Genomic DNA, 45,539 nt, shown 5'->3' with positions numbered 1-45,539 from the left:
TGCTCTCCTAAAAGAGCACCTGCGGCTGGACAAGATGACACGGCGAGGTATTGACAACGCTTTCATAGATACAGTCCTTTGTATTACTACTTTTCTTGCCGGCACTCTTGCGGCACTAAAGCTGAGAAAGAGGTATTTTATGGCAGCATAGCCACTCTGCTCTTCCTCTCATGCAAGGCACATTATAGCAGCGTCTATAAGGGGGTGGTATGCTCTCTTTTCTGTTAATTATTACCATGATGCTTTTTTTAGACCTGGGGAATGGCCTTAAAAAGACAAAGGATCCCTGAAATAGCTATAATTGCCTTGTTCACCCATTGCCTGCTATGAGTTTTGCAGGTTGCTCCTGGACGAATTAAATAAAGCGTTAAACGTAAGTTAAAGAGGGGGGACAACGAGATGTTTTTTGCCCACTGGTGGCAGGGAATAGTGTTTGGCTTTTTCACCACCCTGGCCATGCTGGTCATCGCGCACGCCTTTACTACCATGTGGAAAAAGTATGAGGAAACACCCGAAACCCCGCACCACGGCTGCAACGCCCACCACGATCACCACTGACAGCCAAAGGAGGGCTCCGGAATGCCCCAGGTAATCATCGACGGCCTGAGTTATTATTACGCATCCGGGCTACCGCAGGGGAAAGAGCCGCGGCAAACCGTTCTCTTTGTCCACGGCGCAGGAGGCAGCCACCGCCACTGGCTGTACCAGCTCAGCGACCTGCAGGACGAATATATGGTGCTGGCCGTAGACCTGCCCGGGCACGGCCGCTCGCAGGGAAAAAGCGCCAGCAGCATCGCCTCTTACCGCGAATTTATCCGCTCCTTTGCCGAGAAGTTAATCGGGCACCCCTTTTTCCTGGCCGGCCACTCCATGGGAGGCGCCATAACCCTGGACTTTGCCCGCTGCTACCCGGAAATGCTCGCCGGGATGATCCTCATCGGGACCGGAGCCCGGCTGAAAGTGCTGCCGAGCCTTCTGGAGGCATTCGCCAGGGGCGAATACTTTAGCGATTTTATAAAGCTTGCCTACGGGCCCCATGCCCCGGCTTCCCTTCTGGAAAGCGCTTACCGGGAGATGTATGAAGTCCCGACCTCCGTGTACTACGACGACCTGTGCGCCTGCAACGGGTTTGACCTCATGAAAGACCTCCCCGGCATCAACGTGCCCGCCCTGGTTATTTCCGCCGACCAGGACATGCTCACGCCGGTAAAATTCGGGCGCTACCTGCAGGAGAACCTGCCCCGGGCGGAGCACGAGGTGATAAGCGGTGCCGGCCATATGATCATGCTGGAGAAGCCGGAAGAAGTGAACAGGATCATCAGGCGCTTCCTGGAGCAAAGGATCAAAGCTATGGGGGGCATGCAGGAATGAGCACCGCCAAGAAGGTTAGGAGAATAGGCGTGCTGACCGGTGGGGGAGACGCTCCGGGACTAAACGCCGTCATCAGAGCCGTGGTTAAAGCGGCCATACGCGAGTACGGCCTCTCGGTGGTCGGCTTTCTAAACGGCTTTGGCGGGCTCATTAAAAACCAGGCCCGCGAGCTGACGGAGCAGGACGTGGTAGGCATTCTTCCCCGCGGGGGAACCATCCTGGGAACCACCAACCGCGATAATCCTTTTCACTATCCCGTCATAAAAGGCGGGAAAAAAGAGTTTGTCGATGTTTCCGACCGCATCTTTGAAAACATAAGCATCCACGGGGTTGACGCGCTAATCATCATTGGCGGTGACGGCAGCCTGGCCATCGCCAAAGAACTTTATGAAAAGGGCCTTCCCGTAGTAGGGGTGCCCAAGACCATTGACAACGATCTGCAGGCCACCGACCAGACCTTCGGTTTTGATACCGCCCTCACCACGGCCACAGAGGCCCTGGACAAGCTCCACACCACCGCCGAGTCCCACCACCGCGTGATGGTCTTGGAGGTGATGGGAAGGTACGCGGGCTGGATAGCCCTGGCCGCAGGAATAGCCGGCGGCGCCGACGTCATCCTCATTCCCGAGATACCTTACCGGATCGAAAAGGTCATCGAAAAGATCAGCCAGCGGGAGGTCCAGGGGAAAAAGTTCAGCATCATTGTGGTAGCAGAAGGAGCCAGGCCGGTCGGTGGCGAAATGGTGGTGCAAAGGAAAGTAGAGGACAGCTTTGATCCCATACGCCTGGGGGGCATCGGCCAGGTGGTGGCCCAGCAGGTGGAGGAGGCCACGGGCAAGGAAACCAGAGTTACGGTGCTCGGGCACCTGCAAAGGGGCGGTTCTCCCACGGCCTACGATCGCATCCTGGCCACCCGCTACGGCACGGGAGCCGTCCAGCTGGTCATGGAGGGGCGGTTTGGCCATATGGTGAGCTTAAAAGGGACCTCCATCGTGGCCGTTCCCCTCGCAGAGGTCACGGGCCGCATCCGCACGGTGCCCCTGGACAGCGATCTCTTGCGCACCGCCCGCCAGTTGGGGATTTGCCTGGGAGACTGATAAAAAAGGGGATGAGAGCGTGCTCGCCGTGGAGATCCCGGGGAGGGGCCGCCTGGAGCTGGAGCACCTGGTCCTGGACTTTAACGGCACCATGGCCTGCGACGGCAAGCTCCTGCCGGGTGTGGAGGAGAGGCTCAACGCCCTGGCCGACGTCCTCACCGTCCACATACTTACGGCCGACACCTTCGGCACCGCCGCCCAGGCCTGCCGCGGCATTAAAGCTACGGTGCACGTCCTGGAGCCGGGGGAGGGGGCGGGGCAAAAGGAAAGGTTCATTGCCCGGCTGGGCCCTGAAAGAACGGTTACGGTGGGAAACGGAACCAACGATACCCTAATGCTGGGAAAAGCCGCCCTGGGCATTATCGTGCTGGGCCCGGAGGGGACGTCCGTTAAAGCGCTGCTGGCCGCGGACGTGGTGGTAAGCAATATCTGCGACGGCCTAGACCTCTTGCTTCACCCCAAGCGGCTGGTGGCCACGCTGCGCCTATAACTGCCGCCATGAAAAGGGGGACCTCCGTAAATGATCTTCAATTACACGGAAGTAGCCGTAAAGCAAGCCCTGCCGGAGGTGTTAAAAGAATACATAAAAAACCATCCCGGCACCTGCACGTGCCAGCGCTGCCAGGAAGATATTTTGGCCCTCACGCTAAACCAGCTTCCCCCACATTATGTAGCCACAGACGAAGGAACCATTTTCACCCAGGTAAGCTTTGATCAGATAGGGGGAAAAGCCCAGGTAATTGCCGCCATAACCAGGTCCATCCAGCAGGTGGCCGCAAACCCCCGCCACGAAAAGTAAATGCCCGGCAGGGCATTTTTTTATGCCTCCCCCCAATATCTCTTACAAAATGGCAATATATGGCAAGGTGAAAGCGCAGGCAAAGGAGAACTAGACTTAAGTATCAAGGCCTTTTCTCCGGGGAGGCAGTACGGGGTGAAAAAATACCTTCTCTGGCTGTTTATCTGTTCCGCCGTGCTTTGGGGGGCAAAGGTAACCCCGAGCCCGGCAACCGGGGACGCTTGCGCCATCGAGGCACTGGTGAGGGCAGCGGTTGAGGACGACTCGTGGTGGGAGGCAAAAAACCCGCTGGAGCTGAGGGCTATGCTCTCCCGCTACTATGCAGAACCACTGTTAGACGAAGTCTGTGAGAGGGCCTGGCCTTTTCTCTCTGCCCCCACCGACTGGTATACCCGCACATACGTTACGCAAGCCGTTATCCGGGAAATAAAAGATGGGGAGGCAAAGGCCGAAGTAACGCTGAAAAACGAAGACATAAATACAGGCGAAGCAAGACAGGGGAGGGGCATTTTTTTCTTGCACAAAACCGCGTCCGGCTGGAAAATAATAAAGGCCGACTTTTTCTGGGAGGGAGAAGAGGGCCCTTGAAAATCGGCATTTTTACCGACAGCTACCTGCCATATACCAGCGGGGTCGTAAGGTCCATCGAAACATGTAATGCAGAGTTAAGGTCCATGGGCCACGAAACCCTCATTTTTGCCCCCGGTTACAAGAACTACTCGCAGGAAGAAGAGGGGGTCTTCAGGTTTCCTTCCGTTCCGGCACCCACGAACCGGGACTTTGCCCTGGCCATCCCCTTTTCTCCACGCTTCAAGCCCCTTATCGAGCAGTGGCGGCCGGACATCATCCACGTCCACTCACCCTTTCTGCTGGGGCGGTTGGGGGCCAGGCAGGCGCGCAGGCTAAAAGTACCCCTCGTTTTTACCTTCCACACCCTGTACGACCAGTACGTGCATTACTTTCCCTTTGCCCGAAGTCTCGCCCGGGAGGCCACCAGGCAACTCTGCCGCGCTTTTTGCAACCGCTGCGACCTGGTCATAGTGCCCACTTCCATCATCGCCAGGTACTTACAGGACATGGGCATACGCACGAGAATTAAAGTCATCCCCACGGGTATAAAGCTGGAGGAGTACGCCGGCGGTGAGAAATCGTGGCTCCGGCACAAGTTGCAGTTGCCGCCGGGCGAAAAAATTCTCCTCTTTGTAGGGCGGCTGGGGAAGGAAAAAAATATCGACTTCCTCCTCGCCTCGTTTGCCCACCTGGTGCAAGAATTTGAGGCCGCCAGGCTGGTCCTGGTGGGTGGGGGACCGGAGGAGGAGAACCTGAGGAAAAGGGCCCGCCACCTGGGTATCGCCGGCAAAGTAACCTTCATGGGCCCCTTGCCTAAAAAGGAGGTCATCAACTGTTACGCGGGAGCCGACGTCTTTGTCTTTTCCTCCAAAACGGAAACTCAGGGCCTCGTTCTGGCCGAAGCCAAGGCAGCCGGCCTGCCGGTGGTAGCCGTAAAGGCTTTCGGCACAGCAGAAATGGTGGACGACGGACGAGACGGTTTTCTTACCCCGGAAGACAGCAATGCTTTCACCGCAAAAATAAAAGAGCTCCTTACCAGCGATCAACTGCGGCAGCAAATGAGCGAGGAAGCCAGAAAAAACGCCCGGCTTTTATCCTCCAGGCACACCGCGCAGATGCTCATGGAGGAATATCAAGGCTTACTGGCCAAAAGAAACCATCCTTCACCTTGCAGGCCCTGAATACTCGCGCTGGCCGGCATCCCCCTGCAGCGGCACCACCACCGGTGAGCCGTTAAGCCCGGTGACGATCAAATATTCGCAACCGGTGGCATTGTCCCTTAACACGGTAAGGCCCCCGATATATTTTGTTTCGGGGTGCTCGTAAATAACCTCAAACCGCCGCGCCTGGCCCTCACCAGCGCCGGAAGGAACGCTACCGGAAACAGGAGCCTGGCGCGCGCAGGAAGAAGTAAAAACAAGCAAGGCCAAGAGGCAACCGGTCAAAAAGAGGCGCACACAAATCTCTCCCTTCTTCATTCAGCCAGTAAATCTTAAAAAAATTATACAGGCCGACATGCCGCGGAGCAAACATTAGAGAGAAGAGGTTGACATAATACTCATTATGGGAACAAAAAGGGCTGCAGGGACTTGCTTGACCCCCGGCAAAGCGAGCCTTATAATAGAAGGGGGCGGTTTATCCCAGCAAACACTTTCCGGGTAGGTGCCCTGCGTTGCCCATCACCCCGAGGCGTATGGAGTTCTTGCAAAAAATAGTGAGCCTTTTTCACCAAACGGGGCTTCCCGTACACTACGCCGAAGTTGCCCAGGCACTGGGCGTAAGCAAGTGGACGGCATACGATATCTTAAAAGAGCTGGAAAAGCAGGACTACCTGCACAGCGAATATGTTTTAAACCGTTTTGAAAAAACCCCCGGCAGGTCGGTGGTGGCTTTTCGTCCCACGGAAAAGGCTTTAAAGCTCCTCTCCCAGGCTGGCGAGCATCTCCCGGAATGGCCTGCGGTACGGGAAAGGCTTTTAAACCTTTTTGATAACATAAAAAACTTGAACCCGCGCAAAATTAAAGAGGAACTTTTGGAGGAAATGTCCCAAGTTGAGTTGCCCGTCGTCTTTGCGGCTTATACCATAGCCCTTTTAATTGCCCACATTCACGAAATTAACCTGCACGGCGCCCCCACGCTCCCCCAGCTCTTGCAGTTTGCCCCGAAGCCCGAACTGGTCTTAAGCCTCTTTGCAGGCTCGGTAGTAGGAACAATGGTTAAAAATGTAAAGGACAGCTTGAACAACAAGATTTTTTCCTGCATCCACCGTTTCTTGGAGTACATATCCGAGTGCAGCGCACCCGAGCGCAAGCTGCTGGCAGGTTTTTTAAACGAAGCATTGCGGCGCTCGATGTAACAAAAATTTTTCACGTATTTTTGGGTTTTTTGGGGACTAATATAATAAGACATAATTAAGAACTTTTTTTAAGGAGGGAGAATCACGCAATGTCTATAGGTAGCTCCGGTCTTTACAGGGCCAAAAACTTTCTGGCCAGCCATCTAACCCAAAACGTCCTGGCCTACGTCTGTAAAAACCCCGAAACCAACTTCCCGCGCCTTTTAGGCCTGGTAAAGCTCCTGGCCATTCAGGAACGGCACAAGCGCCAGATAGAAACCGTGCTGGCCTATTACCAGCAAAACCCGGCCATCCGTTGTTATGTAAACAGGCTGGCGCGTAACCTGCACCCCAATGTGCGCCGCAGGCTCATCTACAACTGGTTTATAAACAACATCATCTTCGGCATACCCAAGCAGAGAAGCCTTTCCCAGAAGCTGGGCGTGAACATTCCCAATTTCATTCTTGTCGATCCTACCAGCTCTTGTAACCTGGCCTGCGAGGGATGCTGGGCCGGCAGGTATGCCGATAAAAACTCCCTCAGCCCGGAAAGGCTTGACCGCCTTTTTAGCGAAGCCAAAGAGCTAGGCATTTACTGGATCGTTTTCTCCGGCGGCGAGCCTTTGCTCTACCCCCACCTGTTCGACTTAATGGCCAAGCACCACGATATGGCCTTCATGGCCTTCACCAACGGTACGCTCATCAACGAAAAGATAGCTGATAAGATCATTGAGGTTGGCAACTTCTCCCCGGCCATCAGCCTGGAAGGCTGGAAAGAGCGCACGGATGCCCGCCGCGGCGCTGGAACTTTTGACAAAATAATGCGCGCCATGGACCTGCTAAGGGAAAGAGGAGCGGCCTTTGGCGTGTCCATTACTGTGACGCGCGAGAACGTCATGGAAATCACCAGCGACGAGTTTATCGACTTTCTCATTGAAAAAGGGGTTGTTTACGGCTGGCTCTTCCACTACATACCCGTGGGTAGGAATCCCAACGTAGACCTGATGGTAACGCTTGAGCAAAGGGCTTACCTGGCCGAACGCATACCCTACATCCGCACGCACAAGCCCATCCAGATAGCCGACTTTTGGAATGACGGTGAGCTCGTGGAAGGCTGCATAGCGGGGGGGCGGCGCTACTTCCACATCAATGCCGCCGGCGATGTGGAGCCCTGCGCCTTCGTGCATTTTGCTGTCGACAACATCAACGAAAAGACCCTCCTGGAGGTGCTAAGCTCGCCCCTGTTTAAGGCTTACCAGAAGCGCCAGCCCTTCCACGAAAACCACCTCCTCCCCTGCCCTATCATTGACGTGCCGCAAGCGCTGCGGGAGATTGTAAGAGAAAGCGGCGCCCGGCCCACTCACGAGGGGGCAGAAAGCGTGCTGGAAGGGCCCATTGCGGCGTACCTGGACTGGAGGTCAAAGGAGTGGGAGAAGATCGCCCGCACCATCTGCACAAAGCACCAGGAACACCGGAAAGCGGAGGGGTTTTAAACCTTTAAGACCCTGCTTAAAAAGGCCCTCAGGCGCTCATTCTGTGGGTTGCCGAAAACTTCTCCCGGCGGGCCTTCCTCCAGGATTCTTCCTTCGTCCATGAACAGGACCCGGTCACCCACTTCCCGGGCAAAGCCCATCTCGTGGGTGACCACCACCATGGTCATACCTTCTTTTGCCAGATCTTTCATTACGGCCAGAACCTCCCCCACCATCTCCGGGTCCAGGGCGGAAGTTGGCTCATCAAAGAGCATGACCTTGGGACGCATGGCCAGCGCCCTAGCAATGGCCACCCTCTGCTGCTGGCCCCCGGATAACTGGTCCGGGTAGGCATGAGCCTTGTCGCTAAGGCCTACTTTAGCCAAAAGGCTGTAAGCAATTTCCTCCGCCTGCTTTCTTGAAAGCCCCCTTACCTTCATGGGGGCTAGTATTATGTTTTCCAGAGCCGTCTTGTGAGGGAAAAGGTTGAAGCGCTGGAAGACCATCCCTACTTCCTGCCGCACTTTATTAAGATCAGTTTTGGGATCCGTTAAGCTAACCCCGTCAATGATCACCTCCCCCGACGTTGGCCGTTCCAGGAAATTCAGGCAGCGCAGAAAGGTGCTCTTCCCTGAGCCGCTGGGGCCGATAATCACCACCACTTCCCGCGGGGCTACATAACAGTTAATGCCCCGGAGCACTTCCAGCCGCCCGAAGCGCTTGCAGAGGTTTTTTACCTCAATCACCGGTCTTCAACCTCCTTTCCAGGTAGTCCACCAGGCGGGAAAAGGCTATAACCATTACCAGGTAGATAAAGGCCACGGTGAGATAAATCTGGAATGCTTGGTAAGTAGCTCCCACAATTAGCTGGCCGCGGCGGAAAAGCTCTTCAAAACCAATTACCGAAAGTACAGAAGTATCTTTAAGCAAAGCAATGAATTCGTTCCCTAAGGGAGGTATCACCCGCTTAAAAGCCTGGGGCAAAATCACGTAGCGCATAGCCTGGCCATGGGTCATCCCCAAGGAACGGGCAGCCTCCATTTGCCCCTTGTCAATTGACTGGATGCCGGCGCGAAATATCTCGGCCACGTAGGCACCACTGTTAAGGCTACATGCAATTACGGCTGCTAGGAAAACGGGGATGTTTTTAAAAAAAGGGGTTATGCCGTAAGCATTAACCAAGTAGCTTTGTATTTCCCGGAGCACCTGGGGAATGCCGAAATAAACTATAACCACCTGCACCAGCAGGGGCGTGCCCCTGATGAAGTCCACGTAGCAGGTAGCCAGAAACCTCAAAATTCTCCTTTGGGAAAGCCTGGCCAGGCCTGCAGCCAGTCCCAGAATGCAGCCAATAAAAACGGAAATAGTGGTGATCTGCAGTGTTTTAACAGCACCCAGTAAAAGCACCGGCAACGAATGGATGACTGTTTCCAAAGCCGCTCACTCCCTAACGGTCTGCAACTAAATATGCGTAACACTTACTGTGTTACGCATATTCACGCAACTCTTCTTTCGTGCTGTTATCTTACTTTCCTGGCGGTTCTCCGGGCAGGAAGTCCGGCGGTTCTTTCCCGAACCACTTTTTATAAATCTCCGCGTATTTTCCATTCTGCTTTAGCGTTCTTAGCGCACTGTTAACCTTTTCTAGAATTTCTTTTTTGTCCTTTGGCACGGCAATGCCATAGAACTCGCTAGTCCGCAGATCGCCGACAATTTTTATGTCTTTATTACCCTTCTGGATAAAGTAAGCGGTCACCGGGTAGTCGTTTACTACGGCATCAACGTTCCCGTTCTTCAAGGCCATAAAGGCTTCATTAATGGTATTGTAGTCAATAACCTTGGCACCTGGGATCTTGCGGGCCTCATCGGCACCGGTGGTAGCCAGCTGAACGCCCACTCTTTTGCCTGCCAGGTCGTCAAACCCCTTTATGGTGTTGTTATCAGCCTTAACGGCTACACACTGCCCGGACTGGTAATAGGGCACGGAAAAGTTAACCTGTTCCTTACGCTTCTCCGTAATGGTCATCGCCGATATGGCCATGTCCACGCTGGCAGTCTGCAAGGCCGGAATAATGCCGTCAAAATTCATGCTGCGAATTTCCACGTCCCAGTTGTTAACCTCGGCAATGGCCTGAATGAGATCAATGTCAAAACCCACATATTTACCAGTATTCTCATCCTGAAACTCAAAGGGAGCATATGCCGTATCGGAAGCCACTACCACCTTCTGCTTGCCGGTGTCCTTTGGCTCGCCGCCTGCTTTACTGCTTCCCGTACCCGCCTGACCGCCACAGCCGGTCAGCAAAATGCCCAGGGTCAGAATAACGAACAAGAGGCCTAAAAACTTGCGCAATTCTGTTACCTCCCTGACTTTGGACTCGATGATAACGAAAAGCTGGCGTCCAGCGCGCTTTACCGTAAACACACCACCTCCGCTTGCAGGTAGCTTTTATGCTTACACAAGCTTTTATTTTTCGCCCTCCCCACGCCTAAATCCTTCTTTTCTAGGACACGGGCTCGAAGATTGACACCTCTGTAAGGCATGTGCGAAAATAAAAGGAAGGCTGTCCAGGGGTGAACAGAAGGTGCCAGAAAAAAATAAAAAAAGGCTGCAGTTAAAGGCAGATTTGGCTTTACTAGGCGTTAGTTTCATCTGGGGCGCGACCTTTGTGGTGGTCAAAAATGCCCTTTCGTCTATCGGGCCCTTTTATTTTTTGGGTATCCGTTTTATGCTGGCCTTTCTCTTCCTTCTGGCAATATACTGGCGTAGCTTGCCCAAAATCAGCTGGTCCCTTTTACTTGCCGGCTGTCTCATAGGCATCTTTCTGTTTGGGGGTTACGCTTTCCAGACAGTGGGGCTGCAGTACACCACCGCCTCCAACGCCGGCTTTATCACCGGCCTCTCAGTGGTACTCGTCCCCGCCTTTCACGCCTCTCTGAACAGGAAGGCACCCGGCCTTTCCGCCACCGCAGGGATCATCTTGTCGGTCTTGGGACTTGGCCTCCTCTCCCTGGAAGAAAGCTGGCACCTCAACCCGGGTGACGCGCTGGTTTTGCTCTGCGCTTTTTGTTTCGCCCTGCACATCATCACCGTAGGCCACTTTGCCCCCAGCTTTCACCCGCCGACCCTGGCCATTATCCAGATTGGTACGGTTTCTCTGGTGAGCTTTCTCCTTGGTGCGGCAACCGAAACCTGGCCGCGACACTTTACTCCTTCTGTATGGCTGGCCCTGCTTCTTACGGCTATTCCGGCCACCGCCCTAGCCTTTCTAATCCAAAATAACGTGCAGCGCCACACTTCAGCCACCCACACCGCCATAATTTTTACCACTGAACCTGTTTTTGCTGCCATCAGCGCATACTTATGGGCCGGTGAGGTGCTCAGCTTGCGCCAGGTGTTTGGGTGCGCACTGATCCTGGCCGGAATGCTCGTGGCCGAGCTGGGAAGCGAAGACAGGGGGTGCGAATGTGGTCGTAGGTATAATGGTCGTGGAACTGCGTATTAGTGAGGCCGACTCCCTGAAAAGTAAAAGGAGGGTTTTAAAAAGCCTGGTGGATAAAATAAAGGCCCGCTTCAACGTATCCATAGCCGAGGTAGGCAAGCAAAATGCCTGGCAGTTTTCCACGCTGGGCGTTTCCGTGGTGAGCAATAACAGCACCCACGTTCACCAGACGCTCAACGCCTTGGTCCGCTTCATCGAATGCGCCGGTACGGTTGAATTGCTGGACGTGCAAATGGAAGTGCTATGAAACCACGCTAAAGAAATGGGCCATAAATCCTGCCGTCGTCCGCTGCGCGTGGTCCAGCAGCACCGCCGTCACCGCGGGATACTCCTCCTCATTGCAGATCCGGGGGTAATACTGCCTGGCCAGGCGGGCATTTGCATAAACCCAATCGCCGGGCTGTGGGCCTACCTGGTAGTAGCCGCCGGCACTCGCCTTAAAGAGGTGGTAATGCTGCCGCACCCAACCCTCGTACCGCTGGTGGCCGTCAAAAGCCACCCCGCAGGCATGGTAGGGAACGCAGAGGTCCTGCACCAGGTGCACCGCAGCTCCGAGGTAGAAAAAGGCTCTCCCTTTATCGCCGCTGCGCCAGCTGGTTACCGCCCGCCAGAAATACTCCTCGCACTCCTCCTGGGCGCTCGGCCAGCGTCCCAGCCCCCTTCCCGTACAGGGATCCAGGTAGTGGCTCAAGAACTTCCACCCCCGATCCGCCCACATGTTGCCCCTGACCAAAGCGGTCCAATACCGGCGCAGGATAAATGCCGGACCCCCCAAGCCATCCCTTTCCAATATGCGGACGGCCTGGCGGTTACAGAAGAGGTGGGTTTCCCCTTCGCTACGGACCACCAAATACTGCAGGGGGCCGGCTGCGGCCATAAGCAGCTTCACCGCCCCCCACGCTGAAGGGCTCACGCTTTTCCCCGTTCCCCCCAGGAGGCTTTCGTTAGCAATAATGTTGCTGCCGGAAGCCCCGCCCTATGACTTTCACCCTCTAGCTTGCCGTTAACCTCCGGTAAATATACCTGCTCAACCAGCGGGCCGCCAGGTTGAAGAAAAGCACTATCAGGACCAAAACCGCCGCAGCCCCGTCGGCCACACGGCGCACGTCAGGAATCAGGCTCTCCGCGTTTACCTTCCAGATGTGCACGGCCAGGGTTTCTGCCGGGCGAAAAGGGTTGAGGGGTGAAGCGGGGTCCAGCGGGTACCAGTTGGAAAAGTCCAGCGCCGGGCTGCTCATCCCCGCCGTATACAATAAGGCCGCCGCTTCGCCAAAGATCCGCCCGCAGGCTATGATGGCGCCGGTCACCAGCCCGGGAAAAGCCGAGGGCAGGACAACCCGCCATATGGTTTCCCAGCGGGTGGCCCCCAGGGCGAGGCTGGCCTCCCTGAGCTCTGCAGGAACACCGCGCAGGGCCTCTTCCGCAATGCGCACCAAAAGCGGCAAATTTATCAGTGAGAGGGCTAGGGCCCCGGCCATCAGGCTGTATCCCCATCCGGTCATGTTTACAAAAACCAAAAGGCCGAACAGGCCCACCACGATGGAAGGCAGTGACGTCAGCGTCTCAATGGAAAGGCGTATGAGCCCCGTTACCCGATTCTCCCTGGCGTATTCTGCCAGGTAAATGCCCGCCAAAAGGCCCAACGGAGCATCAATCATCATCGTCAGGCACAGCAGGTAAAAAGAGTTAAAAATTTGTGGCCCAATTCCCCCGCCGGCGGAAATATTGCTTGGAGGAGAGGTGAGAAAATGCCAGTCTATGACCCTTACACCATGCCAGAGAACGTACGACAGCAGAAGGGCCAAAATGGCCAGCACCAGCCCAGCCCCGGCCCAAAACATTGCTGTGGCCAGGCGGTCAGCCAGCCGCGCACTGCTCACCGCACTGCCCCTCCCCTCACAATCAGCTTGATGAGCAGGATAAACAGAAAAGACATGAGGAGCAAAAGCAAGGACATGGTCCACAAAACGTTGTTCCATAGCGAACCCGCCACCGTATAGCCCATGTCCATGGTAATGGCGCTGGTAAGGGTAATCACGGGGTCGAGGATCGAGCGCGGTATGGCCCGCGTGTTGCCGATGACCATTTGCACCGCCAGTGCCTCCCCAAAGGCGCGGGCCAGGCCCAGCACCACCGCGGCCAGCAGGCCGGCCCGTGCCGCAGGCACCAGCACCAGGCGTATGGTCTGCCAGCGGGTGGAACCAAGGGAAAGGGCTGCTTCTTTCCACTGCGGCGGCAGGGCCTTCAGGCTGTCAGCGGAGACACTGATAATGGTGGGCAGGATCATTACCGCCAGCACAATCACGCCGGCAAGGACGGAAAACCCTCCCCCGCCAATGTAATTCCGGATAAAAGGAACCAGGAGGGACAAACCCACATAGCCGTAAACCACGGAGGGTATGCCCGCTAAAATCTCAATGGCCGGTTGGAGGATTTTCTGGCCCCAACTGGGGGCTATTTCCACCATAAAAACCGCCACCACAATGCCCAGCGGGGCACCCACGGCCACCGCGGTCAGCGATACCAGCAGAGAACCTAAAATAAAGGGTAAGCACCCGACCGCGGGGCCGCCTTCCTCCAAAGGCCGGTCGGGCCACCACAGGGTCCCCAGGAGAAACTCGGACGGCTTAACTCCGTTAACGGTAAACGTATCCAACCCCTTACTCCCCAGAAAATAAAAAACGGCCACGGTCAAACAAATTACTAGGGACGCCGAGAGGAAGGCCAGCGAAAAGCCCAGGATTTCCTTATACCTTTTCCACCCCGCATAAACACTCACGGCCTGCCACCCCTTTTGCAGTCCGCAAGATGGCCGCCCCTCTTTTTTAGCCGCCCGTGCCGCCATCAAATTATAAGGCACGAGCATTAAAACCGTGTTAGCTTTTCGTTAGCAACATTTTAAGTTTTTGTTAAAAGCACATTAAAAAGAAAAGGCGCCAGCCCACAGCTGGCGCCTTTTGCGCTAAACGAGGCTAGGCCGGGTACACCTGGTCCCCTTGAGCGGCCAGTTCCATATCCACCTTTGCCTCCCTGGCCAGGCGCTCCTGCAGGAATTTCGGCGCCACCTGCGGGAAGAGGGCCACCGAAATGACATCCTCTTCCTTCTGCATGTAAGGCGCGGCCAGCTTCCTAGCTTCAGGCAGCCCCGGCTCCAGAAGGTCTGCCGGGCGGCAGGTAATTGGCTCCTCATTGCCAATGATCATCTTGCGCACTTCTTCATCTACAGGCCCCGGCGGCTGACCGTAAAACCCCCTCATGTACTGCTTGACCTCGTTGGTCACTATCTTGTAGCGCCCAAAGAGCACATTGAGCACGGCCTGGGTACCCACAATCTGGCTGGTGGGAGTTACCAGCGGCGGGTAGCCGAACTCCTTGCGCACGCGGGGCAACTCCTCCAGGACCTCCGGCAGGCGGTGCAGGGCGTTTTGCTGGCTGAGCTGGGAAATGAAGTTGGACATCATGCCGCCGGGTATCTGGTAGATCATCACGTTCACGTCCACGCTCTTGGAGGCCAGGTCGAACTCCTGGTAGTGCTTGCGTACTTCCTTGAAGTATTCCGCAATTTCCGAGAGCAGCTTTAAATCGAGGCCCGTATCGTACGGCGTACCCTCCAGGGCGGCCACCATGGTTTCCACGGCGGGCTGGGACGTCTGCAGGGCCATGCTGGAAATGGCGCAGTCGATGACGTCCACACCAGCCTCTATGGCCTTCAGGTAAGCCATGGAGGCCAGCCCGCTGGTGTAGTGGCTGTGGAGCTGGACGGGGATGCGGAGGTTAGACTTCCACTCCTTAATAATCTCATAGGCCGGCTGGGGGGCCAGAATGCCCGCCATATCTTTAAGGCATATGGAATCTGCGCCCATCTCCTCCAGGATCTTGGCCGTCTTTACATAATACTCCACATCGTGCACGGGGCTGATGGTGTAAACCACCGTAGCCTGGACGTGGGCACCCTCCTTCTTGGCCACCTCCATGGCCTTGGCCATGTTGCGCACGTCGTTTAAGGCGTCAAAGATGCGGAAGATGTCCATGCCGTTGTATACCGCTTTTTTAATGAATTCCGTTAACACGTCATCCGGGTAGTGCTTGTAGCCTACCACGTTCTGCCCCCGTAAAAGCATCTGCAGGGGCGTTTTCAAGTGGCGGCGCAAAAGGCGCAGGCGCTCCCACGGATCCTCGTTCAAAAAGCGCATGCAGGAATCAAAGGTGGCCCCACCCCAGACCTCCATGGAGTGAAAGCCTACCTGATCCATCTTTTCGCATATAGGTAGCAGGTGCTCAAGGCGCATGCGCGTGGCTAGCAAGGACTGGTGCGCGTCCCGGAAAGTGGTGTCCGTAATCTTGACTCTGCGCGGTGCCGCTTTCCTTTCTTCCATAGGTTACCGTATCCCCCTCTTCCCCTTCCCTGCTAATTTACATTTGCGCCAGGGCGTCCATGAGCTTGCGCACCGAGCTGGCAGATTTATCCAGCGCGGCCTTCTCTTCTGCGGTGAGCTCGATTTCCAGCACCTTTTCCACGCCGTTGCCGCCAATGATGGCCGGCACACCCAGATAAATATCGCTGTAGCCGTACTCCCCGTTCAGGTAGGCCGATACGGGCAGGATGCGCTTTTTATCTTTGAGGACCGCCTCAACCATCTGCACTACCGAGGCACCGGGCGCATAGTAGGCGCTGCCCGTCTTCAGGTAGTTGACAATTTCGGCGCCCCCGTGACGGGTGCGCTCGACCAGGGCCGCTATGCGCTCCGCCGGGAGTAACTTCTCAATGGGAATGCCCCCGGCATAGGTGTAGCGCACCATGGGCACCATGTCGTCTCCGTGGCCGCCCAGCACAAAGGTGGTCACGTCCTCAAAGGAAATGCCCAGCTCCAGGGCCACAAACGTACGGAAGCGCGCCGAGTCCAGCACCCCGGACATACCGAAGACCCTGTTGGGCGGGAAGCCGCTGGCCTTGTAGGCCACGTAGGTCATGACATCCAGGGGGTTGGTCACTACAATGATAAAGGCCTCGGGCGAATACTTAACAATTTCTTCGGTAACCGACCTGACAATTTTATAGTTGGTGGCCAAGAGGTCGTCCCTGCTCATGCCCGGCTTGCGGGCCACGCCCGCCGTAATGACCACCACGTCGGAATCCCGGGTCTCCTCATAGCTGTTGGTGCCGACAATTAGAGCATCAAAACCTTCCACCGGCGCCGCTTCCATGAGGTCCAGGGCCTTGCCCTGCGGGATGCCCTCCACCACATCCACCAGCACAATGTCCCCTAGCTCCTTGGCCGCCGCCCAGTGAGCGCACGTCGCCCCTACGTTCCCTGCCCCTACAATGGTGATCTTGTTCCTCTTCTTCAACACTGCACCCTCCCTACACCAAACTGGTTACCCAATTATTACCAGGACATCACCGTTATTGACGGTTTGCCCCTGCGTCACGCGCACTTCCTTTACCGTTCCTGCCACCGGAGCCGGGATTTCGTTTTCCATCTTCATGGCTTCCAATATCACCAGCGGATCTCCCTGCTTGACCTGGTCCCCTACCTTCACCTTAACGGCATTAATGGTACCGGGCATGGGGGCGGTAACCACCCCGGGGCCGCCTTCTGCCGCCCGGGAGGCAGGCGCGGTAGCCCCCGCTTCCGGCTTAGCCGGCGGTTCGGCCGCCTTTAAGGGCGGCCTGGGAGCCACCCTGGGAGGCGGCGCAGGCTTTGCCGCCTCCCTTATTTCCTCCACCACCACTTCAAAGTACTCGCCGTTAACCAACACCTTAAACTTTCTCACGGCTTGTTTTCCCTCCTCAGCTCTCGGCCCTGCATCAACTCCAAGAGACCAGCCCTTTTCCACGGGTTCATTTTCAGGGCCCGCACGTGCTTAATTTGCCGGTCCTCGGTAAGGTGGCCTGCCGCCGCCAGGGCAGCGGCAATGGCTGCCACCAGCCGCGGATCGATCCCCGGGATTTCCCTATCTCCTGCCATGACCAGCCCCTCCTAAACCGGCATGTTGCCGTGCTTTTTCCGGGGCCGGGTTTCGCGCTTGCCGGCCAGAGCCTCCAGCGTGGTGATGAGCCGCGCGCGGGTGTCCCGGGGATCAATGACGTCCTCGATAAAGCCCCTGGCGCTGGCCACATACGGGTTGGCAAATTTTTCCCTGTACTCGGCGGTGAGCCTGGCCCGCATTTCCGCCGGATTTTCCGCTTCGGCGATTTCCTTGCGGTAGATGATGTTTACCGCTCCCTCCGGCCCCATGACGGCTATCTCCGCCGTCGGCCAGGCAAATACCGCATCGGCCCTTAAAGCGCTGGCGCACATGGCCAGGTAGGCCCCGCCGTACGCCTTGCGCAGTATCACGGTGACCTTGGGCACCGTGGCTTCCGAGTAGGCGTAAAGCATCTTTGCCCCGTGCCTGATGATGCCGCCGTATTCCTGGGCCGTTCCCGGCAGGAATCCGGGCACGTCCATGAAGGTGACCAGCGGGATGTTAAAACAGTCGCAGAAGCGCACAAAGCGGCTGATCTTATCCGAAGCGTTGATGTCCAGGCATCCGGCAAGGTGGTCCGGCTGGTTGGCCACTATGCCCACGGTGTGACCGTTCAGGCGCGCAAAGCCCACTACCGCATTGCGGGCATAAAGAGGCTGGACCTCAAAGAGCTCCCCGCCGTCAACAATTAGCTCGATAACCCTGCGCACGTCATAGGACTGGTTGGGGTTATCGGGAATGATATCGAGGAGGTCTTCCGGGTTGCCGGGAGGATCCTGGGGGGCGTAGACGGGCGGATCTTCCAGGTTGTTGGAAGGAAGGTAGCTCAGGAGCTGGCGGACCATCTGCAGGCAGGTTTCCTCGTCGGGGGCCATAAAATGGGCCACGCCGCTTATCTTGTTGTGGGTAGCCGCCCCGCCCAGGGCCTCCATGGTTACCTCTTCCCCCGTCACGGCCTTAATGACCTGGGGACCGGTAATAAACATCTGGCTGGTACCTTCCACCATGAAGATAAAATCGGTCAGCGCCGGGGAATAAACGGCACCCCCGGCACAGGGCCCCATAATCACCGATATCTGGGGTATAACGCCTGAAGCAATGGTGTTGCGGAAGAATATTTCACCGTAGCCATTTAAGGCATCCACACCCTCCTGGATGCGCGCTCCTCCGGAATCGTTCAGGCCCACCACCGGCGCCCCGGTCTTCATGGCCAGGTCCAGCACGTGGCAGATCTTGGCCGCGTGCACCCGCCCCAGGGAACCCCCGGCCACCGTAAAGTCCTGGGCAAAGATGTAAACCTTGCGCCCGTCCACCTTCCCGTACCCGGTAACCACGCCTTCACCGGGGTTCTTTAAACCGGCCATGTCCGGATCCCCGGCAAAGGTATTTATTTCCACGAAGGTACCCGGGTCAAAAAACATTTCGATGCGCTCGCGGGCCGTTCTCTTACCGGCCTCATGCTGCTTTTTTATTCTTTCCGGCCCGCCACCGGCGTGGATTTTCTCCCGCCACTGCTTTAATTGTTCGAGCTTTTCCCGCATGCTCAAGGCCTCTCCCCCCTCTCCCCAGAAGTTCAATCTTTGCGTTCGCAAAGCTCTATCAACACGCCGAAGGACGACTTCGGGTGCAGGAAGGCTATTCTCGCCCCACCGGCCCCCTGCCGGGGCTTCTCATCAATTAACCTGACCCCTTTGCCCTTCAACTCTTCCAGCACCTCGTCCAGGTTTTCCACCCGGAAAGCTATGTGCTGTACGCCCTCGCCGTTTTTTTCGATAAAACGCCCCACCGGGCTGTCCGGTGCGGTCGGCTCCAGAAGCTCCACCTTACTCTCACCCACGGGAAGAAAAGCCACCCTCACCTTTTGCGTCTCCACCTCTTCTATACCTGCCGCTTTGAGCCCCAATACGGACTCGTAAAACTCCAGGGCTCCTTTTAGGTCCCTCACCGCCACCCCTATGTGGTCTATTTTTTTCAGCTTAACCATGGTGGGACTCCCCCTTTCCGGCCCTCTTTTGCACCTCTTCGCGGATGAAGCGGATGATTTCCGCCGTCGGGGTCCCGGGCCCGAAGATCTCCACCACCCCTGCCTCTTTCAGCAGCGGGATGTCCTCGTCGGGTATTATACCCCCTCCCAGGACAATAATGTCCCCCGCCCCCCTGGCCCTTAAACCTTCCACCACGGCGGGAAACAGGTACATGTGCGCCCCCGAGAGGCAGCTCAAACCCACCACCTGCACGTCTTCCTGAATGGCCGCTTCCACTATCTGCTCGGGGGTCTGGCGCAGCCCGGTGTAGATCACCTCCATGCCCGCGTCGCGCAGGGCCTGGGCCACCACCTTGGCCCCCCGGTCGTGTCCGTCCAACCCCGGCTTGGCTATCAGCACCCGGATGGGACGCTCGCTCACTGGCACTCCCCTCCTGCCCTATAACACAACTTGCTGGCGGTACTCGCCAAAAACATCCCGCAGGACGTTGCAGATCTCACCCAGGGTGGCGTAGGCCTTGACGGCCTCCAGGAAATAGGGCATGAGGTTTTCACGGGTGGCCGCTGCCTTGCGCAGCTCGCCCAGCACCCGCTCTACCTTGGAGTTGTCACGCCGCGCCTTGAGGTCACGCAGCTTGGCCACCTGACGCTCCCTGACCGCCGGGTCCACCTTTAACAGCCCCTTGGGCCTCTCCTCTTTAATTTGGTACCTGTTTACGCCAATGACCACTTTTTTACCGCTCTCCACTTCCATCTGGTAACGGTAAGCGCTCTCCTGGATTTCTTTCTGCATAAACTCAATGGCCTCAGGGGCCCCTCCCAGCTCGTCGATTTTCTTAATGTAGGCCAGGGCCTTTTCCTCAATTTCATCGGTAAGCTTCTCCACATAGTAGGACCCGCCCAGGGGGTCAACGGTATCGGTGACGCCAATCTCATAACCTATTACCTGCTGGGTGCGCAGGGCAATCAAGACCGACTGCTCGCTGGGCAGGGCCAGGGCCTCGTCGTATGAATTGGTATGCAGGGACTGCGTGCCCCCGAGGACGGCAGCGAGGGCTTCAAAGGCCGTACGTATTATGTTAACTAAGGGCTGCTGGGCGGTCAGACTGCACCCCGCTGTTTGCGTGTGGAAGCGTAGCATCCAGGAGCGGGGGTTCTTGGCACCAAACCGTTCCCTCATAATCCTGGCCCACAGCCGGCGCGCCGCGCGGAACTTGGCAATTTCTTCAAAGAAGTTCAGGTGGGCGTTAAAGAAGAAGGAAAGGCGCGGGGCAAAATCGTCCACATTAAGGCCGGCGTCAATGGCCGCCTGCACGTAGGCAATGCCGTTGGCCAGGGTAAAGGCAACTTCCTGCACCGCGGTGGAGCCCGCTTCCCTGATGTGGTACCCGCTGATGCTGATGGTGTTCCAGTTGGGAACGTGCTTTGAGCAGTAGGCAAAGATGTCCGTGATCAGGCGCATGGAAGGAGCGGGCGGGAAAATATATGTGCCCCTGGCCACGTATTCCTTCAGGATGTCGTTTTGGATGGTACCGTTAAGCTTTTCCGGTGGCACCCCCTGCTTTTCCGCCACGGCTATGTACATGGCCAAGAGGATGGCCGCCGGGGCGTTGATGGTCATGGAGGTACTCACCTTATCCAGGGGGATGCCTTCAAAAAGGGTTTCCATGTCCTCCAGGGAGTCAATGGCCACCCCGACCTTCCCCACCTCTCCCTGCGCCAGGGGATGGTCGGAGTCGTAGCCTATCTGGGTGGGGAGGTCGAAGGCCACGCTCAAACCCGTCTGGCCCTGCTCCAGGAGGTAACGGAAGCGGCGGTTGGTTTCCTCAGCCGTACCGTAACCGGCGTACTGCCGCATGGTCCACAGCCGGCCCCGGTACATATTGAGTTGCACCCCTCTGGTAAAGGGGTAGTGCCCGGGAAAGCCAAGTTTTTCCTGGTAGTCAAAACCCTCTAGATCAAGTGGTGTATAAAGGGCCTTGACGGGAATACCGGAATCCAGCTCAAATTTTTCCTTAACTTCGGGGCGCTTTTTTACCTGCGCGGCCAGTTCATCTTCGTAAGCCCGGTACTGTTTCTGCAGCTCGGCCATCTTCTCCCGCTCAAACACCCAACACCACCTCCCCATTTTCTAGGCCTGCCCTAAGGCCTGCTTGAGCAGGCGGGGTACCTCAAAAGGCAACGCGGCCACGTAGGCACCGGCCTCCTTGAGGGCCTTTACCTTGCCCTCGTAGGTACCTTTGCCGCGCTCGATGATGGCCCCCGCATGCCCCATGCGCTTTCCAGGAGGCGCGCTTTTGCCGGCAATGTACGCTACCACGGGCTTGCTCATTGTCTTGATGTACTCTGCCGCCGCCTCCTCGGCATCGCCGCCTATCTCCCCCACCAGCACCACCGCTTTGGTTTCCGGATCGGCCTCGAAAAGGGGTAGCACATCCGTAAAGGTCATCCCCGGCACACGGTCGCCTCCCAGGCCCACCACCGTGGACTGCCCCATGCCGTGGGCTATCAGGTTGCCGGCAATCTCATAGGTGAGGGTGCCGCTGCGGGCCACTATGCCTATCTCCCCGGGCTTGAAAAACTGGTTCGGGGGTATGCCAATCTTGCACTTGCCGGAGGAAACAATGCCAAAGGTGTTGGGGCCGATGACTTTAACTCCCTTCTTGCGCGCGTAGTTCTGTATCTCCAGCTCGTCGTGTACGGGTATGCCCTCGGTAATGATGACCACCAGCTTGATGCCCGCCTCCATGGCCTCAAAAGCGGCATCCTTGCAAAAAGGGGCGGGAATGAAGAGCACCGAGGCATCCACCCGGTTTGCCTCGCAGGCTGCCCTCACCGTGTCGTAAACGGGCACCCCTTCCACCGTCTGGCCGCCCTTGCCGGGAGAAACGCCGCCCACGATCTTCGTACCGTAGGCCAGCATCTGCCTGGTGTGAAACCTCCCCTGGTTGCCCGTAATGCCCTGCACGATCACGTGGGTGTTCTCGTCTACCAGTATGGCCACCGCTAAACAACCCCTTTCTAGGCTCCCTTGGCCAGTTCCACTGCCTTGGCCGCCGCCTCATCCATAAAGGTGTAGGCTTTGATTCCCTCTTCTTCCAGAATGCGCCGGCCAATATCCTCGTTGGTCCCCACGAGCCGGACCACTACAGGCACCGGTATGTCAATGCTCCTCTTGACCTTCACCAGGGCGCCGGCCACGTCATCGCAGCGCGTGATGCCCCCAAAAATGTTGATGAAGATGACCTTGGGCTTCGTCTCCAGCAGCAGTTCCAGGGCCTTGGCCGTCTCTTCCAAGCCGGTACCGCCGCCGCAGTCCAGAAAGTTGGCCGGCGTGCCCCCGTAGTACGCTATGGTGTCCAGCGTGCCCATGGACATGCCGGCACCGTTGGCCATGATGGCTATGTCGCCGCTTAGCTCTACAAAAGACACGCCTATCTCCTTGGCCTTTCTCTCCAGGGGGGTCCTGTCGTCAACGTAGGGCAGGTCCTTCTGGCGGTAAAGGGCGTAGTCGTCTATGTTTATCTTGGCGTCGGCGGCCACCAGCCGTTCACCGCTCACCACCAGAGGGTTGATCTCCACCAGCTCGGCGTCCTTCTCCCGGAAGAGCCTGTACATGGCCGGCAGCAGGCGGTAAAGATCCTTTGCCGGCCCTTCCTTTAGGCCCAGCCTGCGGGCCACTTCCCTGGCCACAAAGGGCTGCAGGCCGATGTCGAGGTCGATGTATTCTTTGATAATCCTCTCCTCAGGCACCTCTTCAATATCCATGCCCCCCTCGGCAGAGGCAATGAGCACCGGCGCCTTGGCCGAGCCGTCAATGGTCAGGGAAACGTAAAGCTCCTGGTCAATTGATAGCCTTTCCTCCACCAGGAGGGCTTCCACCTTGTAGCCGTGCAGTTCCATGCCCAGAAGCTCCGCCGCCGCCTCGCGGGCCTCCTCGGGGGTGCCGGCAAACCTTATGCCTCCCCCCTTGCCCCGCTTACCCATGAGTATCTGGGACTTGATGACCACCGGCCCCCCAATCTCCCGGGCTGCAGCCAGGGCTTCTGCGGGGCTGAACACTACCTTCCCCCGCGGCACGGGTATGCCGTAGCGCGCAAACAGCTCCTTGCCCATGTATTCATACAGTTTCATATGTCTTTTTTACCCTCCCCAAGATTTATGACCCTCCCTAACACCATGCCATTCACTGCCCGGCGTAGATTTTAACCCCCTCCTCGTACAGGTCTCTACCCATTACATCATTCACCACGATCACGGGGAGATCCTCCACCACCAGCTCGTGAATGGCCTCCGGCCCGAGTTCCGGATAGGCCACCACACGGCAGGACTTCACCCTGCGGGCCAGCAGGGCCGCCGCCCCGCCAACGGCAGCAAAGTATACGGCCTTGTATTTCTTCATGGCCTCCACAACTTCGGGAGAACGCTTGCCTTTTCCGACCATACCCTTCAAACCGAGGGCAATCAAACGCGGTGCGTAGGCATCCATCCTGCCGCTGGTGGTGGGCCCAGCAGAGCCAATTACCCTGCCCGGCTTGGCAGGAGAAGGCCCCACATAGTAAATCACCTGGCCCTGCAGGGGGATGGGCAGGTCCTCCCCCTTATCCAGGAGCTCCACCATTTTTTTGTGGGCCGCGTCCCGACCCGTATAAATAACCCCGTTCAGCAAGACCCGCTGCCCAATCCGCAAGCTCTCTACTACCTCGTCAGTCAGCGGGGTAAATATCCTCAGCTGGGGCAAAGCTCGCACCTCCTGCACTTTTAGAGCAAGGCTTCTTTGTGGCGGCTGGCATGGCAGTTCAGGTTAACAGCCACCGGCAGGCTGGCGATGTGACACGGAAAGACCTCCACGTGCACGGCCAGGGCCGTGACCCGCCCCCCTAGCCCCTGCGGTCCGATACCCAGCCTGTTGATGGATTCCAGGAGTTCCCTCTCCAGGCGGGCGACATCCTCGTCCGGGTGGGGCTCGCCCAGCGGCCGCAGGAGGGCCTCCTTGGCCAGCAGGGCGGCCTTTTCCATGGTACCCCCGATGCCTACCCCCACCACCAGGGGCGGGCAGGGGTTGGGCCCGGCATTTTTTACTACCTCGAGCACGAACCTCTTTACGCCTTCCTCCCCTTCTGCAGGTTTGAGCATGCGCAGGGCACTCATATTTTCACTGCCGCCGCCTTTTGGGGCCACGGTTATTTTAACCCTGTCCCCGGGCACGATGCGGGTGTGGATGACCGCCGGCGTGTTATCACCGGTGTTCTGTCGCCGGAAGGGGTGTCCGACAATGGACTTGCGCAGGTAGCCTTCGGTGTACCCCCGCCTCACGCCTTCGTTAACGGCGGCGTAAAGGTCGCCGCCGGTGAAGTGCACCTCCTGGCCCACCTCCAGGAAGACCACCGCAAAACCCGTATCCTGGCACATGGGCACTTCCTCTTCCCTGGCAATGCGTGCGTTCTCGATGAGCTGCTGCAGTATGTCCTTGCCGGTAAGGGAAAGTTCGTCTTCCAGTGCCTTTTTAAAGGCTGCCAGGACATCTTCGCCCAGCTCGAAATTGGCCTTCTTGCACAGCTCGGCAACCACCGCCGTAACCTCGGCCACGTCTATGGTGCGCAACGCTTCCTAACCCCCTAACAAAGCCAGGTTGCCTTTTTCGCCCGGGTTTAAAACCACGCAATTTCCGTACCACCGGCTTTAAGCCTTTTGGCAAAAGCCGTAACGCGCCGGGCTACCCGGGGCTTTTAAAAATCTAAAATTTAGACAACCGGTACGTGGTTTATATTTTTTAAAAATGTTGTCTAACATTTGTAATTGCCTAAATCTTCAAAGCGGCACTTTTTCAGCTTGTTGTAAAGCGTAGCCAGGGAAATGTTTAAGGCTTGGGCGGCGCGCCTTTTTCCTTCTACGCTGGTACCGAACTTTTCCAGCGCCTTTTTGATGAGTATTTGTTCCATCTGGTCGATGGGCATGAGCTCCAAATCATGCCCCAGATCCGCCCTGACCTGGCTGATGTGCGGGGCAAAATGCCTCCGGTCCAAGATCTCCTCGTCCGCCGTGACCATCACCCGCTCAAAGACGTTTTCCAGCTCGCGCACGTTGCCGGGCCAGTCGTAGCTGTATAAAACTTCCTCTGCCTCCTTGGAAATGCCCTTGACCTTCTTGCCCAGCTTGCGGTTCAGCTTGACAATGAGGTTGCTTACCAATACAGGCAGGTCCTCTTTGCGTACCCTGAGGGGCGGTATGGTAATCTCCACCACATTGAGGCGGTAGTAGAGGTCCTCCCGGAACTTCCCCTGGCGGATCAGATCCCGCAGGTTGCGGTTGGTGGCCGCAATCACCCTTACATCCACCTTGATGGTCTGGTTGCCGCCAACCCTTTCAAACTCCATCTCCTGGAGCACGCGCAGGAGCTTGCCCTGCAGGTTGAGGTTCATGTCCCCGATCTCATCCAGGAAAATAGTTCCCCCGTGGGCCAGCTCGAACTTTCCTATTTTCGACCTCACCGCCCCGGTAAAGGCACCTTTCTCGTAGCCGAAAAACTCGCTCTCCAGCAGGTTCTCCGGAATGGCCGCGCAGTTAACCTTGATGAACGGCTTATCCCGGCGGGAGCTGGCGCTGTGTATGGCGTGGGCAAAAAGCTCCTTGCCCGTGCCGCTTTCCCCCAGAAGCAAAACGGTGGAGTTAGTTTGGGCGGCCCTCTCGGCTATTTGCACGCAGCGGCGCAGCTCGTAACTGTTGCCCAGGATGTCGGCAAAGGTGTACTTGCTGGTGGTCACCTGCCCGAACTTATCTGACAGGCTCTCAATGAGGCGCGTGCTCTGCCGCAACTGCTCCATCAGCTTCATGACGTCCGTAAAGTGCTGGAAGACAACTACCGCTCCCTCCATTTTCCCGTCCACGATGATCGGGGCGGCATTGGAGATGACCTCGGCGTTGCTGCCCCCAACCGTGGTGCGGTAACCGCTCACGCTGCGCCCGGTGCGCAGCACCATGGCCAGCGCTCCGTCGGGAGAAGCTTCAAAGATGTTGCGCCCGATGCGCTCCCTCTCGCTGATGCCCGTAATGCGCGTAAAGGCGGGATTGACGTACTTTATGACCCCGCGGGAATCGGCCACTTCGATGGCCTCCTGCACGGAGTTCAGTATTGCTTCCAGCTCCCCCTGGATGCGGCGCGCCTCTAAAAGCTTCTCCCTCTCTTTTAACAAGGCCAGCACCAAGTCCAGGGCCTGTGCCTCGATGACGGCCACACCGGGGGGCTTGGCCCGGTGCAGGCAGGCCTTGACGGCCGGTTCGCCGGTAGCCACCACCAGCACGCTTAAACCCGGGAGGGAAGGCAGGACGTTGCAGTCGGTTGTGGTAAAGGTACCGTCCGCAGCCGCTTCCCGCAGGGCAATAGACTCCGGGTCTGGATCGGCCAGTCCCAGGATTTCCACGTCTTCTACGGCCTTCAACAGGCGGTAGACCGATAGAGCCAACTCATTGCCCCCTGCTATAGCTACCCCGATCTTCGGCATGCCGGATCCCCTCGGAGAATTTTCTAGAACTGTTTATTCGACAGGGGAAAAAACAAATCCTTCTAAGATTTAAAAAATGTGCGGGCCATTTGGCGGCCTCCAAACAGGCAAACAAACGTGCTCCCGCAAAAAACGATGTGGTATAATATGCATGAAGAGACCGGGCCAGAAAAGGAAAGGGAGGCAGCCCATGGAAGAGCAAAGGCTAACCCCCCGGGAAAAGCAAATCCTGGAGATCATTAAAGAGAGCGTGCTCAGCCGGGGCTACCCGCCATCCGTGCGGGAAATCGGGCAGGCCACGGGCTTAAGCTCCAGCTCCACCGTGCACAGCTACTTAAAGCGCCTGGAGCAAAAGGGCTTCCTCCAGCGGGACCCCACCAAGCCGCGTGCCCTAAAGCTGGCGGCAAGAGAAAATCCCGCCCCCGTAAAGCTGGTACCTGTGCTGGGGCGGGTGGCAGCCGGGGAGCCCGTGCTGGCCGTAGAAAATTACGAGGATGCCTTCCCCCTGCCGGTGAGCTTCACCGGGGAAGGAGAATTTTTCATGCTCAAGGTGCGCGGCGACAGCATGATTGAGGCAGGTATCCTTGACGGCGATCAGGTCATTGTGCGGCGCCAGCCCACGGCGGAAAACGGCGACATCGTCGTGGCTCTGGTGGGAGATGAAGCCACCGTGAAGAGGTTCTACCGGGAAAACGACCACGTGCGCCTGCAACCGGAAAACCCCCACATGGAACCCATCAGGGTCAAGAACCCCGTCATCCTGGGGAAGGTTATCGGCCTCCTGCGCAGGTTTTAGCCGCTCCCCCCGGCGTGCTGGTTGAACTTTGCGGCGTAGTAGTGGGCCGCATATATGGCTCCCAGCGGGTTGTGGGCCAGCACACGGTCCTTTACCGCCAGCACGGTTACCGGCGCGGCGGAGTATTTAATAAAGAGGCTGTCGTGGCCCACGCACAGGCCCAGCAGGATGTTAAATTGCGTCCCTGCCCGGTTTAAAAGCATAGCCTGGGCCACGGGGTTGCACATGGCCTCAAACTGGCCCGGGCGCACTTTTTGCCCTTCACCGAGCCCCAGGAACTCCTTGGGTACGGAGCCGGTCTTGCACATTGCCGATACCACGGTAAAACCGGCCTGCTTTAATATTTTTACCACCTCCGCCGCCTCCCGGCGCAGTCCCACACAGAAGGCCAGCCCGAGCTTCTCAAAACCCGCGCGGCGGCTGAACTGGATTATTTCCTCCAGGCGGGTCCACTTCTGGTATCCCGCCGACTCCACAAGTGCCGCATTGACGGCCAGCGCCAGGTTTTCCCCCCGCTGATATTCCCCCCTGGCTTCATCCAGCACTGCCGGTTCCACCCTCATGGGGCAGTGCGGGGGCAGGTTTTCCTCCCGGCCCCGGTAGCAGGCGTAGACCCCGCACTCACCGCACCTGCTCATGATTCTCCCTCCCCAAAGGCTATTTTAATCCCCTTGGGGCACTTCTGGGTCAGCTCCCTGACAAAAAGCCTTAAAATTTCAGGGGGAACCTTCATTAACTGCAGGCGGGCCGCACCGAGGGCGTCCCGGGGGTCCAGGGCCAGGCGCAGGCCCTTGACCAGGGCAGCAGGTTTCACCTCCCCGGCCACCTCTATGGCGGCATCGCAAACGCCGCAGAGAATGCAGGTGGCCGGGCCTTCCAGCTTCCTGGCCACCTCCGGGTCCATCAGGCCGTCGTGATCTTCCCGCGTCACCACCCAGGGAAGGACCGCCTGCAGCGAGGCAAAGAAAGGCTCCAGGTCCACCACCAGGTCTTTTAACCGGCGGAAATGGGGCAGCGGCTCGAGGGTAATTACCCCGCCTTCAGCGACGGCGGACCCGACCAGCGTCTGGCAGGCCAGGGCAGGCCTGCCGTTAATAGAAACTGCGCATGACCCGCAAATGGCACTGCGGCAGGAGCGCCGGAAAGAAAGGGTGGGATCCACCTCCCAGGCGTGCAGGAGGGCATCCAGCACCGTCTGCTTTTCTCCCACCTCCACCACGAACTCCTGCAGATACGGTTGCCGGTCCTTTGCCGGGTCAAAGCGGGACACCTTAAGCGTAACCCTCATCCTAGTACCCCCTCTCCTGCGGAGCATAACGGGTGATCTTCACCGGGCCGTTGCTAAATTCCGGACCCTTTTCTCCCCTGCGCACAAAGGTGTGGCAAAGCCAGTTTTGATCGTCCCGCCGGGGGTAATCCAGGCGGTAATGGGCGCCCCTGCTTTCGGTACGGCGCAGGGCCCCTTTGGCGATAATCTCGCAAAGATCCAGCAGGTAGCCGACTTCCAGGTAGTCCATGAGAGCGTAATTAAAGGGCCGGCTCCCGCCGGGAGGCTTGAGCCTCTGGTAGCGATCCCTCAACTGCGCAAGCTTCCGTACGGCATCCTCCAATTCGGACCCCGTGCGGAAAACTCCCACCTGTTCGGTCATCAAAGTGGTCATTTCCCGGCGTATGGCAAAGGCGCTATCCCCGTTCCTCCCCTGCCCCTCTTCCCCACCGGCGTCCAGCAAGGCGTCCCAGGTTGCCAGGGCGCGCTTTAAGGTAGAGGAGGTCAGCGAGGGCCACGGTTCCTGGCGGGCCAGCTCCGCCGCCTTCCAGCCAGCACGCCGCCCGAAAACCACCGTTTCGAGGAGAGAATTGCCCCCCAACCTGTTGGCCCCGTGCACGCTGACGTTGGCCACTTCACCTGCCGCCAGGAGCCCCGGCAGGTTGGTCATGCCCCACACGTCGGTGCGCACCCCGCCCATGCTGTAGTGCTGGGCCGGCTCAATGGGCACGGGCTCCCTGGCCGGGTCAACCCCGGCGTAGCGCATGGCCAGGTCCCTCACCTGGGGCAACCGCTCGGCAATCTTGGCTTCTCCCAGGTGGGTGAGGTCCAGGTGCACGTACCGGCCCGCAACGCCCCGCCCCTCCTTTATCTCCTTAAAGATGGCCCTGGAGACAACATCCCGGGGGGCCAGCTCCATCTTCTGGGGCGCGTAGTGGGCCATGAACCTCTCCCCGTAGGCATTCCTCAGGTAGCCTCCCTCACCCCGGGCAGCCTCGGAGATAAGGATGTTCGTGCCGTAAAGGGTGGTGGGGTGAAACTGCACGAACTCCATGTCCGATAGGATGGCCCCCGCCCTGTAAGCTATGGCCATGCCGTCTCCTGTATTGGCGTGGGCGTTGGTGGTCTTGGCAAAAGCCCGCCCGCAACCACCTGTGGCCAGCACCACCACCTTTGTACGTATTACCTCCAGCCTTCCCCGGGGGAAATCATAGGCCAGTACCCCGGCCACCTGGCCCCCTTCTACCAGCAGGTCTATCAGGTACCACTCAGGGTATATTTTTACCCTCCGCCGCAGGACCTGCTCGTACAGGGTATGCAGGACCACGTGGCCGGAGAAATCCGCCGCAAAGCAGGCGCGGGGGAAACCGGCCCCTCCCAGGGAGCGCTGGGCCACCTTCCCTTCCGGCGTACGCGTCCAGGGAACGCCCATGCGCTCCAGCTCCATGATTACCTCGGGCCCCTCGGAGCACAGCACTTCAATGGCGTCCTGGTCACCCAGGTAGTCGCCGCCCTTGACCGTGTCAAAAATGTGGGCCTCAATACTGTCGTCTTCACCCAGGGCCGCATTAAACCCCCCCTGCGCCGCGCCGCTATGGGAGCGGGTAGGGTAAACCTTGCTCAAAACGGCCACATCGGCCTTTTCCGCCGCCTTTAAAGCGGCCATCAGGCCGGCCAGGCCCCCTCCCACCACCAGCACTTCGTGCATGAGCACGCTCAACACACCTCCTGTCTTACTTTCCCTTTTCCGGCGCCAGGTGAAATTCCCGCGCAAAAGGCTCGTAGTCTACCTCCAGGTGATAATCCGGCACCGGCCAGCCAAAGCGGCGCCGCTGCCTGAGACGGAATGCCGCGGCATGCTTTTTTAGCTCGTAGCCTATCCCTGCCGCCAGGCGCAAGGGGTCGCCCACAGGCCCCAGCTCCACATACCCTTTTTGTAGCGCCCCTTCCACTACCTCTTCACCCCTCGCGCTGCGCACCAGGCAGGTGGAGGCCCCCAGAAACTCCCCGGCCTTTGCCCGCGGGTCCCAGAAGTCGCCAGCGGCTATGTCGGCCAGCTCCGCGCTCCAGTCCACGCACATCTCGCAGCGGTCCCGCTTGAAGGCAGGCATGAGGTGGTGGTACATGTACTGGTGCCTGTCGAGGACCAGCCTCTGCCCCCCTTCAAGCTCTACCACCAGGTGCCCCGGCCAACCACCGTCCCGGTAGCTTAACCTCTTCACTCTTTCCAGGGACGGTACGCCTAGATGCTCCACCAGCAGGTGGCGGGTACCCTCAAAGTAAAACTGGGAAGCGCAGAAAAGCCCTACAATCAGGATGACGCTTTGGGCAAGATCTCTCGGCTGGCCGGCCTGCTGTATTTTGCGCAGGCCGTGAACATGGCAGGGCAGGCCCACCACGGCAAGCCTGCGGTAGCCCTGCCGCAGTGCCTGTGTTAACAAGGCATTTACGGTTACGCAGGCGTACTTGCTCTGGGCGGCTGCCGCTACTTGCTCCCGGGTGGTGGCCAGCCAGGCCTGGGTACGCCACGGCTGGTCGGCACGGAAACCGGCCACTAGAGCGGCGTCAACGAGCCCCTCGTCCAGGGCGTAGAGCAGGAGGGCCGTCACCAGGCCGCCGCCCGCTCCCCGCATCCTTACGGATTCATCCTTGGCCCACCCCGCCAGGATACGGCGGTAAACCCCCAGGTCGGGAACCGCCTGCGGCCTCCGGCACCCGAAAACAACCTCCTCCAGGGCGGGTAGGTCAACCTCTTCCCCGGGACATGCCGCCAGGCAAAAGCCGCACGCGAGGCACTCCCCTTCCAGCTGCGGCAGGGGCTCGCCGTCTACATAGTCAAACCCAATGGACCCTGCCGGGCAGATCCCGGCGCAGGTGCCGCAAGCCGTGCAGAGGCCGCGCCGGATCACGCGGTCCATTAATTCCGTAAAGGACCCTTCCACCCGAACCCCTCCCCGGGATTTAAACTTTCAAAAGTTCCGCTACGTCCTCCACCTCTTCCAGGTTCAAGATGGCCATGCCCAGGGCTTCCGCCTTCTTTTCCCCCCAAGGCCCCGCGACCAGGCCGTAAAACTTCTCCCTTAACTCTTCCTCCGTTAAGGGGTTTTCCGGGTCGCCCCGGGGGAAATCGGTCCTGCCCGTATAAACCTGGCCGTCCACGGTGCTTATTTCCACCACCGCCGGCCAGCGCTCCGGGTGCAGGGCATCCAGCTCCGCGTCGGCCACCAGGCTCACGCGGCCCATGAGCTCGCGTACCTCCGGGTGGAAGAGGTTCTCCGGGGTAAAATCCGCCAGGGCACAGCGCCTTTTTACCAGGGCCAGGGCCACACAGAAGGGCAGGCTGAACTTGGCGGCATAGACGGAAGACGGCTGGTGGTTGGCAGTAATATCCAGGGCGGTGCGGTAGGTGCGCACGATTACGCCGCCTACGCGGTCGGGGCGCAGGTCATGCCGCCTCGCCAAATCCAGCACCACGTCCACCGCCGGGTGGGTGTGCCGGCAGGAAGCATGGATCTTGAAGGAATTCTCTTCGACCTTGTAGGGCCGCTCTCCCAACCCGGCAGTGAGCTTTGAGAGGTCGAAGCTGGGGGCTGTGGCCCGGCAAAAGCCCCTTTCCCCTTCCAGGATGCGCGTAGCTCCGGTAAACCCCTCGCGGGCCAGCAGGGCGGCCAGCACACCGCTCTGCGCCGCTCTCCCCGGGTGCAGGTGCTTGGACATGGCCCCGTCGGCAAGGAACTCCCAGAGGCCGGCGGCCTGGGTGCCGGCATTGCCCAGGGCCCAGACCATCTGCTCCTCGTTTAAGCCCAGGAGCTTGCCGGCAGCAGCTGCCGCCCCGAAGGTGCCGCAGGTGCCCGTAGTGTGCCAGTAATAATAGTGAGAGGGCGTGACGGCCTCGCCGGTGCGTATGGCCACCTCGTAACCGGCCACTATGGCTTCCAGGAGCTGCCGCCCGCTGGAGCGGGTCATCTCCGCCACGGCCAGCGCTGCCGGCAAGACGGCTGCCCCGGCATGGATGATGGCCCCCCGGTGCACGTCATCGAGCTCCAGTATATGGGAGGCCAGGCCGTTAAACAGGGCCGCGTTTAAGCAGGAGGTCTTTTCGCCCTCGCTTAAAAGGGTGGCCTGGGGGTAACCCCCCTGGCCCCTGATGACCTTTAAAGCCATGCGGGCGGGAGCCTCCCGACCGCCGGCCACAGCCGAAGCCACCCAGTCAAGCAGGGCCAGCTTGGCCATGTGCACGGCTTCCCGGGGCAGGGAGCGGAAACTGAGCCCGCAGGTGAATCCGGCCAAACTCCGGGTATACATTTTCACAGCCCCTTTATCCCAGGATCTTCCGGAGGGTGGGTATGAGGTGGTCAAAGTCATCCAGCACGTGCGCCCCAGCCTCCCTCAGGCGGGCGGCCTTAAGGGAGGGGCGCCCGTAGTTGCCCGAAATGAGCGCTGCCGCATGGCCGAAGACCGTGCCTTCAGGCATGTGCTCCGTAAAGCGGCCGGCAATATAGGCTATGAGGGGTTTGGTAAACCCTCCCCGCAGGATGAGGTCGGCTGCTTCCTCTTCCTGGGAAGTGCCCGGTTCCGAAAAGACCACCACCGCCCGCGTTTGTGGGTCCTCTTCAAAAAGGGCCAGCAGCTCGGCAATGGTGGTGCCGATCAGGGCGTCGCCGCCTATGCTCACGCTGGTGCTCACCCCGTAACCGGCCCTTTTCACCATCCAGGAAACTTCGGCGGTCATACCCCCGCTCCGGGAAATGACTCCCACCGGGCCTGGAACAAAGCAGCGCTCCACGTTGTCGCCCCCAATGGCCCCCAGCTTGACCCGCTCCGCGGGGTTAATCACGCCCACGGAATTGGGCCCTATGACCCTTACCCCTGCGCGGCGGGCCAGGGCCAGGAGCTTCACCGCATCTTTCTGCGGCACGTTTTCCGTGGGGATGAGGATGAGCTTGATGCCGTTGGCCACCGCCTCGGCCACCGCATCGTAGACGGCAGCCGGAGGCACGTAAATCACGGAGGTGTCCGGTGAGTGCTCGCGGCACGCCTCCCTGAGGGTATCGTACACCGGCACGCCGTGCACTTCCTGCCCGCCTTTACCCGGCGTCACGCCGGCAACGATGCGCGTGCCGTAGGCCAGGGTGTGCCGTGTAACCATGCTCGCCTCCCGCCCCGTAATGCCCTGGATGACAATGCGCGAGTGCCGGTCAATGAGAATGCCCACTAGCTTTGCCCCCTCTCCCCGTAAACTTCCCGCATGCGGGCCACCATGCGCCGGCATGCTTCGGTCATGGTAATCTCGTCGCCGTAATACTCCACCCCGGCGGCGGTAAAGATCTCCCGGGCCTGGGCATCGTTGACGCCGGCCTCCCGCACCACCACCGGAAAGGTTGCCGGGTTAATCCCCAGCTCACGGAGCGCCCTCACTATTCCCCTGGCCAGCACGTCCACCTGGGTGTTGTTGGTGATGTTGTGGCAGACAAACAGCCCCTTGACGCCCGGCTTAGAGAGAATTCCCTTGGTCAGGCCGTAAACCTTTTCCTCAGTGGGGTTCCCGCCCACCTCAGAATAGTTCGCCGGGCGGCCCCCGAGGGCCAGCAGCGTGTCAAAGCAGAGGAGGCTGCCTCCCCCGCCCCCGCACATGAAGCCGATATCGCCGTCGGGCATCTCGGTGTAGCGCGCCGTCCCCCGGTAAGGATCGGATTCGTTGACCTCCACCATTTTCTTTTCTAGTTCGGTAAGAGGTCGCCATGCCCGCTCGCTGCCCAGCTGGACCACGCCGGCAAGGCGGGGCTGCCGGTAGACGGCGCTGTCGTCCACGCCCATGACCACCGCCGCCGCCACCAGCTCTTCCTGCGGGGTGACCACTAGGGGGTTGACTTCCAAAAGGTAGGCATCGTAGCGGTCAAAGGCCGCGTAAAGCCTTTGCAGGAACTGGCTGGCCGCTAGCAGGAGCTTGCCTCTTACACCCAGGTCGGCCCAAATTTCCCGCGTACGGTAAGCGGGCAGCCCTTCCAGGGGGTCAACGGGGCAGAAAATAATTTCCTCCGGGTAGGAGCGGCTCAGCTCTTCCACCTCCACGCCGCCCCGCGTGCTGGCAATAACCACCGGCACCTTCTTGCTCTTATCGTAGGTAACGGAGACGTACCATTCCCGGGCGATTTCCAGCTTCTCCTCCACCAGCACCTTTTCCACGGGAAACTCCCGCACGGTCATGCCCAGGAGCTCCGCCGCCCTTTCCCCGGCCTCTTCCGGAGTCAGGGCAAACTTCACGGCCCCCGCCTTTCCCCTCTTGCCCACGGGCACCAGCGCCTTTAAAACTACCGGCTTGCCCAGCCTCCGGGCCGCCTCCCCGGCTTCCGCCGCGCTGGCGGCCACCTCAAAGGCCGGGACGGCTATGCCCTCCTCCCTTAAAAGCTGCTTACCGTGATGCTCAAGCAACCTCCCCATACCAATCACTCCCCTTGTAACCCTTATTCCGCAAGGCCTAGAACCCGGGCGACATCCAGCACGCGCCTTGCCCAGGCCGCCACGGGATAATCAATAAACCTGCCCTCCACCTGTACGGCGGCGATACCCTTGGCCTCGGCCTCCTCGAAGGCCCGCACCACTTTGGCTGCAAAGGCTATCTCCTGCGCCGTGGGGGAGAAAATTTCGTTTACTGGCTGAATCTGTGCCGGATGGATAACCAGTTTTCCCGCAAAGCCCAGCCCGCGCGCCAGCCGGCATTCCTCCGCCAGCCCCTCGGGGTCGCCCAGGTGCGGGTAGACCGTATCAACGGGTCCCTCGAGGCCGGCAGCGCGGCTGGCCGCCACCAAGTGAGAACGGGCGTACATGATCTCCGCACCCGCTTTGGTAAGGGATACCCCCAGGTCCAGGGTGTAGTCGATGGCCCCGAAAGCCAGGCGCTTAATCCGCGGGCAGCTCGTGGCTATCTCGCGGGCGTTTAGCACCCCCCTGGCGGTTTCCACCAGCGGGATGATTTCTAACTCACCCGGCGTAAACCCGTATTCCTTTTCCAGCTGGCCAATCAACCAGTGCACGTGCCTGATTTCCTCGGCCAACTCGGCCTTGGGCAAGACAACTCCTGCCGGCCTGGCCCCCACCACCGCCATGAGGTCCCCGACCACCCAGGGCGTGTTCACGCCGTTTACGCGCACGTAAATTTTCTCCCGCGGCCCCCTTTGCACCAGGTCGACCACCAGGCTGCGGGCCCGCACCTTTTCCGTCACGGCCACGGCATCTTCCAGATCGAGGATCACCGCGTCGGCATCCAGGGAAAGGGCCTTTTCCGCCTTCCTCTGGTCGCTGGCCGGGGCAAAGAGAAAGCTGCGCAGCGGCCTTGCCATCTGCCCCTCACCTCCTGCAATTTGGCTTTTAGGCAAAATTCACGCAATACCCGTGCCAAACGCGCCATCTCCCCACAGCCGGTAGTTCCCCTTCCTGCTCATTGCATTCCTGCAAAGACATGAAAAGTTGCAATTATTGCATAAATGAAAAGGCCAGGATAACCCTGGCCCCGCTGATTTTTCCGGCATTTCAATGGAGGTTCCTCTCCATCTCCTCCGTGGCATATATTCCCAGCTTTTTCATTTTACGCCATAGCGTGGTTACGCTGATGCCCAGCTTCTCCGCCGCACGCCGCCGGCTGTAGCCGCTCTCCTGCAGCGCCCGCATGATGGCCGCCCTCTCCATGGCCCGGGTTGCCCCCTTTAAGCCCGGAGCGTAAAAGGGAGGAGCTTCCGGTACTGCCCTTGCCGCAGCCGCCGGCATGTGGTAATCCCTCACCACCGCCGGCAGGTCCTCCGGCTGGATTACCTCGCGGGTGCACAGGTTCATGACCCTCTCTATGCAGTTTTGCAGCTCCCGCACGTTGCCTGGCCAGGGGTAGCGCATGAGGCACTCCAGGGCCTCGCCGGAAATGTCGCGCACAAAGGTGGCAAAATGGCGGCGGAAGCGCTCCATGAAGTGGTGGATCAGGAGAGGTATGTCCTCAATCCTTTCCCTGAGGGGCGGGATGCGCAGGTCCACCACGTTCAGGCGGTAGTACAGGTCCTGGCGGAACCTGCCGCTGGCCACCAGCTGCCACAGGTCCTTATTGGTGGAGGCAATGATGCGCACGTCCACGGCAATGGCCTTTTTACCTCCGATGCGCACCACCTCCCGCTCCTGCAGGACCCGCAGGAGGCGCGACTGCATTTCCAGCTCCATTTCACTGATCTCATCTAAAAAGAGCGTCCCCCCGTGCGCCTGCTCGAAAACCCCCGGCTGGCCGCTCCTGCTGGCTCCGGTGAAGGCCCCCGCCTCATAGCCAAACAGCTGGCTCTCCACCAGCGTGGCGGGAATGGCCCCGCAGTTCAGGGCCACAAACGGCCCTCGGCTGCGCCGGCTGGCGTGGTGGATGGCCTGGGCAAAGAGCTCCTTGCCGGTGCCCGTCTCCCCGCAGAGCAGCACCGTGGAATCGGTGGCCGCCACCTGGCGGGCCTGCTGGATGCACTGGCGGATGGCCGGGCTGTTGCCGACAATATCCGCAAACGTGTACCGGGCATGGTATCCCTGCCGCGAGGCGGCCAGCGCCTTTTTCTGCCTCACCGCCAGCACGTTGTTAAACCCCAGGCCGAACTCCCCGGTCACGGGGATGCGCACGGCCAGCGCCCCTTCTTCCAGCAGCGAGGGCCCGATGACCGGGCGGCCCAGCTCCATGGCCCGCCTGCCGAGGTGGGTGTACTCCCCCATCCCCTTGGGCGTTTCCCGCCCGTCGGGACCCACGCTGCAAAAGCGCAGGCCCCGGCGGTCAAAGAGCACCGCCTCCCCGCCGGCCACCCTGGCAATTAAGGGCAGGGCTTCCCGGAAGACCTCCTTTAAGTTGCCTTCCCTCCGGGCGCGCAGGCGGTTATTTACCGCCAGAAGGCACCCCCCGGTGGGCAGGTAAAAATACTGCACACCGTCTTCGGCCCCGGAGGAAACCAGGAGGGGCCTGGCGGCTTTAATTGCCTCCTCCAGCCCCTCCCAGCCGCCCGGCGGACCATCCATTTCCCTGCCCTCCTCGTCCACGGTCTTTTGGCGGTTACTTTCCAGGTCGAGGGCCATGGCGTAGCCGCCGGCCAACCGGGCCAGCGGGACCAGCAGTGCGCACAGTGCCTCAAAGAAATCGCCCACCTTTTTCTCCCCCCGGCAATACTGCTAGCGCTCCATGAGCACCCTGGGGATGTACAGGGAGATTTGCGGCCAGAAGATAAGCAGTACCAGGACGGAGATTAAAACCAGGATGAAAGGCCAGACGCCCTTCACCACTTCCTCCAGGCGCTCCTTGGCCATGGCGGAGACCACAAAGAGGTTCAGCCCCACCGGCGGGGTGATCATGGCCAGCTCCATGTTTACCGTCATGACCACCGCGTAGTGGATGAGGTCGATGTTCAGCGCCTTGATCATGGGCAGCAGGATGGGCAGGGTGATCAGGGTAATGGAAACAGCTTCTAGGAAGGTGCCCATGATGAAGAACATGAGGTTGGTGGCCAGGAAGAAGGTATACTTGTTGAGGTTGTGCTCGGCAATCCACTCAGCCACCTGGTTGGGCACCTGCTCGGCGGTCAGGTAGAGGGAAAAGACCATGGCCGCGGCAATGATGAGGTAAATCATGGAGGTAATGTTAATGGCTTCCCTGAAGATCTTGCGGAAGCTCTCCCACTTCAGCTCGCGGTAGACGAAGGCCGAGACAAAGAGGGCGTAGAACACGGAGAGCACCGCCGCCTCGGTGGGGGTGACGATCCCCAGGTAGATGGTCCCGAGTATGAAGACGGGTAGAAAGGCCCCGGGGATGGCCTTGAGGGTGGCCTTCCAGCGCTCCTCCCAGGAGGCCCGCTCACCCCGCCCGTAGCCCTTTACCCGGGCATAGATAATGGCAAAAATAATGAGCACGCCGGCCAGGAACAGGCCGGGCAAAAGGCCGCCCATGAACAGCTTGCCGATGGACTCCTCGGTGACGATGCCGTAAATGACCATGGTCACGCTGGGCGGGATGAGGATGCCCAGGGTACCGGAGGCGGCCACCAGGCCCATGGCGTAGCGCTTGTCGTACCCGGCTTCCATCATGGCCGGCAGCATGATGGCCCCGATGGCCGCCGCCGTGGCCGGGCTGGAGCCGGAAATGGCGGCAAAAATGGCGCAGGACATGATGGTCACCACGGAGAGCCCCCCGGGCAGGTGCCCGAACCAGGCCCGCAGAGCGGCTATGAGGTATTTGGCAATGCCCCCGTGGGACATGACCACCCCGGCAAAGACAAAGGCAGGGATGGCCATGAGCGGCGGGGAGAGAAGCGAGGCAAACATGCGCTGCACGACCATGTAGAGGGTAAAGTCGGTGGTGGTGGCCAGGATGACCAGGGCCGCCACGGCCAGGCTGACGGCCACGGGTACGTTTAGCAGGAAGAGCGCCGCAAAGATGCTAAACAGCAAAGCCGTCCCCATCTACCTTCACCTCTTCTTTCCCTTTGCGCATCTGGGCTTCCATCCAGTCCCGCCCGCCGTTTCTGAAATGGAACAAAAGCTTTTCCACGTAGCGGATGATAAACATGACGCCGCTTAAGGGCAAGACTAGGGCCACAATCCACAGGGGGAAGCGGCTGTCCGAAGAGCGCTGGCCGTACACCAGGTAGGTGTGCACCAACTTAAAGCCGAAGTAAGTGTAAAAGAGGGCAAAGCCTATACCAATCAAATGGGCCAGCACGCTCACCCAGCGCCGCAGGCCAAGCGGCAGGAGCATGAAGAGCATGTCCACCTTGATGTGGTGCTCGTTCCTTAAAGCCACGGCAATGCCGCAGAGGGCTCCCCAGATGACGAAGTACACGGAAAACTCGTCCAGCAGGGACTGCGGGCGCCCCCAGACGTAGCGGAGCAAAACGTTGATGAACACCAGGGTAAGGCCGGTAAACAGGAGGCCCCCGGTAAAGTAGTCCTCAAACGCCTCGTAAAACTTCTTTAAGACTCCCATCTTTTGCTTCACCTCTTGTCGAATTAAACAGAAATTCCGGCGGCAAAAGGGCATAAAAGGGGGACGGGCTGGGCCTGGCTCCGGCCTTGTGCCCGCCCCTGTTTTAAAAAAGACGGGTTTCGGCAGTATTAGGCCTTCCGGGCCGCTTCAATGTACTCCCGGCCGATCTTATCGGCGTACTTATCGTACACCGGCTGCATGGCCTTGATGAAGGCCTGGCGGTCTTCTTCGGTCAGGGTGTAAATTTCCATTTTGCCGCGCTTCTTCAAGTTCTCAAAGCTCTTGGCGTTCAGCTCGTCGGTCAGCTGGCGCTCGTACTTGGTGGCCTCCTTCATGCACTCCAGGAAGAGCTTCTTTTGGTCCTCGGTGAGGCTGTTCCAGAAGGTGGTGTTGGTGAGCACCACGTAGTCAATGCGCCCGTGGCCGGACACGGTCATGTACTTCTGTACTTCGTCGTACTTCTGGGTGTCAATGTTGTTGAAGGTGTTTTCCTGACCGTCCACGGTCTTGTTTTGCAGGGCCACGTATACCTCACCAAAGGCAATGGTCTGCGAGCCGGCGCCTAGGGCCTTAAACTGGTCGTCCAGGACGCCGCCGCTCTGGGTGCGGAACTTCAGACCCTGGAAGTCTTCCGGGCGCCTCAAGGGCCGCTTGCTGTTGGTGAAGTGCTTGGAACCGTTGGGCCACCAGGCCAGGCCCAGCATACCCTGAGGCTCCAGGGACTTCAAGAGCTTTTGGCCGTACTCCCCGTCGTAAAAGCGGTAAGCCTGCTGGTCGTCCTTGAAGAGGAAGGGCATATCCACCAACTGGAAGGCGGGGTTAAGGCCGACAAGCTTCGTGGCCGAAGGGGCGATGAGCTGCACGTTGTTGGCCCGCAGCGCCTCCAGCTCTTCCTTATCGCCGTACAGCTGAGAGGACGGGTACACCTCTACCTTGAACTGGCCGTTGGACTTGCTTTCCAGGAGTTCTTTAAACTTCAGCGCCGCCTGGTGCTTGGGCGTGTTCTCGGAAACCACGTGGGAAAACTTGACGACGATGGGCTTCTTTTCCCCTCCCTGCTGGGCGGTGCCTCCTTTTTGCCCGCCGCAGCCGGCGGCCAGCATGACCAGGCCCAGGGCCATGAGGAAGGCCAGGAGAACTTGCCCTGCTCTCTTCACGCTGCAAAGACCTCCTTAAGCAAAAATTTTCATAAACCTTTTAATTGGCAAGATTAAAACCTTTCCGTATCCTTATTCTAACCTGCTGCCGCCCCATCACCTCCTTTGCAAACTTGCCGCGGAATACCTAAAGGGCTCTTTTGGCCTTTAAGACCTCGTCCAGCAGCTCCCCGCCGGGCATACCCCTGAATTTCTGGTAAAGGGGCGCCAGCGCTTCCTTCCAGCGCGCCTTTTCTTCTGCCGTCTGCACGTGGATCTTTACCTGGCCGCTCTCCTTTACCTGCTTGAAGTTTTCTTCGTTTAAGTGCGCCGCCTGTTCCCTCTCCCAGGCGGTCACCTCCGCCATGGCCTCCTCGATCACCCGGCGCACGTCCGGCGGGAGGGACTGCCAGAAGCCGGCGTTGGTCAGGACCACATAGCCGATAAAGCCGTGGTTGCTTACCGTGAGGTACGGCTGCACCTGGTAAAACCGCTGGGAGTAAATGTTGGACATGGTATTTTCCTGTCCGTCCACCTGGCCACCAGCTAGCGCCTGGTAGACATCGTTAAAGGGCAATTGCACCGCGCTTGCTCCCAGGAGGCGGAACTGCTCCTCCAGCACGCGGCTGTTAATCATAACCCGGAAGGTGAGGCCCCGGAAGTCCTCCGGGTAAACCAGCGGCCTTTTGCTGTTGGTCATCTGTTTAAAGCCGTTGTCCCAGAAAGCCAGAGTATGGATGTTATAGCCTTCCAGGGTGGCAAAAAGCTTTCTTCCTATCTCCCCGTCCAGCACGCGGTGAACTTCCTCTTCGCTTTCAAAAAGGTAAGGGAGGTCGAGCAATTGCCATTGCGGGGCCAGGCTCCCCAGCTTGGACGTGGAAGGGGCAATCATCTGCACCCGCCCGTCCATCAGCGCGTCCAGCTCCTCCCCGTCCTTGTAAAGGGTGGAGTTGGGGAACACCTGCACCTCCACGCGGCCCCCGGTGCGTTCTTCCACCAGCCGGGCAAAGCGGCGGGCCGCCTGCCCCTTGGGCGTGTCGTCGGCCACCACATGGGAAAACTTAATGATGATTTTTTCCCTCGGGTTCACCTGCTCCCCATCGGGCCCGCGCCGGTCACAGCCAGCCAGCAACAGGGCCAGCAAGGCAAATATTATTAAACACCCCGTCATTCCTCTCCGGCTCATCGACCCCAGCGCTGGACCCCCCGGAGAGCATAAAATTTAACTAGTTTTCTGATAACTCTCTTAAATTTTAACTTTCGACTTTTCCTGCGGGCAACAATAAGGTCTTATTGGTTTTTATGGTCTTTTTGTTCTCACACCGCTTTATAGCGCTTTACCGGCCTGCCCACGGAGCCGTACTGCAGCTCGAGGCTGACCTTCCCCAAATGCGCCAGGTACTCCAGGTAGCGGCGGGCGGTAACCCTGGCCAGGCCGAGCGCGGCGGCCACTTCTTCCGCCGAAAGGGCGCCGCCGTCCTTAATGAGGTAGAGGAGAACCTGCTTTAGCGTCACCTCGTTTAGCCCCTTGGGCACCTCTCCCTCCCGGCCCTCGGCATTGAGCAGGGGCGTCCGGCTGAGGGCCAGGCGGTCGATCTCATCCTGCCCAAGCTGCTTTTCGCTTTTTAAGCGGTTGTAAAGGAGGGCGTAACCCTCCAGCGCCGCCTTCAAGCGGCCGAACTTGAAGGGCTTGACAATGTAATCCACCGCGCCGTAGCGGAAGGCGTTCTGGATAGTTTCCACGTCCTGGGCAGCGGTAACCAGCAAGACGTCGGTGGGCAGCTTTTGGCGGCGGATCTCCAGAAGCACCTCCAGGCCGTGAATGTCCGGCAGGTAAACATCCAGGAGGGTCAGGGCGGGGCCCTGGGAGGCAACGAGATCCAGCGCCTCCTTGCCCGTACGCGCCACGCCTATCACTTCAAAGCCGGGCACGGCACCGACAAAGCCCGCGTTAACTTCGGCGACCATGGGATCGTCTTCGACAATCAGCACACCTATTTTACCCACTGGCTTCTCACCTCTTGTTTACTGTGGGATGCATACCAGAACTGCCGTACCTTCCCCCTCCCGGGAGTCCAGGAATATCCTGCCTCCCGCCGTTTCAACGTGCTTTTTAACCAGGTAAAGGCCGATTCCCCGCCCCATGCCTTTGGTGGAGAAGCCCTGCTCAAAGACGCGCTCCTGTAGGGCGGCGGGAATCCCCTTTCCCCAGTCGCGCACCAGGATTTGCACCGCTCCATCTTCCTCCCACATGCGGAATTCCACGCGCCTGCGGTCGGGCCCGGCCTCCCGCGCCGCTTCCAGAGCATTTTCCAGCAGGTTGCCGACGACCACTCCCAGGGTAGAGGCGTCCATGCGCGGGGGGAGGCGAGTCAGGCGGGTCGCGCGGTCAATGTGCAGCTGTACTTTCAGCTCTTTAGCCCGGGTGTACTTGCCCAGGAGGAGGCCGGCAATGCTGTAGTTGCAGATATTTCTGGTCAGCAAGCGGGTAAGCTCTTCCTGCTCTTCGGTCACGGCAAAAATAAAATCCAGGGCTTCCTGCGTGCGGCCCAGCTGGATGAGGCCGGCAATGGTGTGCAGGCGGTTTAAATATTCGTGGTTCTGCACCCGCAGGGCCTCGACGAAGCTCTTCACGCCCGTAAGCTCTTCGGCCAAACGGTGGACCTCCGTGCGGTCGCGGAAGGAAGCCAGCGCACCCACGATCTGCCCCTTAACGCGCACGGGGACCCGGTTGACGATGAGCACCACGTTGTTAATTACCCTCTCTTGATTGAACTCCGGCTGCCCGGTTTCCAGCACGCGGGGTAAAAAGCTGTCCGGCAGCACTTCGCGGATGGATCTCCCCACCACCTCTTCCCCCGTGCCCAAAAGGCGCTTTGCCTCTTCGTTAATCAGGGTTATCCGCTGGTCACGGTCGATGGCCAGTATGCCCTCTCCCATGGCCTGCAGCATGGCCGTGCGCTCCTCCAGCATGCGGGCAATTTCTTCGGGTTCCAGGCTGAACATGGCTCCCTTAATGCGGCTGGCCAGAAAAAGGGCGCCTGCCAGACCGGCCAAGAGGCCCAGGGCCAGTGAGGGGTAGAAGTGGGACTGGATGGCCCGGAAGATTTCCGCAAGGGTGGGGGTGATGATGCCCACCACCACCACCCCCACCTGCCTTGTCCCCTCGTCCACTTTAATGGGCGAAAAGGCCCTCACCGCCGGCCCCATTACCCCTGTGGTGCGGCTCACGTACTCCCGCCCGGCAAAAGCAGGCTCCAGGTCCGGGTCGGCAAACTTCCCCCCTATGCGCTCTGCCGAGGGGTGCGAGTAACGCACCCCTTCCATGTCCACCACCACGATGTAGGCCACCCCGGTGGCGGCCCTGGTTTTTTCCGCAATGGGCTGTATTACCTGAAAGCCGCCTGGGTGCCCCACGTTATTTTGTATGGCTTCCAGCTGGGCCAGCGTGCGGGCAATGGCCAGGGCCCGCATGCCCATCTCCTCTTCCAGCAAATAGGAAACCTTCACGGCAATTAAAATTACCGCCGCCAGCACGGCCAGGAGCACGGAGGCAAAGGATAAAAGGGCCAGCTTGGTGCGTAAAGGCAGGAAACGCCGCTGCAGGCCCAAGTGCGGGCTCCCCCCGCTCTTATCGGAATTAGTTAAACATTACGATTAATTCGTTGTCCGACCCCCCAATACCTCTCTGCCGCGCTTGAGAAAAGCAGGAAAGCCTCAACCGGTGCCCATTCTGTGCCTCACCTTGCGGGACGTATAATTTTAAAAAGCAATGCCCACAGAGACACCTGGCGAGGTGGGTCTGCCTTGGTTAAAATAAGGCTGTGGCCCAACAGCCCGGAAAGCGGCGAAAGGGCTTATGACAGGGAAGAGCAAAGGCAAAAAAACGTCCGCGAGATAATGAAAGAACTTGATTCCCTGGTGGGCCTGGTTGAGGTAAAAAAATTGGTAGGAGAAATTTACGCTTTTATTGAAATCCAGCGCCGCCGTCAAAAGGAAAAGCTGCTTACCGAGCCACAGGTATTGCACATGGTCTTTAAAGGCAACCCGGGGACGGGCAAAACCACCGTGGCCAGGATCATCGGCCGCCTCTTTAAAGAAATGGGCGTTTTACCCAAGGGCCACCTGGTGGAGGTGGAGAGAGCCGACCTGGTGGGCGAGTACATCGGGCACACGGCGCAAAAAACCCGGGAGCAAATTAAGAAGGCCCTGGGAGGCATCCTCTTTATCGATGAGGCCTATTCCCTGGCCAGGGGCGGGGAAAAAGATTTTGGGAGGGAGGCCATTGATGCGCTGGTGAAGAGCATGGAGGACCACAAGGACAACCTCATCCTCATCCTGGCCGGGTACCGTCACGAGATGGAGTGGTTCATGGAGTGCAACCCGGGGCTGCGTTCCCGCTTCCCCATCCACATCACTTTCCCCGACTATACCATCACCGAACTCCTGGCCATTGCCGATTTAATGCTCCAGAAGCGGCAGTACCGCCTTTCCAGCGGGGCCCGGGAAGAGCTGCGCCTTATCCTGGAGGAAACCAGGGCCGCCCACGTGCACAGCGGGAACGCCCGCCTGGTCCGCAACCTCATCGAGCGGGCCATCCGCCAGCAGGCGGTGCGCCTGGTGCGTAAACCCCACGTTACCAAAGAAGAGCTGATGACCATCACCAGGGAGGACGTCCTCCGGGCCAGGGAACACGAGCGCCTGGAAATAAAAGCCTGAAAGGAGCCGGGAAAGTTGAGGCCAAGCGAGCTCTTTA

General features: G+C 59.0%; 49 protein-coding genes (1 of these 49 only partly in view). 14 read left to right on the top strand and 35 right to left on the bottom strand.

Translation table 11 applies throughout. The features are described from left to right. The first annotated feature begins 399 nt into the window (after positions 1-399). The 7 genes from G454_RS21745 to G454_RS0102205 are packed head-to-tail and all read left to right on the top strand — an operon-like array spanning position 400 to position 5,018. Positions 400-558 carry a hypothetical protein gene (locus G454_RS21745; RefSeq protein WP_169719296.1) on the top strand — a complete coding sequence of 53 codons (159 nt, stop codon included), beginning with the start codon at positions 400-402 and terminating at the stop codon, positions 556-558. 21 nt (positions 559-579) lie between these two features. Continuing rightward, positions 580-1,371 carry an alpha/beta fold hydrolase gene (locus tag G454_RS0102230; RefSeq protein ID WP_027717291.1) on the top strand — a complete coding sequence of 264 codons (792 nt, stop codon included), beginning with the start codon at positions 580-582 and terminating at the stop codon, positions 1,369-1,371. Continuing rightward, positions 1,368-2,468, top strand: coding sequence for a 6-phosphofructokinase (locus tag G454_RS0102225; RefSeq protein ID WP_027717290.1), 1,101 nt, complete (start codon positions 1,368-1,370; stop codon positions 2,466-2,468). The genes G454_RS0102230 and G454_RS0102225 overlap by 4 nt, the downstream gene beginning before the upstream one ends. 19 nt (positions 2,469-2,487) lie before the next feature. After that, entirely contained in the window at positions 2,488-2,958 is a 471-nt protein-coding gene (locus G454_RS0102220) for an HAD family hydrolase (protein WP_027717289.1), read from the top strand. A gap of 30 nt (positions 2,959-2,988) precedes the next feature. Next, the gene (locus tag G454_RS0102215; protein ID WP_027717288.1) at positions 2,989-3,267 is read left to right on the top strand and encodes a late competence development ComFB family protein; all 279 of its coding nucleotides are present in this window, start codon (positions 2,989-2,991) and stop codon (positions 3,265-3,267) included. Continuing rightward, complete coding sequence (locus G454_RS0102210) at positions 3,268-3,855, top strand: hypothetical protein (RefSeq protein ID WP_027717287.1); 588 nt, start codon at positions 3,268-3,270, stop codon at positions 3,853-3,855. Beyond that, positions 3,852-5,018 carry a glycosyltransferase family 4 protein gene (locus G454_RS0102205; protein ID WP_027717286.1) on the top strand — a complete coding sequence of 389 codons (1,167 nt, stop codon included), beginning with the start codon at positions 3,852-3,854 and terminating at the stop codon, positions 5,016-5,018. The genes G454_RS0102210 and G454_RS0102205 overlap by 4 nt, the downstream gene beginning before the upstream one ends. Here G454_RS0102205 and G454_RS0102200 read toward each other — a convergent pair. Next, positions 5,001-5,294, bottom strand: coding sequence for a DUF6440 family protein (locus tag G454_RS0102200; protein WP_027717285.1), 294 nt, complete (start codon positions 5,292-5,294; stop codon positions 5,001-5,003). The two genes, G454_RS0102205 and G454_RS0102200, sit on opposite strands and share 18 nt — an antisense overlap. Before the next feature lie 236 nt (positions 5,295-5,530). Between G454_RS0102200 and G454_RS0102195 the strand changes: the two genes are divergently transcribed. Beyond that, a complete protein-coding gene (locus G454_RS0102195; RefSeq protein WP_035106552.1) occupies positions 5,531-6,193 on the top strand; it encodes a LexA family transcriptional regulator in 663 nt (220 codons plus the stop codon). An 89-nt stretch (positions 6,194-6,282) separates the two neighbouring features. Beyond that, positions 6,283-7,665 (top strand): radical SAM/SPASM domain-containing protein, encoded by a 1,383-nt coding sequence (locus G454_RS0102190; RefSeq protein ID WP_027717283.1) that lies wholly within the window; start codon positions 6,283-6,285, stop codon positions 7,663-7,665. Here G454_RS0102190 and G454_RS0102185 read toward each other — a convergent pair. The 3 genes from G454_RS0102185 to G454_RS0102175 all read right to left on the bottom strand — a co-directional run bounded on the left by G454_RS0102185 (position 7,662) and on the right by G454_RS0102175 (position 10,069). After that, positions 7,662-8,390: an amino acid ABC transporter ATP-binding protein gene (locus G454_RS0102185; RefSeq protein ID WP_027717282.1), complete on the bottom strand. Its 729-nt coding sequence runs from the start codon at positions 8,388-8,390 to the stop codon at positions 7,662-7,664. The genes G454_RS0102190 and G454_RS0102185 overlap by 4 nt on opposite strands. Continuing rightward, positions 8,383-9,057 carry an amino acid ABC transporter permease gene (locus G454_RS0102180; RefSeq protein WP_245574280.1) on the bottom strand — a complete coding sequence of 225 codons (675 nt, stop codon included), beginning with the start codon at positions 9,055-9,057 and terminating at the stop codon, positions 8,383-8,385. Before G454_RS0102180 ends, G454_RS0102185 begins: the two co-directional genes overlap by 8 nt. 112 nt (positions 9,058-9,169) lie before the next feature. Next, positions 9,170-10,069 carry a basic amino acid ABC transporter substrate-binding protein gene (locus G454_RS0102175; protein ID WP_245574279.1) on the bottom strand — a complete coding sequence of 300 codons (900 nt, stop codon included), beginning with the start codon at positions 10,067-10,069 and terminating at the stop codon, positions 9,170-9,172. Between the two features lie 160 nt (positions 10,070-10,229). On the opposite strand from G454_RS0102175, the gene G454_RS17300 reads away from it, so the two are divergent. Both G454_RS17300 and G454_RS0102165 read left to right on the top strand, forming a co-directional pair. Next, positions 10,230-11,150, top strand: a complete 921-nt coding sequence (locus tag G454_RS17300; RefSeq protein ID WP_156896616.1) for a DMT family transporter — start codon at positions 10,230-10,232, stop codon at positions 11,148-11,150. Further along, positions 11,113-11,394, top strand: a complete 282-nt coding sequence (locus G454_RS0102165) for a DUF503 domain-containing protein (protein ID WP_027717279.1) — start codon at positions 11,113-11,115, stop codon at positions 11,392-11,394. Before G454_RS17300 ends, G454_RS0102165 begins: the two co-directional genes overlap by 38 nt. Here G454_RS0102165 and G454_RS0102160 read toward each other — a convergent pair. The 16 genes from G454_RS0102160 to G454_RS0102085 form a co-directional block, all read right to left on the bottom strand. Next, positions 11,389-12,036, bottom strand: coding sequence for a zinc dependent phospholipase C family protein (locus G454_RS0102160; RefSeq protein WP_051275767.1), 648 nt, complete (start codon positions 12,034-12,036; stop codon positions 11,389-11,391). The two genes, G454_RS0102165 and G454_RS0102160, sit on opposite strands and share 6 nt — an antisense overlap. A gap of 103 nt (positions 12,037-12,139) precedes the next feature. Next, positions 12,140-13,027 carry a phosphate ABC transporter permease PstA gene (gene pstA / locus G454_RS0102155; RefSeq protein WP_027717277.1) on the bottom strand — a complete coding sequence of 296 codons (888 nt, stop codon included), beginning with the start codon at positions 13,025-13,027 and terminating at the stop codon, positions 12,140-12,142. Beyond that, the gene (pstC, locus tag G454_RS0102150; RefSeq protein WP_027717276.1) at positions 13,024-13,926 is read right to left on the bottom strand and encodes a phosphate ABC transporter permease subunit PstC; all 903 of its coding nucleotides are present in this window, start codon (positions 13,924-13,926) and stop codon (positions 13,024-13,026) included. Before pstC ends, pstA begins: the two co-directional genes overlap by 4 nt. A gap of 193 nt (positions 13,927-14,119) precedes the next feature. Continuing rightward, positions 14,120-15,523 (bottom strand): oxaloacetate decarboxylase subunit alpha, encoded by a 1,404-nt coding sequence (locus G454_RS0102145; RefSeq protein WP_027717275.1) that lies wholly within the window; start codon positions 15,521-15,523, stop codon positions 14,120-14,122. Positions 15,524-15,560: 37 nt separating this feature from the next. Then, on the bottom strand, positions 15,561-16,496 hold the full coding sequence (mdh, locus tag G454_RS0102140; RefSeq protein ID WP_027717274.1) for a malate dehydrogenase: 936 nt from the start codon (positions 16,494-16,496) through the stop codon (positions 15,561-15,563). A 27-nt stretch (positions 16,497-16,523) separates the two neighbouring features. Next, positions 16,524-16,922: a biotin/lipoyl-containing protein gene (locus G454_RS0102135; protein WP_027717273.1), complete on the bottom strand. Its 399-nt coding sequence runs from the start codon at positions 16,920-16,922 to the stop codon at positions 16,524-16,526. Further along, positions 16,919-17,116, bottom strand: a complete 198-nt coding sequence (locus tag G454_RS0102130; RefSeq protein WP_027717272.1) for a hypothetical protein — start codon at positions 17,114-17,116, stop codon at positions 16,919-16,921. Before G454_RS0102130 ends, G454_RS0102135 begins: the two co-directional genes overlap by 4 nt. Before the next feature lie 12 nt (positions 17,117-17,128). Further along, positions 17,129-18,664, bottom strand: a complete 1,536-nt coding sequence (locus G454_RS0102125) for an acyl-CoA carboxylase subunit beta (RefSeq protein ID WP_027717271.1) — start codon at positions 18,662-18,664, stop codon at positions 17,129-17,131. 26 nt (positions 18,665-18,690) lie between these two features. Continuing rightward, positions 18,691-19,101 carry a methylmalonyl-CoA epimerase gene (gene mce / locus G454_RS0102120; protein ID WP_027717270.1) on the bottom strand — a complete coding sequence of 137 codons (411 nt, stop codon included), beginning with the start codon at positions 19,099-19,101 and terminating at the stop codon, positions 18,691-18,693. Then, entirely contained in the window at positions 19,094-19,522 is a 429-nt protein-coding gene (locus G454_RS0102115) for a cobalamin B12-binding domain-containing protein (RefSeq protein ID WP_027717269.1), read from the bottom strand. Before G454_RS0102115 ends, mce begins: the two co-directional genes overlap by 8 nt. A gap of 18 nt (positions 19,523-19,540) precedes the next feature. Next, complete coding sequence (locus G454_RS0102110) at positions 19,541-21,211, bottom strand: acyl-CoA mutase large subunit family protein (RefSeq protein ID WP_027717268.1); 1,671 nt, start codon at positions 21,209-21,211, stop codon at positions 19,541-19,543. 21 nt (positions 21,212-21,232) lie between these two features. Further along, complete coding sequence (sucD, locus tag G454_RS0102105) at positions 21,233-22,105, bottom strand: succinate--CoA ligase subunit alpha (RefSeq protein WP_027717267.1); 873 nt, start codon at positions 22,103-22,105, stop codon at positions 21,233-21,235. A 17-nt stretch (positions 22,106-22,122) separates the two neighbouring features. Then, positions 22,123-23,235, bottom strand: a complete 1,113-nt coding sequence (gene sucC / locus G454_RS0102100) for an ADP-forming succinate--CoA ligase subunit beta (protein WP_027717266.1) — start codon at positions 23,233-23,235, stop codon at positions 22,123-22,125. Positions 23,236-23,287: 52 nt separating this feature from the next. After that, positions 23,288-23,842, bottom strand: coding sequence for a Fe-S-containing hydro-lyase (locus G454_RS0102095; protein ID WP_027717265.1), 555 nt, complete (start codon positions 23,840-23,842; stop codon positions 23,288-23,290). A gap of 20 nt (positions 23,843-23,862) precedes the next feature. Then, a complete protein-coding gene (locus G454_RS0102090) occupies positions 23,863-24,705 on the bottom strand; it encodes a fumarate hydratase (RefSeq protein ID WP_027717264.1) in 843 nt (280 codons plus the stop codon). A 182-nt stretch (positions 24,706-24,887) separates the two neighbouring features. Continuing rightward, the gene (locus G454_RS0102085; RefSeq protein WP_027717263.1) at positions 24,888-26,603 is read right to left on the bottom strand and encodes a sigma 54-interacting transcriptional regulator; all 1,716 of its coding nucleotides are present in this window, start codon (positions 26,601-26,603) and stop codon (positions 24,888-24,890) included. 190 nt (positions 26,604-26,793) lie between these two features. On the opposite strand from G454_RS0102085, the gene lexA reads away from it, so the two are divergent. Next, positions 26,794-27,399 carry a transcriptional repressor LexA gene (gene lexA / locus G454_RS0102080; protein ID WP_027717262.1) on the top strand — a complete coding sequence of 202 codons (606 nt, stop codon included), beginning with the start codon at positions 26,794-26,796 and terminating at the stop codon, positions 27,397-27,399. On the opposite strand, the gene G454_RS17295 is transcribed toward lexA, so the two are convergent. The 15 genes from G454_RS17295 to G454_RS0102005 form a co-directional block, all read right to left on the bottom strand. Beyond that, positions 27,396-28,037, bottom strand: a complete 642-nt coding sequence (locus tag G454_RS17295; protein WP_035106481.1) for a DUF1847 domain-containing protein — start codon at positions 28,035-28,037, stop codon at positions 27,396-27,398. The genes lexA and G454_RS17295 overlap by 4 nt on opposite strands. Continuing rightward, on the bottom strand, positions 28,034-28,687 hold the full coding sequence (locus G454_RS0102070) for a succinate dehydrogenase/fumarate reductase iron-sulfur subunit (RefSeq protein ID WP_027717261.1): 654 nt from the start codon (positions 28,685-28,687) through the stop codon (positions 28,034-28,036). The genes G454_RS17295 and G454_RS0102070 overlap by 4 nt, the downstream gene beginning before the upstream one ends. A gap of 1 nt (position 28,688) precedes the next feature. Then, positions 28,689-30,374, bottom strand: a complete 1,686-nt coding sequence (locus G454_RS0102065; protein ID WP_245574282.1) for an FAD-binding protein — start codon at positions 30,372-30,374, stop codon at positions 28,689-28,691. A gap of 25 nt (positions 30,375-30,399) precedes the next feature. Further along, complete coding sequence (locus G454_RS0102060) at positions 30,400-31,608, bottom strand: Coenzyme F420 hydrogenase/dehydrogenase, beta subunit C-terminal domain (protein WP_027717259.1); 1,209 nt, start codon at positions 31,606-31,608, stop codon at positions 30,400-30,402. Between the two features lie 19 nt (positions 31,609-31,627). After that, positions 31,628-32,956 (bottom strand): MmgE/PrpD family protein, encoded by a 1,329-nt coding sequence (locus G454_RS0102055; protein WP_211229904.1) that lies wholly within the window; start codon positions 32,954-32,956, stop codon positions 31,628-31,630. A 28-nt stretch (positions 32,957-32,984) separates the two neighbouring features. Next, entirely contained in the window at positions 32,985-33,881 is an 897-nt protein-coding gene (locus G454_RS0102050) for a succinate--CoA ligase subunit alpha (protein ID WP_027717257.1), read from the bottom strand. Further along, positions 33,881-35,107, bottom strand: a complete 1,227-nt coding sequence (locus tag G454_RS0102045) for an ATP-grasp domain-containing protein (protein WP_027717256.1) — start codon at positions 35,105-35,107, stop codon at positions 33,881-33,883. Before G454_RS0102045 ends, G454_RS0102050 begins: the two co-directional genes overlap by 1 nt. A gap of 23 nt (positions 35,108-35,130) precedes the next feature. Next, positions 35,131-36,006, bottom strand: a complete 876-nt coding sequence (locus tag G454_RS0102040) for an HpcH/HpaI aldolase/citrate lyase family protein (RefSeq protein ID WP_027717255.1) — start codon at positions 36,004-36,006, stop codon at positions 35,131-35,133. A gap of 190 nt (positions 36,007-36,196) precedes the next feature. Beyond that, positions 36,197-37,816 (bottom strand): sigma-54 interaction domain-containing protein, encoded by a 1,620-nt coding sequence (locus G454_RS0102035; protein ID WP_027717254.1) that lies wholly within the window; start codon positions 37,814-37,816, stop codon positions 36,197-36,199. A gap of 24 nt (positions 37,817-37,840) precedes the next feature. After that, the gene (locus G454_RS0102030) at positions 37,841-39,124 is read right to left on the bottom strand and encodes a TRAP transporter large permease (RefSeq protein WP_027717253.1); all 1,284 of its coding nucleotides are present in this window, start codon (positions 39,122-39,124) and stop codon (positions 37,841-37,843) included. Further along, entirely contained in the window at positions 39,102-39,647 is a 546-nt protein-coding gene (locus G454_RS17290; RefSeq protein WP_051275766.1) for a TRAP transporter small permease, read from the bottom strand. Before G454_RS17290 ends, G454_RS0102030 begins: the two co-directional genes overlap by 23 nt. 128 nt (positions 39,648-39,775) lie before the next feature. Next, positions 39,776-40,804, bottom strand: coding sequence for a TRAP transporter substrate-binding protein (locus G454_RS0102020; protein WP_027717252.1), 1,029 nt, complete (start codon positions 40,802-40,804; stop codon positions 39,776-39,778). Positions 40,805-40,931: 127 nt separating this feature from the next. Beyond that, a complete protein-coding gene (locus G454_RS0102015; protein WP_211229903.1) occupies positions 40,932-41,927 on the bottom strand; it encodes a TRAP transporter substrate-binding protein in 996 nt (331 codons plus the stop codon). A gap of 173 nt (positions 41,928-42,100) precedes the next feature. Then, complete coding sequence (locus tag G454_RS0102010) at positions 42,101-42,790, bottom strand: response regulator (protein ID WP_027717250.1); 690 nt, start codon at positions 42,788-42,790, stop codon at positions 42,101-42,103. A gap of 18 nt (positions 42,791-42,808) precedes the next feature. After that, complete coding sequence (locus tag G454_RS0102005) at positions 42,809-44,395, bottom strand: ATP-binding protein (protein WP_211229902.1); 1,587 nt, start codon at positions 44,393-44,395, stop codon at positions 42,809-42,811. 204 nt (positions 44,396-44,599) lie between these two features. Here G454_RS0102005 and spoVK point away from each other — a divergent pair, with 204 nt between their 5' ends. Next, on the top strand, positions 44,600-45,502 hold the full coding sequence (spoVK, locus tag G454_RS17285) for a stage V sporulation protein K (protein WP_245574281.1): 903 nt from the start codon (positions 44,600-44,602) through the stop codon (positions 45,500-45,502). 15 nt (positions 45,503-45,517) lie between these two features. Further along, on the top strand, positions 45,518-45,539 hold the 5' portion of the coding sequence (locus tag G454_RS0101995) for a methionine gamma-lyase family protein (protein ID WP_027717248.1). 1,220 nt of this gene lie beyond the right edge of the window; 22 of the gene's 1,242 nt are visible here — the first part of the coding sequence; the start codon lies at positions 45,518-45,520; its stop codon lies off the right edge, out of view.

The sequence above is a fragment of the Desulfovirgula thermocuniculi DSM 16036 genome, assembly GCF_000429345.1.
Lineage (GTDB): Bacteria > Bacillota > Desulfotomaculia > Desulfotomaculales > Desulfovirgulaceae > Desulfovirgula > Desulfovirgula thermocuniculi.
The sequence above is the reverse complement of the archived record's forward strand: the minus strand, read 5'-3'. Positions and strand labels throughout refer to the sequence as shown.

Excerpts from the sequence above, each read along its gene's own strand:
- G454_RS17290 (WP_051275766.1), bottom strand. The coding sequence starts at position 39,647 with ATGGGAGTCTTAAAGAAGTTTTACGAGGCGTTTGAGGACTACTTTACC.
- G454_RS0102130 (WP_027717272.1), bottom strand. The coding sequence starts at position 17,116 with ATGGCAGGAGATAGGGAAATCCCGGGGATCGATCCGCGGCTGGTGGCA.
- lexA (WP_027717262.1), top strand. The coding sequence starts at position 26,794 with ATGGAAGAGCAAAGGCTAACCCCCCGGGAAAAGCAAATCCTGGAGATC.
- G454_RS0102225 (WP_027717290.1), top strand. The coding sequence starts at position 1,368 with ATGAGCACCGCCAAGAAGGTTAGGAGAATAGGCGTGCTGACCGGTGGG.
- G454_RS0102230 (WP_027717291.1), top strand. The coding sequence starts at position 580 with ATGCCCCAGGTAATCATCGACGGCCTGAGTTATTATTACGCATCCGGG.
- G454_RS0102195 (WP_035106552.1), top strand. The coding sequence starts at position 5,531 with ATGGAGTTCTTGCAAAAAATAGTGAGCCTTTTTCACCAAACGGGGCTT.
- G454_RS0102085 (WP_027717263.1), bottom strand. The coding sequence starts at position 26,603 with ATGCCGAAGATCGGGGTAGCTATAGCAGGGGGCAATGAGTTGGCTCTA.
- G454_RS0102045 (WP_027717256.1), bottom strand. The coding sequence starts at position 35,107 with ATGGGGAGGTTGCTTGAGCATCACGGTAAGCAGCTTTTAAGGGAGGAG.
- G454_RS17295 (WP_035106481.1), bottom strand. The coding sequence starts at position 28,037 with ATGAGCAGGTGCGGTGAGTGCGGGGTCTACGCCTGCTACCGGGGCCGG.
- G454_RS0102040 (WP_027717255.1), bottom strand. The coding sequence starts at position 36,006 with ATGGCAAGGCCGCTGCGCAGCTTTCTCTTTGCCCCGGCCAGCGACCAG.
- G454_RS0102030 (WP_027717253.1), bottom strand. The coding sequence starts at position 39,124 with ATGGGGACGGCTTTGCTGTTTAGCATCTTTGCGGCGCTCTTCCTGCTA.
- G454_RS0102145 (WP_027717275.1), bottom strand. The coding sequence starts at position 15,523 with ATGGAAGAAAGGAAAGCGGCACCGCGCAGAGTCAAGATTACGGACACC.
- sucC (WP_027717266.1), bottom strand. The coding sequence starts at position 23,235 with ATGAAACTGTATGAATACATGGGCAAGGAGCTGTTTGCGCGCTACGGC.
- G454_RS0102070 (WP_027717261.1), bottom strand. The coding sequence starts at position 28,687 with ATGAGGGTTACGCTTAAGGTGTCCCGCTTTGACCCGGCAAAGGACCGG.
- G454_RS0102065 (WP_245574282.1), bottom strand. The coding sequence starts at position 30,374 with ATGCACGAAGTGCTGGTGGTGGGAGGGGGCCTGGCCGGCCTGATGGCC.
- G454_RS21745 (WP_169719296.1), top strand. The coding sequence starts at position 400 with ATGTTTTTTGCCCACTGGTGGCAGGGAATAGTGTTTGGCTTTTTCACC.
- G454_RS0102215 (WP_027717288.1), top strand. The coding sequence starts at position 2,989 with ATGATCTTCAATTACACGGAAGTAGCCGTAAAGCAAGCCCTGCCGGAG.
- G454_RS0102190 (WP_027717283.1), top strand. The coding sequence starts at position 6,283 with ATGTCTATAGGTAGCTCCGGTCTTTACAGGGCCAAAAACTTTCTGGCC.
- G454_RS0102210 (WP_027717287.1), top strand. The coding sequence starts at position 3,268 with ATGCCCGGCAGGGCATTTTTTTATGCCTCCCCCCAATATCTCTTACAA.
- mce (WP_027717270.1), bottom strand. The coding sequence starts at position 19,101 with ATGGTTAAGCTGAAAAAAATAGACCACATAGGGGTGGCGGTGAGGGAC.